Source organism: Pseudoalteromonas sp. MMG005 (assembly GCF_018101015.1).
GTDB classification, from domain to species: domain Bacteria; phylum Pseudomonadota; class Gammaproteobacteria; order Enterobacterales; family Alteromonadaceae; genus Pseudoalteromonas; species Pseudoalteromonas aurantia.
This window is the reverse complement of record NZ_JAGJEK010000017.1, coordinates 1-57,671: the sequence shown is the minus strand read 5'-3', so window position 1 is coordinate 57,671 and position 57,671 is coordinate 1. Positions and strand designations below refer to the sequence as shown.

32 protein-coding genes and 1 pseudogene (1 of these 33 running past the window's edge) are annotated in these 57,671 nt (G+C 38.7%); 25 read left to right on the top strand and 8 right to left on the bottom strand.

Annotation, left to right across the window (positions count from 1 at the left end):
• Both J8M01_RS14465 and J8M01_RS14460 read right to left on the bottom strand, forming a co-directional pair.
• Positions 1–328, bottom strand: the beginning of a protein-coding gene (locus tag J8M01_RS14465) for a ParB N-terminal domain-containing protein (protein ID WP_211058462.1). It extends 635 nt beyond the left edge of the window; the window shows 328 of its 963 coding nt (coding positions 1–328); it begins with the start codon at positions 326–328; the stop codon falls past the left edge of the window.
• Positions 329–346: 18 nt separating this feature from the next.
• The gene (locus tag J8M01_RS14460) at positions 347–1,579 is read right to left on the bottom strand and encodes an AAA family ATPase (protein WP_211058461.1); all 1,233 of its coding nucleotides are present in this window, start codon (positions 1,577–1,579) and stop codon (positions 347–349) included.
• 694 nt (positions 1,580–2,273) lie between these two features.
• On the opposite strand from J8M01_RS14460, the gene J8M01_RS14455 reads away from it, so the two are divergent.
• Positions 2,274–3,488, top strand: coding sequence for a replication protein A (locus J8M01_RS14455; RefSeq protein ID WP_211051683.1), 1,215 nt, complete (start codon positions 2,274–2,276; stop codon positions 3,486–3,488).
• 4 nt (positions 3,489–3,492) lie between these two features.
• Here the strand turns inward: J8M01_RS14455 and J8M01_RS14450 are convergent, their stop codons facing one another.
• Positions 3,493–4,365: a DNA replication terminus site-binding protein gene (locus J8M01_RS14450; protein WP_211058515.1), complete on the bottom strand. Its 873-nt coding sequence runs from the start codon at positions 4,363–4,365 to the stop codon at positions 3,493–3,495.
• Between the two features lie 2,785 nt (positions 4,366–7,150).
• On the opposite strand from J8M01_RS14450, the pseudogene J8M01_RS14440 reads away from it, so the two are divergent.
• Both J8M01_RS14440 and J8M01_RS14435 read left to right on the top strand, forming a co-directional pair.
• A pseudogene (locus J8M01_RS14440) lies at positions 7,151–7,835 on the top strand (IS30 family transposase).
• A 263-nt stretch (positions 7,836–8,098) separates the two neighbouring features.
• The gene (locus J8M01_RS14435; protein WP_211052507.1) at positions 8,099–9,454 is read left to right on the top strand and encodes a 3-deoxy-7-phosphoheptulonate synthase class II; all 1,356 of its coding nucleotides are present in this window, start codon (positions 8,099–8,101) and stop codon (positions 9,452–9,454) included.
• Between the two features lie 34 nt (positions 9,455–9,488).
• Here J8M01_RS14435 and J8M01_RS14430 read toward each other — a convergent pair whose 3' ends face one another.
• Positions 9,489–10,298, bottom strand: a complete 810-nt coding sequence (locus tag J8M01_RS14430) for a pyruvate, water dikinase regulatory protein (RefSeq protein ID WP_192509328.1) — start codon at positions 10,296–10,298, stop codon at positions 9,489–9,491.
• Between the two features lie 142 nt (positions 10,299–10,440).
• Here J8M01_RS14430 and ppsA point away from each other — a divergent pair, with 142 nt between their 5' ends.
• A complete protein-coding gene (gene ppsA / locus J8M01_RS14425; protein ID WP_211058460.1) occupies positions 10,441–12,816 on the top strand; it encodes a phosphoenolpyruvate synthase in 2,376 nt (791 codons plus the stop codon).
• Between the two features lie 42 nt (positions 12,817–12,858).
• On the opposite strand, the gene J8M01_RS14420 is transcribed toward ppsA, so the two are convergent.
• Positions 12,859–13,062 carry a PGPGW domain-containing protein gene (locus J8M01_RS14420; protein ID WP_211058459.1) on the bottom strand — a complete coding sequence of 68 codons (204 nt, stop codon included), beginning with the start codon at positions 13,060–13,062 and terminating at the stop codon, positions 12,859–12,861.
• Positions 13,063–13,218: 156 nt separating this feature from the next.
• Here J8M01_RS14420 and J8M01_RS14415 point away from each other — a divergent pair, with 156 nt between their 5' ends.
• A complete protein-coding gene (locus J8M01_RS14415) occupies positions 13,219–16,275 on the top strand; it encodes an FAD-binding and (Fe-S)-binding domain-containing protein (RefSeq protein ID WP_211058458.1) in 3,057 nt (1,018 codons plus the stop codon).
• Positions 16,276–16,935: 660 nt separating this feature from the next.
• The gene (locus tag J8M01_RS14410; RefSeq protein WP_211058457.1) at positions 16,936–17,928 is read left to right on the top strand and encodes a hypothetical protein; all 993 of its coding nucleotides are present in this window, start codon (positions 16,936–16,938) and stop codon (positions 17,926–17,928) included.
• Between the two features lie 162 nt (positions 17,929–18,090).
• On the opposite strand, the gene J8M01_RS14405 is transcribed toward J8M01_RS14410, so the two are convergent.
• Positions 18,091–19,302 carry a tyrosine-type recombinase/integrase gene (locus tag J8M01_RS14405; RefSeq protein WP_211052512.1) on the bottom strand — a complete coding sequence of 404 codons (1,212 nt, stop codon included), beginning with the start codon at positions 19,300–19,302 and terminating at the stop codon, positions 18,091–18,093.
• Positions 19,303–19,403: 101 nt separating this feature from the next.
• Entirely contained in the window at positions 19,404–20,945 is a 1,542-nt protein-coding gene (locus tag J8M01_RS14400) for a sulfatase (RefSeq protein WP_211058456.1), read from the bottom strand.
• A 333-nt stretch (positions 20,946–21,278) separates the two neighbouring features.
• On the opposite strand from J8M01_RS14400, the gene melR reads away from it, so the two are divergent.
• The 17 genes from melR to J8M01_RS24370 all read left to right on the top strand — a co-directional run bounded on the left by melR (position 21,279) and on the right by J8M01_RS24370 (position 51,459).
• Positions 21,279–22,181, top strand: coding sequence for a transcriptional regulator MelR (gene melR / locus J8M01_RS14395; RefSeq protein ID WP_211058455.1), 903 nt, complete (start codon positions 21,279–21,281; stop codon positions 22,179–22,181).
• 99 nt (positions 22,182–22,280) lie between these two features.
• Positions 22,281–24,284, top strand: coding sequence for a hypothetical protein (locus J8M01_RS14390; RefSeq protein WP_211058454.1), 2,004 nt, complete (start codon positions 22,281–22,283; stop codon positions 24,282–24,284).
• 58 nt (positions 24,285–24,342) lie between these two features.
• Positions 24,343–26,346: a glycoside hydrolase family 97 protein gene (locus J8M01_RS14385; RefSeq protein ID WP_211058453.1), complete on the top strand. Its 2,004-nt coding sequence runs from the start codon at positions 24,343–24,345 to the stop codon at positions 26,344–26,346.
• Between the two features lie 39 nt (positions 26,347–26,385).
• On the top strand, positions 26,386–27,870 hold the full coding sequence (locus tag J8M01_RS14380; RefSeq protein WP_211058452.1) for a Na+/H+ antiporter NhaC family protein: 1,485 nt from the start codon (positions 26,386–26,388) through the stop codon (positions 27,868–27,870).
• Positions 27,854–29,044: an aminotransferase class I/II-fold pyridoxal phosphate-dependent enzyme gene (locus J8M01_RS14375; protein ID WP_211058451.1), complete on the top strand. Its 1,191-nt coding sequence runs from the start codon at positions 27,854–27,856 to the stop codon at positions 29,042–29,044. The genes J8M01_RS14380 and J8M01_RS14375 overlap by 17 nt, the downstream gene beginning before the upstream one ends.
• A gap of 357 nt (positions 29,045–29,401) precedes the next feature.
• Positions 29,402–32,272: a TonB-dependent receptor gene (locus J8M01_RS14370; RefSeq protein ID WP_211058450.1), complete on the top strand. Its 2,871-nt coding sequence runs from the start codon at positions 29,402–29,404 to the stop codon at positions 32,270–32,272.
• 65 nt (positions 32,273–32,337) lie between these two features.
• On the top strand, positions 32,338–33,405 hold the full coding sequence (locus J8M01_RS14365; RefSeq protein ID WP_211058449.1) for a hypothetical protein: 1,068 nt from the start codon (positions 32,338–32,340) through the stop codon (positions 33,403–33,405).
• Between the two features lie 223 nt (positions 33,406–33,628).
• Positions 33,629–37,903, top strand: a complete 4,275-nt coding sequence (locus J8M01_RS14360; RefSeq protein ID WP_211058448.1) for a PKD domain-containing protein — start codon at positions 33,629–33,631, stop codon at positions 37,901–37,903.
• Positions 37,904–38,002: 99 nt separating this feature from the next.
• Entirely contained in the window at positions 38,003–40,666 is a 2,664-nt protein-coding gene (locus J8M01_RS14355) for a M9 family metallopeptidase (RefSeq protein WP_211058447.1), read from the top strand.
• Between the two features lie 167 nt (positions 40,667–40,833).
• A complete protein-coding gene (locus tag J8M01_RS14350) occupies positions 40,834–41,901 on the top strand; it encodes a UDP-glucose--hexose-1-phosphate uridylyltransferase (RefSeq protein WP_211058446.1) in 1,068 nt (355 codons plus the stop codon).
• A 21-nt stretch (positions 41,902–41,922) separates the two neighbouring features.
• Positions 41,923–43,110, top strand: a complete 1,188-nt coding sequence (galK, locus tag J8M01_RS14345; protein ID WP_211058445.1) for a galactokinase — start codon at positions 41,923–41,925, stop codon at positions 43,108–43,110.
• A gap of 39 nt (positions 43,111–43,149) precedes the next feature.
• Positions 43,150–44,745 carry a sodium/solute symporter gene (locus J8M01_RS14340; protein WP_211058444.1) on the top strand — a complete coding sequence of 532 codons (1,596 nt, stop codon included), beginning with the start codon at positions 43,150–43,152 and terminating at the stop codon, positions 44,743–44,745.
• Positions 44,746–44,797: 52 nt separating this feature from the next.
• On the top strand, positions 44,798–45,781 hold the full coding sequence (locus J8M01_RS14335) for an aldose epimerase family protein (RefSeq protein ID WP_211058443.1): 984 nt from the start codon (positions 44,798–44,800) through the stop codon (positions 45,779–45,781).
• A gap of 34 nt (positions 45,782–45,815) precedes the next feature.
• Positions 45,816–47,945 carry a HEAT repeat domain-containing protein gene (locus tag J8M01_RS14330; protein WP_211058442.1) on the top strand — a complete coding sequence of 710 codons (2,130 nt, stop codon included), beginning with the start codon at positions 45,816–45,818 and terminating at the stop codon, positions 47,943–47,945.
• Between the two features lie 248 nt (positions 47,946–48,193).
• A complete protein-coding gene (locus tag J8M01_RS14325) occupies positions 48,194–49,255 on the top strand; it encodes a hypothetical protein (protein ID WP_211058441.1) in 1,062 nt (353 codons plus the stop codon).
• 107 nt (positions 49,256–49,362) lie between these two features.
• Positions 49,363–50,085: a response regulator transcription factor gene (locus J8M01_RS14320; protein WP_211058440.1), complete on the top strand. Its 723-nt coding sequence runs from the start codon at positions 49,363–49,365 to the stop codon at positions 50,083–50,085.
• Between the two features lie 99 nt (positions 50,086–50,184).
• The gene (locus tag J8M01_RS24370; protein WP_211058439.1) at positions 50,185–51,459 is read left to right on the top strand and encodes an ATP-binding protein; all 1,275 of its coding nucleotides are present in this window, start codon (positions 50,185–50,187) and stop codon (positions 51,457–51,459) included.
• A gap of 124 nt (positions 51,460–51,583) precedes the next feature.
• On the opposite strand, the gene J8M01_RS14310 is transcribed toward J8M01_RS24370, so the two are convergent.
• Entirely contained in the window at positions 51,584–52,177 is a 594-nt protein-coding gene (locus J8M01_RS14310) for a hypothetical protein (protein WP_211058438.1), read from the bottom strand.
• 235 nt (positions 52,178–52,412) lie between these two features.
• On the opposite strand from J8M01_RS14310, the gene J8M01_RS14305 reads away from it, so the two are divergent.
• Both J8M01_RS14305 and J8M01_RS14300 read left to right on the top strand, forming a co-directional pair.
• Entirely contained in the window at positions 52,413–54,965 is a 2,553-nt protein-coding gene (locus J8M01_RS14305; RefSeq protein ID WP_211058437.1) for a PKD domain-containing protein, read from the top strand.
• A gap of 207 nt (positions 54,966–55,172) precedes the next feature.
• Complete coding sequence (locus J8M01_RS14300) at positions 55,173–57,155, top strand: winged helix-turn-helix domain-containing protein (RefSeq protein ID WP_211058436.1); 1,983 nt, start codon at positions 55,173–55,175, stop codon at positions 57,153–57,155.
• Positions 57,156–57,671: the final 516 nt, after the last annotated feature.

The following is a 57,671-nucleotide window of genomic DNA, read 5'->3' as shown; positions in this document are numbered from 1 at the left end:
CCCATTGTTGTTGTCCTTTTTGCCAGCACAGAGCCGGGTGGAGGTTTCTCTTATCATTTTTTATCGCTGGTAAGATATCTGCGACGGACTTTTCATTTAGTAATGATTGCTCACGTCTATTTTGACCATAAACCTGAGTATGATTTTCTATATTATGTGATTTTATCACTTGGCAGGTTAATGTAATTGTACGTTGTGGATCACTTGGTGCAGGCATAGTGATCACATCACCAATTTTAGCTTGATCCAATAGATCATCCAGACTACTTCCTTCTACTGGAGTTGCAAAAGGATCTAAACGGGTGTCATTTTTACGTTTTTTAGCCATGTTATTAAAAACCTTTTATCATTGACCGAGTGATGATTGTGTAGATAACCAATTAGAACGAATTAACATTTCTAATTCATCGACAACATCTTTTATATTTTCTTGTGATTTTACCAAAGATTCTCTACTGGCTAAGCTATCAGATGTTTTTTGATCAAAAATAGTATTAAACGATGAGGAACTCGCGGTTATTGCTGAGCTATGATTTATTGGATAACTCATAACTTGTCGACCAAATGCACTGCGAACGTCTTTAACAATATCTCGTTGCGAATGATTACCTTTAACATAGTTAGTAACCAAAAATTGCATAAAGTCCCAGCCCTCATGACCCAGTGCTGCGACAGTATGATATATCTCACCAAGTCTTTTTAAATATTTGTTATTCGCATCAAAATCGACAGCCTCTGGATGTACAGGAATGAGCATTGCTGTAGATGCCATTAATGCATTATAAAACATAAAATTTAATGATGGGGCAGTATCAATTAAAATTATGTCAAATTGTGATTCAACTGGGGTTATCACTCTTTCTAAAAGTTTATGGTAATGCCGAGTTTGATCATAGCTTGAACTCTCTTTCAGTTCTGTTGCTGTTTCATGTTCAAAATAAAAATCATCCATTCCTGAAGGTAATACTCTAATATTTGGAATATGGGTTTCTTTAAAAGCATTGGTAACAACATCAGACCAACTTTCACCTTGATCTAATTCAATACAATCTCTCATTAAATCGCCAACCGTAATTGGTTCAGGATCATTCGCAGGAAAAAAGCTTGATGATGATCCTTGAGGATCTAGATCTATTATGCCAATTCTGTATCTTTTAATATTTGTTGTTGCAAGTGCTGCTGCGATATTGACAAGTGATGTTGTTTTACCACAACCACCTTTAAGTGAATTGATAACGATAACTTGTAATTTATCAGTTGACTTTCGTTGATCTGCTGCAACTCCAAGAATGTCAGCCATAGAAAAAATATTAGCCAATGTATATGCGTAATGTCCGTTTGCACCTTTTTGAATATGCAAATGATCGAAGTCTCCTTGATCATGTCGCCTTTTCAATGTTCTATTGTTACAACCTAATAAGTCGGCAGCTGCTTTTTGAGTGTATGTTCTAAGCTCTTTTTCATCTGTTTTTAAATGAGCTCTGTAATGCTGAATTCGACCTTCTAATGATTGTTCAGCAACCTCAGCGGTTGCTTTTAACAAACGATAGGTTGATAGTGCTTTATTATTGATTGACATACGCGATATCCTTGACTTGATACCAAACATTATAATGTCCATTACTTTAGTAGTAAACATAAAAATATAAAGACATAGTATCAATTCAATTTACTTTAGAATAAATAAGAAGATTAAATTGGTTAAGTATATAGGTATTAAAGGATAGAGCATAAAAATAACAACTAAACCATTGATAATATTCAAGATTAATTTAAATGTCAGATCGGATTTTAACGAAGTAAAGATCCGATCTTTATGTACTCCCAGATCACTATCCTACTAAGTATAAACTGAAAAGGTTAATTGAGCACAGCTTATGCACACAGTTACTCACAAAACTATTGAGTTGGATCGTGTTTATACTAAGTAAATTCAATAAGTTATAAACATTTTCTTTTGTACTTCATAGATCTAGTAGATTAGGATCGGATCCATTCTAAGTATAGATCTGATCTATACCAACAGAGACTAAAGTTATCCACATAGCGTTAAGGAATCGCCTTATTTTGACGTATATTTGAAAGGTTTTTTGAAAGCAGGGCCGGAAATATACTCTATGTTAGTAATATATTGATCCAAAATATTTCTTAGTTGGTAAAAATTGGATCTATGAAAAAAAAAACGTCCAGATCACTTTTGTACTAACTTAAATCATTAACTTTTGTTCATGAATATGTTGTTATTAGCTGTCATAAATTTTGGAAGTAATATAATGAGCCGAAAGGTGAACATCTCTGTAGATAATCTGCCCGATTCATTGCGTGGTCAGATCCATGGTGTGGAAAGTGCTATTGATAATGAAAGTTTAGCGCTATTTACTGATAATAAAGATGTTCGAGTATCATTAGAAAATGCAGCTCATGGGTTACGTGCATACTCTAATACTTTTAATCATTATGATTTATGGGGACGGTTTGTTCGCTCTGGGCACAAAAAACTACCGTTAGAAGAAGCACCAAAAAAAACAATCATTACTCGTCGTATATCTGAAAAAGTTGATGGCATTTTATACGAAGGTGAAATAAAAATAACGCCTGCGGTAGTGAGTAGTAAAAAAGAAGGGGAAGATGTCGAGTATCTTGTATGGCCTTCTGACAGAGAAGAAAAAGTAGAGCGGGCACTTATTCGGCTAGCTTCAAAAGGCAAAATAGTTAAAATAAATTTTAAGTCCGGTATTCAATATGCTGTAATTTTTTCGATGAATGAATTGGCTCAAGAGTTAAAAGCCGTTGGACAATCAATGCCTTACCCACAAATAAAAGAATCTTTAGAGGCATTGCAAGGTTCTAAATTGTCATTTAAATATTCAGCGACAGATACAAAAAATACGGATATCGATGATTCATTTTATGAGTCAAATATGAATTTCCTATCTTCCCTACATTTTAGTGGGAAAAAAGGGCAAGGTGGCAATATCAAATGTGTCGCATGTCTCAATGCGTTTGTACATAATATGATCGATAATTTAGAGTATAAAGGTTACTATTTTAACAGTGCGCAAGAGTTAAAGCGTGGATTATCCCGCTGGATGATGCTTCGTCTATATCATTTATGGCGCTATGCAGCGCCAGGAAAAACTTACCACTTCCGTCTTTTGTCAATAATGGAAAAATATGGCTCTATTTATTCAACAGATGAAATTGTTGAGAATAAATTAAAAGCACTACGTCGAGATATGACTACAACAATGAAGGACTTAATTGAAAAAGGTGCGATTTCTGATTACAGTATAAGCAATGTTAAAGACGATAATAGTGGAAAAATCATAGATTATGTGTATGAAATGCATCCTTCTGCTCAGTTTTGTGAAGAAATATTAGCACTAAATAAGCATAATAAACGAATAGAAATTCAAGGTGGCAAACGTATTGTTGAAGATGTAGAAGTTATTGATGAAGAAATTCTTGAGCAGATAGTTAAAAAATAACCGATTATTCGCCTAATTTTTCTAAATATATTCTATCAACAAGAAAGTTGTATGCTCTTTTTCTTGGGTGATTTTCTACTTTTTCATAATTAGTTAGCGTTCCAAGCTTTGTATTTCTATCTGGGTTAAATAAAATAAATGGGAGCGCTGCACTAACGTGATATCTATTTTCCGCAGTAAAGCGAATATTAACTTCAGGGGATACTCTAGTTGGTCTCCTAATTCTGAGCTTACTTTTTTCATTTAAATTTGAAACTCTTAGTTTTTCAGTTTCTACAAGAGATGTCCAAGACTGTTGATCGATCATTCTTGGGTTTGTGTAATTTGATGAGTTATTCAACATTTTTAGTGCTGTATCTTTTGATAATGTGCGTATAGCATGTTTTGTCATCCAAGTAAATCGAATTGAGTAAGGGTCTGCTATTTCACTATGGATTTTTCTATATGCTGCAAGAGTAACCAAATTAGGGATGGCACTGTGCACAGCATCGAAGCGGGCATCATTATTTTCAATAGATAAGATAAGGTTTTTAAAATCACTTTTGGCTTTATTTACCTCTCTTAATCTTGATTGTATATATAGATTTTTATCGTTAACCGTTATTAGCCCTGGGTGACGTTGGATTATTTTACCGCTTATTTTTTTATCTAAATAAAGGTCTTTGTAAGCGTTTATTGCTTTGTTTAGCGCACTTGTTCCAGAAACTTTTTCTACATGAATGGTTTCCGGCGCTTTATTCTCATCTTCTTTAGTTATGAGAGGGAGCTGGTAGTAATCTGCAGAGATGATATCAGCTTCCGCTAACTCTTCGCAAAATAGAGAAATCTGTTCGTGTAAATAATCAAAATGAGATCGTATTGAAAATGGCGTTATCATGTTAGTGACGATTGTTCCTATTATATATAGTATATGATGTGTTCTTTCGCTATCTCTAATTTTAACATTGAATCTAATGGCAAGTCTAATAAACGGCTTCAAAATCCAGTCCGTTGCTTATCCGATTTACTATGTTGCTACTATTGATAAAATAGTTAATTCAAGCTGCAGTAAAAAAGGTGCGTTTTGTAAGCTATATTATCTAGATAGGTTAAATGATTACGTTGTAAATATTGAATATAAAGTATGATGTGTTCTCTACTTCCTTATTTTAACATTGAACAGAATAATAAGTCTATTAAACTTAATTAATTCAAGCTTTGATGGGGCTAACTCAATTTATCATTATAGGTACTATTTTGCTTTAGAGCAGATCTTCGATAGTTCATTCATGCTGCAGTAAAAAATGCGTTTTGTAAGCTGTATTATTTAGATAGGTTAAATGATTACGTTGTAAATATTGAATATAACGTATGATGTGTTCTCTACTTCCTTATTTTAACATTGAACAGAATAATAAGTCTATTAAACTTAATTAATTCAAGCTTTGATGGGGCTAACTCAATTTGTCATTATAGGTACTATTTTTCTTTAGAGCAGATCTTCGATAGTTCATTCATGCTGCAGTAAAAAATGCGTTTTGTAAGCTGTATTATCTAGTTAGGTTAAATGATTACGTTGCGGATGTTGAATTTAAAGTATGATGTGTTCTCTTCTTCTTTATTTTAACATTGAACAGAATAATAAGTCTATTAAACTTAATTAATTCAAGCTTTGATGGGGCTAACTCAATTTGTCATTAAAGGTACTATTTTGCTTTAGAGTAGATCAGAGCCTCGATAGTTCATTCATGCTGCAGTAAAAAAATGTGTTTTGTGGGCTATATTATTTAGTTAGGTTAAAAGATTATGTTGCTGGTATTGAATTTAAAGTATGATGTGTTCTCTACTTCCTTATTTTAACATTGAACAGAATAATAAGTCTATTAAACTTAATTAACTCAAGCTTTGATGGGGCTAACTCAATTTTTCATTACAGGTGCACCTTTAAATTAATCAGTGTAATTTCCTCCAAAAACAAAACATAAGTAGAATTTTTCAATAACAAAAATAGAAAAATTTACAATGAGAAAAAGCAAGGTCATTGGAACTCTAAGGTATGCATGACAAATAAAATTGAGTCGGGTGTTCATATGCCTGAAGTTTACCGTAAACATGGGATCGGCCAGAGCTCCTTTTAAAACTGACGTTCAAAGTATGTAAGCATCAGATGTTAAATAGCTGAAGAATAAAACCGTAAGCTAATAGGTTAAAGTATCTGATATGCATGACGATATCATCGCAAAAAGGCGTAAAAATAAGTAGGCACTAGGTTTGGGTAGAACAGTTAAGAGCTAAATTTGAAGTGAGCGTCGCATTTTCCTTGTCAAGTAAGAGCGCTAAGTCGCTCAGTTTTTTATCACAAACATAAACTTCCGTCAGATGATGAGTTCATTGACGCACTCATGGTGCTAGACGAATATAATTAAAGATCAAAAAGTATTTGTAATAAGGCAAGGCTTGGAATAAAAAATGTGTTGAACGTGTTTATACATGCTAACACCTCACCCATTGAGAGTACCAAATCAATATAATGAACCTTGGTCGATGTAATTTATAAGTGATGTATTAAACTCAGGCTATTGTTTTAGAAACATTGAACACACGTGGTGACTTCAATCGATAAGGACTAGCGATTGAAGTCGATACAGGTTTAAGAACTGAGAAAGTGAACAGTACACTAAATTACACCATGACTTGGCGCGTTAAACTAATCAGATTTGAGTCGACAATAGTCCTGAATTTATTTCTACTGGGTTAGAAAGTTGGGCTCTGGAAAAAACATCAAGCTAGATTATATAAGACAGGGTACCCCTTATCAAAATGGTAGTGTGAAAAGTTTTAACCAAAGTTACCGCGAAAAAGTGTTAGCTTTATACTTGCTCGAAATACTTCAAGAAGTACGTGAAATCATAAATTAATGGTAACTTATCTATATTTTGAAAGGCCACACGACACTAATTGATTACCTTTAGGCCTACTGAATAGCTGTACAAAATTGGCTTGAGTTACACACATTTCTATTTCATTATTTATCTTATGTCACTTTCAAAGATTACTTCAGCTCTAGATAAACTGTTAAAAATGGGTGCATATGCTTCAGAGGCTAGGCTTTGATTTATAGAGCTACAGATTACTAATTAACTTTCTGAATTTAGTGCTCAAGGTTTGACTTTCCAAATTTAAAATTGAAAGCTCAAAGCCAACAATTGGGAGATTAATAATCTATAAGAATAATTACCAACTACACTTAATTTAACATAATACTATTTGTTAATCCTCATTGCTATCCTTAAGAGCGTTCTTGTTTGACTTACATTGCCAATATTTTCGTGGTTACTAGAAATCTAATAATCGTTTTTTCATACATATAAGATCTAGCTCGTGAGATAAAGTTAGCGATTTATCTATATTTAGAACCTTTCTATACTTAGGCTGAAATAAGGTATCTTTATTTTTTGCCATCTTATTTTAATCTTTTTAGTTATTTAACAATGCAGATTTGAGGAGTTGACCCGTCTCTTAATTACCATAAAAGGAGCACTAATTGTCAGAGGCTCTTTTACTTTTTTAAGAATGAATTTTACTTAGTCCTGATTTCATATATTAAGTGCGACACTCATAGAAAGGTGTAGAAGAGGAAGCCAACATACGCTCTTTGCGGCAAAGAAACAAGCAGTACTACTATGAGTTATCAGCAGTTGATCGAGGAGAGAAGGTACCAGATTTTCACCCTTTTGGAACTGGGAATTTCAATTACTGAAATTCCCAAAACAGTGAAGTGCCATCGTGCAAAGGTATATCGTGAGATAAAAAGAAACCAAACACATGGTCAATATTGCCCTATGAATGCTCACACTTATTCTATTAGCAGGCGCAAAATAGCTCGCAAGTATCGGATACCTGCTAAGCATATTGAATTTGTACGTTTTTTTCTTGGTATCGATTCGAGCCCTGAACAAATTTCTAATGTTCTAATCAGCGTAAGAGTGTGTGTTAGCCATCAATGGGTTGCGCGAGATAATCGCCAAGGTGGTAAGTTCTATCGTCACCATCTTAGAGCGAAAAAGTCGATTTTATTTGGCTACGAAAGTGCCTTCCAAATCGGAGGATGCAGTGACAAAGGCGACAATAGAGATGCTCATGCAATTTAAAGAGAGTTCGCTGGATACGTATAGCTCTTGGGAGCGAGGCGCAAACGAAAACGCGAATGGTCTGTTGAGACAATATGTGAAGAAAGGCACAGACTTGAGAAAAGTAACGGATGAAGATATTCAGTTTGCCCAATAAAGAATTAACAACCGTCCTAGAACGAGTTTAGGGTTCAAGCAGCTAGCAGCTATTTTCAAAGAAATTATAATGGCCGCTTGATATTAGAGAGTGTCGCACTTAGATGTGTTTCTCTGGTTAGCGTTTTTAAGATTTATGTTGATGCTTAGACATCCTATTTAGGGATAAGTATGATGTGTTCTACGTAAATATGTAACCTAATCTGGGTTGTAAAGTTGACACTTGTGAACCCTTTAAGGATGATGTGTTCTTTCCTGAAATAAATACTAAATTTATCTTGAAGCGAGTACGTCTATACGTTACTTTCGTGGTGAGGTAACACTACATTAGAATGAGGAAAATTAATGAAACCTTGGAACCCTGACAGTTGGAGAGAACACCCAATTGTTCAACAACCAGAATACCCAGATAATAGCGCGTTAATCGATATTGAGAATCAACTAAATAAAGCTCCACCTTTAGTCTTTGCTGAAGAAACAAGAAGTCTTTATAAGAGTTTAGCAGATGTTTGTGAAGGCAAAGCCTTTTTACTTCAAGGCGGTGACTGTGCAGAATCGTTCTCTGATTTCAATGCAGCGAATATTCGCGATACTTTTAAAACACTGTTACAAATGGCTGTTGTTTTGACATATGGCGGAAAATGCCCTGTTGTTAAAATAGGAAGAATGGCAGGTCAATACGCAAAACCTCGTTCTTCTAATTTTGAAACAATTAATGGGGTATCTTTACCATCATATCGTGGTGATATAATAAATGACTTTGAGTTTACCGAAGCGTCCCGCGTTCCAGATCCTAATCGATTAATGACGGCTTACCACCATAGCGCAGCAACACTAAACTTATTACGTGCATTTGCGCAGGGTGGTTTAGCTGATTTACACCAAGTAAACCGTTGGAATATGAGTTTTGTCGCGGCAAACCCTCTTAAAGAAAAGTATCAGCAAATGGCTGATAAGATTCAAGACGCACTCGAGTTTATGGAAGTGTGTGGTATTGATTCAAGCGTAGCGCCAAGTTTAAAAGAAACGTCACTCTATACATCTCATGAAGCACTCTTATTGGGGTATGAAGAAGCACTTACTCGCAGGGATCACCTAACAGGTGACTGGTATGACTGCTCAGCACATTTCGTTTGGATTGGAGAACGCACACGACAACTAGACCATGCCCACATTGAATTTTTCCGAGGCATTAAAAACCCAATTGGTGTAAAAGTAGGTCCAGGTATGGCACCTGATGAGCTCATAAAGTTGATTGATGCGCTAAACCCCGATAACATTCCTGGACGTTTGACGCTAATAACAAGAATGGGGGCAGACGTACTACCAGAAAAACTACCAGCCCTTGTTCGCAGAGTACAAGACGAAGGCAGAAAAGTTGTTTGGACCTCAGATCCAATGCACGGAAATACTGAAAAGGCGAGTACAGGATATAAAACGCGAAGTTTCAATAATATTCTGCGTGAGATCAGCCAATTTTTCGCAGTACATAAAGCGGAAGGGTCTTATCCAGGTGGTGTCCACTTAGAAATGACAGGCCAACACGTTACAGAATGTGTTGGTGGGGCATACGGTCTGTCTGATGAAGATTTAGCACAGCGCTACCGGACTCAATGTGACCCTCGTCTTAATGCTGACCAAGTATTAGAACTCGGTTTTCTTGTCGCTGATTTACTTAAAGATGCGCGAAACAAAGTCTAAGTTAAGGCAAATTAAAAGGCTGTAATACAGCCTTTTAATATTTCCTACGAGTTAAACCCGTTTCAGAAATAATTTTCGCTGATATCTCTTCAACAGAATGACTTGTTGAGTTCAAGTAAGGGGTTTTATGCTTTTTAAATAACATTTCTACTTCTCTCACTTCAATTCTACACTGACGTAGTGAAGCGTATTTAGAGTTTGCCATTCTCCCTTCTCTTATTGCCGCTAACCTTTCTGGATTTATTGTTAACCCAAACAACTTCTTTTTGTAAGTGAGTAAACACTTAGGAAAATTGCCTTTTTCTAAATCATCTTCAGTGATTGGATAATTAGCTGCTTTTATCCCGTACTGAAGTGCCAAATATAAACTCGTCGGGGTTTTACCTGATCGGCTCACACCAACTAAAATTATATCAGCTTGTTCATAATCTTTAATATTTGCCCCATCATCATTTGCCAATGCATAATTAACAGCATCTATTCTAAAGTCGTAACTCGCTTCATGAATTGAGTGAGTTCGATGTATTTTTGGGACAGGCTCTACATTCAATTCCTTTTTAACCACCTTACTAGCTAATGCCAAAAAGTCATAACAAACCCCCTGAGACGACAAAATAATGTCTGACAATTCAGGATTCACAAAAGTAAAAAATACGAGTGGCCGTTCGCCTGTATTTTTTGCATTTAAATCAATAAGCTCTTTGATTTCTTCAGCTTTTCTGACTGTTTCAACAAATGGGATTGTTTGATGATTAAATTCCACGGGAAACATTGAAAGTGTCGCGTGCCCAAACACCTCCGATGTAATTGCAGTACCATCTGATATATAAAATGCAGTTCTCATTTTAACCTTGTTCTTACAAATTAGCTGAATTTTCGCTTCCGTGGTTTACGTAAGCGTGCTTGCCAGTGTAGAATGCCCTTGACCTATACTAAAGGTCAAACAATCTCTCACATTAAATACAATTTGTTTTGGAGACAGTTCCGTGCAAGACTACGTTCTCTGGTATCAAGAGTTAGGTATGCAAGATGTACCTCGAGTTGGTGGTAAAAACGCTTCACTTGGGGAAATGATATCGAACCTTTCTAACGCTGGTGTACAAGTACCTGGTGGATTCGCTACTACAGCCGATGCTTTTAATGAGTTTTTAGAGCAATCTGGACTTAACGAAAAGATCCACACAATTTTAGACACACTAGACGTCGATGACGTTATTACACTCGCCAAGGTTGGTGCCGAAATAAGACAATGGATCATCGATACTCCATTCCAACCAGAACTTAATAAAGCAATTCACGACGCTTATAATACCCTTCACGGTGATACAAATTCCGATGTTTCGTTCGCAGTGCGTTCTTCTGCAACAGCCGAAGATATGCCAGATGCATCATTTGCCGGACAACAAGAAACATTTCTTAATGTACGTGGTATTGACGCCGTCATGGTTGCAATTAAGCACGTATTCGCCTCATTATTTAATGACCGAGCAATATCTTATCGTGTACACCAGGGTTACGATCACCGTGGTGTAGCTCTATCCGCGGGCATTCAGCGCATGGTCCGCTCAGACAAAGCATCATCTGGTGTTATGTTCAGCATCGATACTGAGTCTGGTTTCGAAGATGTTGTCTTTATTACTTCTAGTTATGGACTGGGAGAAATGGTTGTCCAAGGCGCAGTCAATCCTGATGAATTTTATGTTCATAAGCCGACGCTTGCTAAAGGGTTACCAGCTGTTGTTAGACGTAACATTGGCTCTAAAGCAATTCAAATGGTTTATTCATCAGACGAGTCTCATGGTAAGCAAGTTGAAATTATTGATATTGCCGCTGAACAATCAGCACAATTTTCTATAACAGATGACGAAGTCCAAGAGCTAGCAAAGCAAGCTGTTATTATCGAGAAACACTATGGACGTCCAATGGACATCGAGTGGGCAAAAGATGGTAACGATGGCAAATTGTATATCGTACAAGCCCGTCCAGAAACCGTGCGTTCAAATGAAGATTCAAACGTCATGGAGCGCTTCCAACTTAAATCTCAATCTAAAGTCATTGCAGAAGGTCGAGCAATTGGCCATAAAATTGGCAAAGGTGTTGTTCGCGTATTAAACTCCATTGACGAAATGGACAAAGTCCAAGTGGGCGATGTACTTGTAACTGACATGACCGACCCTGATTGGGAACCAATCATGAAGCGCGCCGCTGCGATTGTAACAAACCGAGGTGGCCGCACTTGCCACGCAGCGATCATAGCGCGAGAGTTAGGTATTCCTGCAGTCGTTGGTTGTGGCAATGCAACTGATCTAATAACAAATAATCAAGAAGTTACTGTATCTTGTGCCGAAGGTGACACCGGCTTTATTTATGAAGGTCAACTTGAGTTTGATATTATTTCATCCCGTGTCGACACCATGCCAGACCTACCAATGAAAATAATGATGAATGTAGGTAACCCGGATCGTGCATTCGATTTTGCAAAGTTACCCCATGCAGGTATTGGTCTAGCTCGTGTTGAGTTCATTATAAATAGAATGATCGGTGTCCACCCTAAAGCCCTTATCAACTTTGCTGACCAACCTGCAGAGTTACAAGCTGAAATTAAAGAAATTATTGCAGGCTATGAATCGCCGGTAGAATTTTATATATCTAAGCTTGTTGAAGGTATTTCTACTCTAGGGTGTGCGTTTGCACCAGAACGCGTTATTGTTCGCATGTCTGATTTTAAATCTAATGAATATGCAAACTTAGTTGGCGGGCAACAATACGAACCAGAAGAAGAAAACCCTATGATTGGCTTCAGGGGTGCAGCGCGTTATATCTCTGAAGATTTCAGAGAGTGTTTTGCATTAGAGTGTGAAGCTATCAAACGTGTTCGTAACTCAATGGGCTTAACAAATGTTGAAGTAATGATCCCATTTGTTAGAACATTAGAAGAAGCAGCACGCGTTATTGAATTACTTGAAGAGCATGGCCTTAAACGTGGCGAAAATGGTCTAAAAGTAATTATGATGTGCGAACTACCTTCAAATGCCCTGTTAGCTGAAGAGTTTTTAGAGTATTTTGACGGATTCTCAATCGGTTCAAATGACTTAACTCAGCTTACACTAGGCTTAGATAGAGATTCAGGATTAATTGCACATTTATTTGATGAGCGTAATCCAGCGATTAAAAAATTACTATCGATGGCAATTCAAACGGCTAAGGCAAAAGGCAAATACGTTGGTATTTGTGGTCAAGGTCCTTCGGATCATGAAGATTTTGCAGCATGGTTGGTAGAGCAGGGGATCGACTCAGTCTCACTTAACCCTGATACTGTATTAGAAACTTGGTTATACCTAGCTGAAAAGCTAAAAGACTAGTATCTAAGAATCTGAAAAAGCCGGCTCAAGTTGCCGGCTTTTTTATTTAATACCATCAAGTTTGTGACACGCTTTAGTAAATATCTTTTGTAACTTTCTTAAATACTTTCTCGCTGTTGGATAATATATAGAAAAGCACACTAATGCAGCCATTGCGAATATGATTGAAGGTCCTGGCACAACAAAAAATACAATCGCAAGAAATACAAATACTACACCTATCCCAAGGACCATTACTTTTTTCATCTTTTACTTTTCCCTATTTAACAAAATGACCATGATTAAAGTATACAAGCCAAAGTATGTATTAGTTTGCTTAATATGTAACAAAGATTAAATTTCTCAACTTTTTGTCCTTCACTCCGTGGTACAATTAGTTAAAAGCAATAAATTATTACCGTCATGATTGCCAATATAAATCAGCAAGATACCGCAAGTGAATTACTCAATGATTACCTCAACCTTATAATAAACAATGGTTTTTTAGGGGAAACAGACAGCAGTTATGCTACTCGCTTAGTAACTGCCACGGATAACAGCATTTATCAAAATGTGCCACAAGCCGTAATTTATCCAAAAAATAACAAAGATATTCAAACCGCATTGCATTGTGCGCAGCAAGATCCATTTTTGTCGTTAACATTTGGGCCTCGAGGCGGGGGAACAGGCACAAATGGTCAGTCACTTACTCCCGGCATCGTCATTGACTTATCACGTCATATGCGTGAAATCATAGAAATAAATGTGGAAGAAAAGTGGGTTAAAGTACAGGCTGGTGTCATAAAAGATCAATTAAATGATTACCTTAGACCATATGGTTTTTTCTTTGCGCCTGATCTTTCAACAAGTAATCGAGCAACTATTGGCGGAATGGTCAACACCGATGCTTCAGGTCAAGGTTCGCTTGTATATGGCAAAACCAGTGATCATGTTTTAGGCTTGAAAACTTATTTGGTTGATGGAACCGAGCTTAATACCCGGAAAATATCCATTGAAAAAGCACAATTAATCGCCGCTCAAGAAGGGCGGGCGTCACAAATTTATCAACAAGTGATAGAAAGCTGTCATTCAAACCGAGCGTTGATCTTATCTAAGTTTCCAAGGCTAAATCGCTTCCTAACGGGTTACGATCTTGAAAACGTATTCGATAATACACTCGAGAATTTTGACTTATCAAGAATTATTACAGGTTCTGAAGGTTCATTGGGTGTTGTCACAGAAGCCAAACTAAATATTACACCAATTGCACCGTTCAAAACATTAATCAATATTAAGTATGATAGTTTTGACTCAGCATTAAGAAATTCACCATTTCTAGTTTCCGCTCAAGCAACGTCCGTTGAAACGGTTGACAGTAAAGTATTAAATTTAGCAAAAGAAGATATTGTCTGGCATTCCGTATCAGACTTAATAACCAGTGTTCCTGGCATCGAGATGCAAGGACTCAATATGGTCGAGTTTAACGGTGAAACCGAAAATGAAATGGACGGGAAAATTTCATCACTGTGCAAAGAATTAGACAAATTGATCGCACATAAACAGGCTGGTGTGATCGGCTATCAACTTATAAATGATAAAGCCGATATTCTAAAAATATATGCCATGCGTAAAAAAGCAGTTGGGCTATTAGGCAACACGAAAGGAAAACAAAAACCACTCGCTTTCGCGGAAGACACTGCAGTCCCACCAGAAAACCTCGCTGATTTTATTGTAGAGTTTAGAGCTTTATTAGATTCCCACAATTTAAATTACGGCATGTTCGGCCATGTCGATGCGGGTGTCCTACACGTTCGACCCGCACTTGATATGTGTGATCCAGAACAAGAAAAACTATTACGCAAAATTTCAGATCAAGTAGTCGCTTTAACAGCAAAGTACCGAGGTTTAATGTGGGGTGAACACGGTAAAGGTTATCGAAGTGAATATGGTCCAGAATTTTTTGGTGAAATACTTTTTACTGAGTTAAGAAAAATAAAGTCTGCTTTTGATAAGAATAATAGATTAAACCCAGGAAAAATTTGCACACCAATCGAAAGCAGTGATGAGTTAGTAAGTGTCGACTCACAAAAGCGAGCTTGGTTCGACAAAAAAATTAATATCAAAGTTCGTGACAGTTTTGAAAATGCGATGAACTGTAATGGTAATGGACTTTGCTATAACTACGATGAATCTTCACCAATGTGTCCTTCTTATAAAGTAACAAAAGACCGAAGACATTCACCAAAAGGCAGAGCCAGTTTAATTCGGGAATGGCTGCGGTTACAAGAAAAAGCGAACGTAAATATTATTGATGTTGAAAAACAATTGATCAATAAAGAGAATGACATTACTTGGTGGGAAAGGTACTTAAATACCCGAGAAAAAAATAAAGGCCAATATGATTTTTCACATGAAGTTAAAGAATCTATGGATGAGTGTCTAGCTTGTAAAGCTTGTACTACAGCCTGTCCTATAAAAGTAGATGTACCCACTTTCAGATCTCGATTTTTAAATTTATATCACAGTAAATACAATAGACCTTTAAAAGATTATTTGGTCAGTAACATAGAAAAGACGGCACCCGTACTTTCAAAATTCGGTTCTGTTGTTAACCCTGTTGTAACCAGTAAACCAACAACATATGTGATAAAGAAAGTCTTTGGATATGTTGACACTCCCTTATTAAGTACGCCAACTCTCGTTAACCGAGTAAATAAAAAATATCTATTCGATCAAACAAAACTAGAACGTATGTCAAAGACTGAACTAGAAAAATCTGTGTTTATCGTGCAAGATCCATTTACAAGTTTCTATGAAGCTGAGTTGGTTTCTTCATGTATTGAAGTTATTGCGGCGCTCGGAATTAACCCTATTTTATTACCATTTTTGCCAAATGGTAAAGCACAACATGTTAAGGGATTTTTAAAAGAGTTTAAGTCAACAGCTAAAACTGCGTGTGATTTTTTGAACTCTCTCAATGATTATAAAATTCCAATGATTGGCTTGGATGCATCTCTCGTTATGGTCTACCGTGATGAATACAAAACTCTGCTTAGCGATTTACGTGGTAGCTTTGAAGTTATGCTCGCTCATGAGTGGCTTGAAAAACAAAATTGGCAAAGTATATCTTTAACAGAAGCAAGTCAGAAAGAACACTATACCTTACTTTCTCATTGTACAGAAACTACTGCATTACCAAACGCAAGCCAGATATGGAAATCCATTTTTAGTCAGCTAGGTGTAACACTCAATACCCCAGTCACCGGTTGCTGTGGTATGGCAGGTACCTACGGGCATGAATTACAAAACCAAGAAAACTCAAGGTCACTCTACAATATGTCTTGGAAACCACATGTAGAAAAAACAGCCAAAGGAAACCTTCTTTCAACGGGATTCTCATGCCGAAGCCAAGTAAAGCGCTATGAAAATAGGAAGCCTAAGCATCCAATAGAGTTTATTGCCGCTAATCTACGCTCTTGAGTTTAAAATAAAATGGGGTGTTAGGGAAAGTGAAAATCATACAACCCACAATTTAACATAACGTATAAAGCTAGAAAGAATACACTAATAACCTCACTAGTAGTGTATTCTTTCTTTACAAATGCTCCATCAGTAATTATATAATCACACTTTAACTATTCTATATTCCTATGTATTGGAGATAGATAAATCTCAAAGTGTTTGTTTGCTTCGTTAACTATTCTGTAACTCTCCAAAAAAATTAAACAGTTCAATCATAGTAATTCACATGATTTATTTATAATAAATGCTAAAGATATGAAAATATTAGAACCTTCTTAATAGTAATGCATGTGCAATTAATGACCTGCCACTTGAAAAAACAAACAAAAATCAATATATAAACGCGATATAATATTCAATAAGAATAGATTACCATTGAGTAACTAAATGCAGTAACCCATTGATTTTAATACCTTTATTAATTATAAAAACATTAGAGTAGCAACATCAAAAAATCCATCATGTTGATAGTTAAAGCAATAACTCTAAATTACCGAATTTGAAATCCAATATGCTCTCTGTTAAATTTTTGGCTGTCCATTAGCTTAAAGTTAATAATAAATAGGTTTTTGGAAGTTACCAACCTAATAAATAAAAGCAATTTTAAAGGATAATAAAATGAAAATAAAAACAATCGCAGCTACTATGGCTATACTTTTCGGCTCTTTTAATACTTCAGCTTCAACTGAAGAAGCAATAAATCCAGCAATGCATTCAGCTGATATACTAAATATTGATCAAGCAAATACCGCTGCAGCACAAGGTTTTATAACAGGCGCATTAATTAGAGGTTGGATCCTTGATGGTGCAAAGAGCGCAATAAAAGGGGGTGCTAAAGACTTTATTTCAAATTTACTATTTGGCGGTGGTCCAGCGGGTCCTCAAATTGTAAGACTTCATTCTGAAGACCTTGAAAAAATAGAAAGCCTTGTGTCAGGTGTGGTGATCAATGATGCAGTGTATGATGCAAAAAGTGATCTAGCCGCTTTCAGTACAACATTTGATTACTATCAAGACTCACTAAATAGTAGCCAATTTGATGTTTCAATTCTTACTTCACTATTAACATATGTAAATTCTTTACGTCATCATAGGGCATACGAGGCAAGCTACAATACAAAAGCATTTGCATTAACATCTTCTTATTCAACAATGGCAGCACTTAATATTGCAGTTTTAACCGAACGTCATGTGAAAGGGTTCATCAGCGCGGCCTATGTTAAGAATCAAGGTAATCTTATGGCGACAAAACTGGAAGAACTTGGTAGCTTAGCAAGCAGCCATGCATACACTCGCGGTTATGTTCGTAGTATAGGTAGCAGATGTTGGGGTGGTGAATTCTCAAATTTAGAGTCTAATTTATATCAAGAGCAAACCTTAAACAGCATAACAATTGAAATTGATGAAGATACCCCTATGGCGCCGGTAGACTGCCTAGTAACAGCAAGTTTTCCAGGTAAACCATCAAAAACATGGAACGCCTCTAGAATAGGTAGAATGGAAGCTGAAGAAATGGCATATGAATACCTAAACCAAATGCGCATCGCGTACGCCGCAGAAATCAAAGGCTCTGACTTTAATAGCGTAATTGCAAAATTACGAGGCCTATAATTTAGATGCACATCGTCGTATTACACAACGACTTTTATTAGTTTAACCCAACATCAAGCCCTATATATTAGGGCTTGATGTTTTTACTAATTTATAATTAACTTATACATTATGATGCACATTAATAACTTTGAGTTCCCAACTATGCTGATTAAAATCTAATTAGAGTTTTCTTTTAGCTCCAGACTTAGCCCTGTCTTTAATGTTAGTTTGAATATAAATTTGATCAGTGGTCGCGATTTTGGCATGCCCTAAATCTTCAGATAAATGTTTAAGTGGGCGATGTTGAGCATCATGAGTCGCACCGGTGTGCCTTAACCAGTGTGCTGTTGCCGCTTCCAATTGCTCTGACTCATCCGAAAAGCCATCTTGCTTTAAAGATTCAATCGCCAAGTCAAAACTTTGTTGTACAATCCGCCTAATTTGTCGGACATTCATTCCCCCTTGACCGCGTAATTTATGCACAATTGGAGAGGGCTCATCAACTCTCGGCAACGCAGGTAAACCTCGATATTCTCTGTAACGACGCAAATATACGATAAAATCTTCACTCAGAGTTACATCTCGGAGTTTATTACCTTTGCCCATAACTCTAATATACCAAAACCCATCAGGGTCTTGCCAAAAGTGTGACATAACAGGAGACCACTGCGGCCGCTCCGACAATTCAGAAATACGTAAGTACAAGCCTTTTAAACAGGCTAGCACAAACAAATTACGCTCTAACTCAGGTTTAGCATCACAATAATCCCTTGTTACACCAAACACATATTCCCACTGTAAATTGCTCAATGTATCAGGTAACTTTATCTGTGATTCTGTTATTAAATAGGGGCTATTTTTTTTTACCACAGGTACAAAGTTGGCAAACGTTTTTTCTTCCAGAATTGCGAATTTATAAAACACATTAAGTGCAGTGAACATGGCTGCAAATGTTTGTTGGCTTAGGCCATTCTCTTTATATACAAATGGACGCCATGCTATATTTACACAGCGCACGCCTTGCTTATCTTTAAATCGCCACTGTACAGAATTCGACACCCAATTACTATCTGGGTCCACAACGAATTCAACATACGCCTCGATATCTTCGCGCCTTAAATCAAAAACCGACATCTGTTTAAAGTTCCAAGACCACAAATAGAACCGTTCCAATTCATTTCTGAATCGGTTAAATGTCGCTTCTGATTTTCGGCCATAAACATATAAGAATTGGTATAAAAACTCAATATCTTCGAGCGCCCTCGGAATTTCATGGTTCAGTGTAGACAAATATGCATTAAGCTCTGGGTATTCTTGAATAAGTGTATCGTCTTCAATATGTGCTATTTGATAGCGAAGTTGTTTCAACGTATCGACAAGTGGGGTAAGCATATTCTATATGTCCGATATTAAGTAGCTATTATGGTAGAGGGTTCTCTACGATTTGTATAGCTAAATCGGACATATATACCTAGTTAAACTCAACCCTTTTATTATTGATAAGAATTATTTCCTTTATTTAAGACTCTTTTAAAACGCTGACTTTTAAGATGATATTGAGAGCCAGAGAGATTAGGATACTGTTTACGCAAATTATCAAACTCAGGATTTATTGCGGTATCTCCCCAAATACCCAACATAAGTTTTAATGACTCTTCCCGCTCAGGAAATTGGCCCATATCATTATCTTTAACCCAATTATCTAAAATTTTTCTGTGTTGATCTAGAGTCGTTTTATAGTCCGGCTTAGTAGCCAAATTAACAATTTCGTGAGGGTCATTTCGTAAATCATACAGCTCTTCAATTTCACGTGTTGGCGAAAAATGCATAGCTTGGACCTTGTTCAGTTTTCCATGCTCATAAAGCTGTTTCATCACTTTCGTTAACTCCCATTCGTCTCGATAACTTGGCTGCATCGCCGAGCGTTCTGGATAATAGTTCCGAATGTATTTATAGTTTTCTGTTCTTACGGAACGAATACGGTCAATCGTAAAATCACACCTATCTCTTGCAGAAATAACGTGCTTATCTCCGTGAAAATTTTCATCAAACAAATTACTACCTTCAAAATAGTCGGGGATCTCTATACCAGCTAATGCAAGTGATGTTGCACTAATATTCAGCCCGTTAATCAACTCAGCTCGCGTGCCAGTCTTTATCAATCTTTTGTAACCCGGTGCATAGACGATAAATGGGACTTTTATTCCACCTTCATAGAGAAATTGCTTATGGCGTAAAAACCGCATTCCATGATCAGCAAAAAAGAACACGATTGTATTATCTAATAACTTATCACGTTCAAGTCTTTTTATAATATCACCGACTTCAGAATCAGTGATCTGTAATGATTCAAGATATCTTGCCCACTCTTCAGTCACTGTAGGGTGGGTCGGGTAATAGGGGGGCAGTACAACTTCACTTCGATCAATGGGCTGTTTAACTTTATTTTTAAAAGTTTTACTAAAAATGTGTTTGCCACCTTTAAGTTGAATTTGTCCAAAAAATGGTTGTGACTTGTTACTTCTACTATGCCAATCAATTTTTACCCCTGATTTTCCGTATAACGGATGTACCATATAATCCCCGTTATATAAATCAGCACGATTATATGAAAAATTGTAGTCATCTTTACCACTGTTAAAAGTATAGTAACCCGCTGCTTTAAATAACTCAGGTACTGTTTTTACGTTAGGGGGTAAATAAAACTCTGACTCTTTGGTTCTTGCACTATGATGATTATGTAACCCTAGTTTAGTTTGTGTGACACCTGTCATCATAGCCGAGCGTAACGCTGAACAAACAGGCGCGGGCATAATTGTGTTCGTAAACTTAACGCCATTATGGGCTAATTCGTCTAGTATCGGTGTATTTACCAATGGTTCACCATATGTGCCTAAGTGCGGCGAAATATCTTCAACGTATATCCAAAGAATATTTGGTCTTTTCTTAATTTGCTCATTTGCATATGAAAAACTAGATATGAGCGATATGGCTATCACGCATAAGAATAATATATATTTGAACCAAGGAATCATACTTTACCTGCCTAATAATTATTATGTGGTTACCCTAGATGGCTGATTCAGTTTAACTAAACATATTACAACGATGTACATAGATGCTGTGAATCAATTCACTATAACCATCAATAACACCACTTTGCTTCTTAAACTCGCATTAAAACTTCCCGAATAATAAGGTAACTAATTTGTGTAAGAGAAGGCCTGTACCTTATAACCTGTTTAATTTGCATACTCGACCATAGTATCCTGTTTTTGTACTATTTATTCCCGAAAAACAACCTTCATATTGTTTTAATCAATAGATTAGTTTAGCGTTTGTACCGTAATCGTAACTAAGGGTTCGATATGGACTGGGTCAGTAGAATAAAATTTAATGAAAATAGTCCATTAGAGGTGCAGGGGCATGAAAACTCTTGGGGGTTCCAACGACACCACCCTAAAATTATGGATTCTAGCCATTGGCATGGTCATGTAGAAATAAATTACCTATTCGGATGCTCTGCAGATTATCTGATAAATGGCCAAAAAATAAGTGTGCCTGAAGGGAAAATGATTATTTTTTGGGCGTCAATCCCTCATCAAATGATTGCATCTGAAGGTAATGGGGAAATGGTAAATATATATATTCCTTTACATGCATTTTTATCTTGGCGATTTTCAGATGAATTTATTAGTGAGATATTACATGGTGAAGTACTGGTTGCTGATAACTTACATCTGGGCGACCAACTGACCACCTCAATGTGGGAAAATGATTTAGCGAGTAAAAAATTACCATTGATCATGCAAGTCATTGACGAAATCCGAAACAGGATACGTAGAATGTCTTTAGAGCCTTACAGCACATTTAACCTATCAAATACGACTGAATTAACAGACAAAAAATCGATCGTCAGTGGCCTATGTCATATAGAAGTCATTTTACAGTATATCGCTGACCACTATGATCAAAAGATAACCATAGATGACGTTGCAAACATCACCGGACTGCACCCGAACTACGCAATGAAATTGTTCCATAGAGTCATGAAAATTTCTATTAAACAATACATTAATAAATTAAGGCTGCAACATGCCCAAGCGCTATTAATTGACACAAATGACGCAGTACTAAGCATTGCGTTACAAGCAGGGTTTGGCTCAATTAGCCGCTTTTACGATATTTTTCAAAGAGAGTTTGATAAAACCCCGCAACAATTTAGAAATGATATCGCCAATGCACACGACACTACCACAGCAGAAACTTAACGAAAGTTAGTTTTTGGGAACTATTAAGTGATTAACAGTACGTTATTACAAAAGCAAAATGCTTCAATAATTATAATATTAAAAAGCTTGGAGTAGGGTGTGTTAGGAAATAAAGCGTTTATATTGGTTGGCTTATCATGTTTAACAGTTGCTTGTTCGGTTAATAATAAGCTTGATGACTTAGCAAACACATTAAATAACCGATGGGTACTCGACAACGATACGATCACTTGGCAAGTTAAAAATCAACATCATGATCATTTGGAATTTAGCGGCGAAAAATTATCTGCAATCATCTATTATGGAAATAATGAAACAGGCAATTTAGTCCTTAATCGGAAAATTGTTTGGCCTATGTTACGAACGGTTCCAAATGATACACATGCAAGTCTTATTCATGAATTTCCTACCGCCATTTCACCCAATATTTATATCAATGACGTCCTCTATAAGTCAGAGAAACTGACAGACGTGAGTTTTAATGGTGTACTGACATTGACCAGTTCACTTGGCGATAATTTAACGTTAACTCGTGTATTATCACCAAGTACCAAACACCCAGCTTTAATTGAAACCTATAAAATAACTAACATAGGTCATTCATCACAAAACGTTGAAATTGCCTCCCTAAATTACCAATTTAAAACACCTGCAAAAGACGGGGTTTACGGCGCATATACAATTACGGCTAAAAGTAATGCGATACCTAAAACAGTACTAAATTCTGGTGATTCTATCCAATTCAGTGCTCAATTTGTCGCGACGAAAACAGCTGAAAATAGAGATTTTAACAGTCAAGACGAACTGAAAAAACGCGTAAACTATATTGCTAGCTTAAAACATGCGTTAGTACTCGAAACGCCCGATCCGATATTAAATCAAATGTTTCAATTTTCGAAGTTACGTTCTGCTGAAAGTATTTATCGCACCAAAGGTGGACTAATGCACGGCCCGGGTGGCGGGCGTTATTATGCTGCGTTATGGGCAAATGACCAAGCTGAGTATATCAACCCGTTTTTTCCTTTTCTAGGTGATAACAATGGCAATGAATCGGCAGTAAATAGTTATCGTCATTTTGCTCGATTTATGAATGATAAGTTTGATCCCATACCATCATCGATTATTGCTGAAGGTGTCGACATCTGGAATGGTGCGGGTGATCGGGGAGACTGCGCAATGATTGCTTATGGGGCCAGCCGTTTTGCTCTAAGCTTTGCTGATGAAAACATTGCCCGCGAATTAACGCCTTTAATTGATTGGTGTCTAGAGTACAGCTTTAAGCAAATGAATACCCAAGGTATTATAAGATCAGACAGTGATGAACTCGAAGGAAGGTTTAAAACAGGCCAGTACAATCTAAGTACTAACATGCTAGCGTATGGGGCACTAAAAACATCATCAAACTTGCACCACCAGCTCGGAAATGAAGCTAAATCAGCTGAGTACAGCAAACGTGCATTTAAGCTTAAAGCTGATATGAATAACTACTTTTCAGCTAACGTACAGGGCTATAATACTTACCAATATTTTAAAGGAAACACCAAACTAAGATCTTGGATTGCGCTGCCTTTAACTATGGGGATTTTTGATAAAAAACAAGACACTTTGAACGCATTATTGTCTCCACACTTATGGAGTGCTGAGGGCATTTACACCGAAGCCGGCAATAATACCTTTTGGGATCGTGCAACTCTATATGCATTTAGAGGTATTTTTGCGGCGGGTGAAACCGATATAGCCATGCGTTACTTTAAATACTATTCAAGGAAGCGCCTTTTAGGGGAGCATGTTCCCTATGCCGTAGAGGCATGGCCTGAAGGTAACCAACGCCACTTATCTGCTGAAAGCGCACTATATGCACGTGTTGTCACTGAAGGTATATTCGGTATCGAACCACTTGGTTTTAATCGTTTTCAACTTGCGCCTTACCTTCCTAGTGAATGGCCGAATATGTGTTTAAAATCAATTAAAGCATTTAAGCAAAAGTTTGATATTTGTGTACAACGCAAAAGAAATAAATTTGAAATTGCCATTGCACATGATAATCAAATAAATAAATTTGATTGGGATGGCATTGCACCCATTACCTACACTTTCGATTGAAATCTATAACGGGGATTCACCGTCCCCATATCATTTATATATAAAAATAAAGATACTTATGAATTATCTATATCGCATTATCTCTGTATTGATCACGTTTTTACTCTTCAATACCCACATTTCAGTATTTGCAAAACCATTGCAAGTCACGTCCCCTGACGGTTCTATAAAGCTATTTTTATCAGAAACTTATCCCATTGAATATTCTATCTCTGTCTCAGGGAGTATGATTATCTCTAAGGCTACAGCAGCGTTATATTTTAACGAGCCTAACAATCCCCATAACCCTATAACTATAAAAAATATAAAAAATATAAAAAATATAAAAAGGTCATCGCAAAATAGATTACTAACTCCACATATTAAGCAAAAATCTGCGCAAATTGTCGAACACTACAACCAAATAACCCTGATTTTTGATAACCAGCAAACTGTTAACTTTAGAGTATTTAACAGTGGCGTTGCCTATCGATTCAACACGTTTATGACTGACCATTTTGCGATTAAAAACGAACTTGCACAGTTCAAATTCATAGATAGTACGCGTACATTATTTCCCGCAGAAAAGAGTTTTGTTTCCCATAACGAACGTACTTACGAGTCAAAACAGCTAAGCGCTATAACTAAGAATGAGTTTGCAAGTTTGCCGCTAATGGTCGAGTTTAATAAGAGTAAACTCGTTATTACCGAGTCTGGGCTAAAAGACTATCCTGGTATGTGGCTACAAGGTACAGGTAGAGAAAGCTTAAGGGCAACATTCCCAAAAACAATAGTTTCATCTAAATTACAAAAAGGATCCGATAGAAATGAGGTTATTGAACAGCGTTCTCCTTTTATATTTGAATCAAAGTTAGCGCCACAGGCGAATTCAAGGTCTTTTCCATGGCGAATTCTTGCTATATCCAAAGATGACAGCGAGCTTTTAACCAACCAGTTAAGTTATTTATTGGCAGACGAGCTAGCTATCAATCCGTCATGGGTTAAGCCTGGCCAAGTAGCATGGGATTGGTGGAATGCAAATAATGTGTATGGGGTTGATTTTATAGCCGGTATCAATACTCAAACGTACAAATACTATATAGACTTTGCGGCAAAGAACGGCATCGAATATATCATTCTAGATGAGGGTTGGCACCATTTAGATAGTGTTATGAATGTTGTTGAGGACATCGATGTTAAGGAAATCATTGCCTATGGAAAGTTAAAAAATGTCGACGTTATCCTATGGGTTATCTGGAAAACGTTAGACACTCAACTCACCGAAGCATTAGATCTATTTGCACATTGGGGCGCTGCCGGTATTAAAGTCGACTTTATGCAAAGAGATGATCAAGCTATGGTTAACTACTACTGGAAAATTGCACGAGAGACCGCAAAAAGAAAGTTGCTTGTGAACTTTCATGGCTCTTATAAACCTGCAGGCCTGCGAAGAGCTTATCCTAATGTAATAACGCGTGAAGGTGTTCGAGGGCTAGAACATAATAAATGGGCCAATTACATTACGGCAGAACATAACTTAACCTTGCCCTTCATTCGCCAAGTCGCTGGGCCGATGGATTACACGCCTGGCGCAATGAGTAATGCACAGCCTAATAATTTCTCAATAAGCTTTGCTAGACCAATGAGCAAAACAACTAGAGCCCATCAAGTCGCAATGTATATCGTTTATGAAAGTCCTCTTCAGATGCTTGCCGATAGCCCTTCTGCCTATGTTAAAGAATCACAAACCACAGAGTTTATAACAGCAATTCCAACAGTATGGGATGAGACTCACGTGATATCCGCGAAGCTGGCAGACCATATTGTTATTGCCAGACGCAACGGTACACAATGGTACCTTGGTGCGATGGGGAACAGTAACGAGCACAAAATCAATGTTGACCTATCATTTTTGCCCGCCAATAAGCGCTTTGAAATGACATTATTCAAAGATGGGCTAAATGCCGATAAATTCGCCAGTGACCATAAAATTGAAACTAAGCCTGTAACTCATAACTCCACTTTCATACTTAACCTCGCCCCAAGCGGTGGTGCTGCAGCAATCATTAAGGAAGCCCAATGAAACGCACAATAGTATTACCGCTAACCAATAGGGCTATTTATGAAAAGTAACCAAGTATTACAATCATTTATTTCGATATTTTCATTGCTTTTAACGGTCGTGTACGGGTTAATTCTACGACCATTGATGTTTGAACAAAGTGCTTTCTCATTAGAAGTTATATTTTTGTTCTCAGCAGTATTTGTCGTTATCCAACTTATGTTTCTCGGCTACTCTTGGGAGCAAATTCAAGATTCGCTCACCAAACGCCTCACCCAAGCTTTACCTACAGTACTATTATTATTTGCAATTGGCATATTAATAGGCACATGGATGATATCAGGTACTATTCCAATTCTGATCTATATTGGCTTAAAACTAATTACAGCCGAACACATTTATTTTTATGCGTTTGTTATTCCGATACTTTTTTCTATGTGTACCGGCACATCTTGGGGCGCAATAGCAACCATTGGATTAGTCATTATCTCTGTTAGCACGGTCGTAGGTGCTGATTTAGGTATTACGGCTGGGGCGGTCATCGGTGGTGCATATTTTGGCGATAAAATGTCTCCTCTATCAGATACTACCAATATTGCCGCCATTGCCGTTAAAGTGCCTTTAACAGACCATATTAAAGCAATGAGAACAACTACCTTCCCATCTGCAATTATTTCGGCGGGTCTTTTTTTTACTCTTGACTACTTTTATCCATCAACAAGCTCACAACTAAATACCGCCTCATTATTAAACAATACGCTCAGCACCATTAAAACTATGTTTAATATCAACGTGCTATTATTAGCTCCGCCTTTAATTATCATGGTAGGTTCAATATTTAGAAAACCTCCGTTGCCAGCATTAATTGCTTCTTCTTTTTTAGCTTGTGTGTTGGCCGCTATCATTCAATCTTCATCATTAGATAATATAGTGCAAACAGTCTATAAAGGCTTCACGTATGACATGGTCCAGAGTCAACCTTTAACAAGCACACTTACTCCAATGTTAGCGAGCTTATTCAATCGAGGTGGGATATATGCCTTAATCGACCCAATTATAATCACCATCATGGTATTTATCTATGTCGGTGCCATCGACCGCATCAACGCATTACCCACAGTCATACATTACCTTTTAAATAAAATAAAAACCAAAAGTATGCTGGTAATTACCACCTTACTCTCTTCTGCGCTCACCAATGCGTTAACTTCAAGTCAGTACGCTAATAGCTTCATTATTGGCGAGGCATTTAGCAACAAATACGATGAGTTTCATTTACCTAAACCGGTTCTTTCCCGTTCTTTAGAGGATACAGGTACCATGATAGAAAGTTTGGTACCGTGGAGTACAACCTCAGTTTTTATCTTCTCAACATTAGGTGTGTCTATTATTGACTACTGGCAATGGCAGTTCCTATCAATAATTAATATATCTATCGCATTTATATTTGCTATTTTTGGCGTTGGTTTTTACAACAGCCGAGCTTTTAAATCCACATCATTAATATCCAAAGGTGGCGTAAAAAATTATGACCAATCACTTTAAACCCAGTACATTATTAATCAATGATAATATTGAAAAAAGCGACCAATTTGGTGCTGTTGTGCCACCCATCTACCAAAACTCTCTGTTTACTTTTGACAGTTGGGATGCCATTGAATTGGCATTTGAGGACAAAATAAACAACGCAATTTACACCAGAGGAAATAACCCAACAGTGTCGACTGTTGAGAAGAAAATTGCGCAACTTGCTAATGGTGAGAAAGCCAAGCTTTTTGCTTCAGGAATGGCGGCTGTTTCTGCAGGTCTGCTTCATTTTTTATCGTATAATGACCATATCATTACGCTAAACAATATTTATGGCCCATCAATCAGTTTTATTAATGATTTTTTAATTCCCAAAATGAACATTCGAGTTACGTTTGTCTCTGGAAAAGACAATGACGAGATAGAGAAAGCAATTCAACCAAATACTAAGCTGATTTACTTAGAAAGCCCCTCATCTGTGGTTTTTTCGCTGCAAGACATTCGTAAAGTAACCCAGTTAGCGAGGACAAATAACATAGCAACCATCATTGACAATACGTGGTGTACTCCTATTTATCAAAAGCCGCTCACTATGGGGGTAGATTTAGAGCTCCACTCTTGTTCTAAATATCTTGGCGGTCATAGTGATATAGTGTCAGGGGTTCTCATTGGGAGTAATAAACTGATTAGTGCGATCTGTGCTCGTGAATATGAACTTTTGGGTGCCAAAATGGCGCCTGTTGAAGCCTGGTATTTACTAAGAAGTCTGAGAACATTGCACTTAAGAATGGAGCGCCACCAAAGTACAGCCAAAAAAATCGCTGAATTTTTATATAGTCACAAAAAAATCAAACATGTCAATTACCCTGGCCTAGATAACTTCGAGCAAAAGTTCTTAGTTGAATCGCAAATGAGCGGTGTCAGCGGGCTTATGAGTTTTCAACTAAAAACAAATCACTTACCGAGCATTAAGTCGTTTTTTAATCATCTTGAACTATTTCAGATAGGTGTTAGTTGGGGCGGGCATGAGAGTTTAATATATGCTCCTGCCATCAGTTGTATAAAAGAACAACCCCCTGAACAATTCGAAAAAATGGGAATTTCACTTGGTGATATGAGAATTTCAGTTGGCCTTGAAAGCAGTGATGATTTGATCACCGATTTAGAGCAGGCATTAAGTTATATTAAGTAAACAGTTTTTTAGGGGTATTTTAAAATCAAACATTATGACTTTACCCCTTCTTTAAATACTCATACTATCGAATAAACACCGAATAAAACTGTATATTTTACATTTATCTTTTTGTTATTCATTTAAATTATAACAACAATTACTTTTTATACAACATCCAAATAATCACACATCACATATCACTATGTTATATAACGGGATATATATCTATTATTTCGAGACGTTCAAATTACCGACATATGATTGAATTAACAAAGCCAAAGAGCCTTTCTTTTTGGTATGGGGAAATGTTTAAGCAAGTTAATTTATTGCAAAGCAAGTTAGTTCAAAAATAATAATTAGATTGGAACGTGTCATATGAAAAAAAGTAAGCGCAAAGATAAAAACAACATATTTATATTATCTCCTCTCGCACTTGCATTAACCACTATGTTAAGTCATTCAGCATACGCTGAACAGAGCAACAAAAAAGACGACATTGAAGTTATTGAAGTCAAAGCAACCTTAGGAATTTTAGGTAGCCTGCGAGAGGCCCAAAGCATCAAAAGGCAATCGGATAACGTGGTTGATGCAATTGTCGCCGAAGACATCGGCAAATTTCCTGATGATAACGTTGCAGAAGCCTTGCAACGTATTCCAGGGATCAGCGTCACTCGTACTGATGGTGCAGGCCAAAAAGTAACAATTCGTGGGATGTCTGGTAAGTACAATATCACAACATTTAATGGTCGTAAGTTGGCCACTGACAGCGAAAACCGAGACTTCAACTATGATGTCATTGCGTCTGAGTTAGTTGGCAAAATAGAAGTATACAAAACACAACAAGCCAAACTTCAAGAAGGCGCCGTTGGAGGAGTCGTTAATATCTACTCCCGCAAACCGCTAGACCTTGGTGAAGAGTTGAGCCTTTCAGTTAAAAATGAATACAATGCTCGAGCTAAATCACATAACCCAAAAACATCATTTTTAGTAAGTGATGTATTTCTGGATGATACCTTTGGCGTACTTGCTTCGTTAGTACACACAAAGCGCGTATCTCGCTATGACAAATATAACTCTACCAATTGGGATGATTGGCAATATCATGAACTATATAGCACTGCAAATCCAAATTCTGAACAAGAAGACGTGGTTACACCCAACAATGCAAATATCAATGACATCTTTAGAATGCCCCGTTGGCCACGTATTACTCAAACTGAATCAGAACGTGAACGTCTTGGAGGAACATTGGCACTGCAATGGCTTCCAAATGACGATTTAGACGTCAACTTTGATGTGCTATTTAGTTCATATGATGTAGATAATAAAGCCAAAGCGATGACACTTGTGTTACCTGCTTACGATGGTGCCGCCAAAATAACAGAGTTTAACGTCGGTCCGGATGGCTTCGTTGATAACATATCATGGAATAACGCAACCGTTGAACTGCTTGAAACCGGTGTACCGAGAAAAAGTGATACATACCAAGTAGGTCTAAATACTAATTGGGTGCTTGACGATATCACCTTAAACTTTGATATGTCAGTTTCTGGCGCAAAAAATGAAGATGATGGAAATGGTAGCCTTGTCGTGGTCAGAGCTGGAGTCAGTGGTGCGACAATTAACTTTAATGGCAATCACCCGATCCCAGATATGACCCTAGCACAGGCGTTAGATGAAAATGCAGTGTATGGCGCTCATCATTCTCGCAAATTTGGTAATACCGTTGACGACAAAACGGCTCGATTCGTTATAGACGGTACATGGGAGCCGCTCACTGGCACTATGAGTGCATTATTTTTTGGTCTTGGTTACAACTCACAAGATAAAGAAAAGTATAACTTTTATCCTTCTTCCCCTAGTATATTTGCGTTTGATCACAGTGATGAAGTAAACCCCACATTTGCAGCCCCCACTGTCAATATTGGAGGGAATACCATGTGGCAACTACCAAATGATGTCATTTCAGCAGGGGCGGGAAACGGGTTCGGTGGGGGTGCTAATGTGCCACAAGTGTGGCCGAGCATTAACCAATCGGCTTTATTTGCCTACTTCAATAAATTAGATCCCTATGCAGCCAAATCATTGGTGCCACAATCCTCTGAGAATGGCGACACTTATGGCGTAAAAGAAGAAACCCTTCATGCATACATAGAATCTAAATTTGAAGATAATATGTTTGGGCTTCCCTATATGCTAGATATTGGCGTACGCTACATAAAAACTGATATTACCTCTTTTAGTTACTCTCGAAACCCAGCCAATTTAGTCTTCAATGACGATGGTTCGGTTGCCAATAGTGACTGGAAAAAGCGCGATTTACAGCAATTCGAAGACAGTTATTCAGATGTATTACCGAGTGTGAATCTCAAATTAAACTTATCAGAAGAACTGGTACTACGATTTGCTGCGGCAAAAGCAATATCTCGCCCATTCCTATCACAGCTGATCCCAAACACCAAAATTGATCCTGAGTTAGAGGACGTCAACGATGACAAGGAGCGACGTACCATAAAGTACAACAACCCAGGCTTGACACCTTATTCGTCAAAGCAGTTTGATACGGCTCTAGAATGGTACTATAGCGAAAACGGTAACCTTTCATTCGCATCATATTTTAAGCAATTTGCAGGCTTTGTAAAAGATAATGAGTTCGAAGAAACCATCGCCGGCAATTCATTTCTCGCAACACGTGAAATAAACGACGACCGCCATAGCTTGATTCGAGGGTATGAAATTTCATGGTTCCAAACATTTGACGAATTTTTGCCCGAGCAATTTGCTGGATTCGGTATTTCTGCAAACTATACATTGAACAATAGTACCTCCGGGGAAAGTGACAGCGAAGGAAAAGAAATTCCATTTTTTGGCTTATCTAAGCATCAATCCAATGTAAACCTGTTTTATGAGCAAAATGGCTTGAGCATGAACATCGCTTATAATAAACGCTCAAGTTATAGCGTAAAAAAAGTAAGTCATTGGACATATGAAACAGGTGGTTCGGTTGATACAGAGCAAGCTGTAGCACCTAGTTGGGGCAATTTGAGTGTTGGAATGTCATACGACATTACCGATAATTTAAGAGTTACAGCGGATGCTTATAACTTGCTTGACCCTGATGAAACGTTGACCGTTAATGCCTTAAAAACTGAGTTATTAACAGCCGGTGCAAGCGAAGGAAGTTACATTTTTGAAAATGCCAGTTACGGTAAAAGCTATTCCGTTGGTCTTCGATACAAATTTTAAATATATCAGGTACAGTCATACATAATGAATGGCTGTACCTTCCCATTCAGCACATAGGTCGTTAAATGAAGCAGACATTCAGTTTACTATTTACTCTTATATTACTCGTGACAAACTCAACATACGCTAATGCATTTTCATGTAACAATACACAGTACCGCGAAAAAAGTAATGTTGAAATCCGCGCTTTCAATCAAGGGGCTGTATATTTAAATGGTCAATTCACCGGACAATATACCCCTGCAAAATTAAATTTACCGCCGGGTAAGTACTCTATTGGTGTTGGCCTTGAAAAAGAAAAGCAGTACCTAAAAAAACAAATCAACGTATTAGAAAAACATACCCCAAAGAAGCCAATGAAAGTTACCCTTAGCCACCAAGCAATACAACCGGCTTCAAAGTGGCGAGCGCTTTTTGTCGGTGTTCCGTCTGTGTACGCAGGCATAGGCGCTAAAAAATGTCATAGTAACTTTACCCAGCACGAATTGGATGAGGGGTACAATTTTTTTAAACAAAATTTACGAGAGCACATAGAACCGTTTTCGTATGGCACAATAAAGTGGGATATAAATCGGCAAGACTTAAGTGAGCCTGTTGAACTCACTCATAACCCGGACAATGACTGGTACACGCTTGAAGCACAACAAGGTTTGGCGCAACTTAAACATATAAAACCTGGGGATTACGACACAATATTCCTGTTTTGGCGTGCTGAAATGGGAGATTGCAGTTTTGAGAGTCCATACTTTGGTCTAGCTTGGCTAGAACCAACGTCCCCCGACACCCTTGAAACTGGATACGTAACGGTAAAGTTTAATCCTGGTGAGATGGGTGTAAAACAACGTATAAATAAGTATTTAAATGACGACCCCGGTGTGTGGACCCACGAATGGTTGCACGTTGTTATTGAACAATTTTACCCAAATAAAGGCGTTTCGGTGCCTATTCCTCCCAAAGATAAACTCATCTTGCATGCCGCTTCCGAATACGGTTATACATATCCCTGGATGGACTGGTATAAAGATCTCATATCAGGGCAGGTCAGACAAGGTAAAGGTTATTCTGGATTAGGACCTGAAACGTTCCTAGACTGCACAATTCGTCAACAGGTTAAAAAACAATGTAAATTATAAAAGTACTATTTCAGTGCTATAGGGAGCTAACGTTCCCTTTTTTTTTGCATATAAAATCCAATCATTTAGGTAAATTATGAAATAATAATATGAAAGTGGCGTGTAAATCAGGAATCTTTATTTAATAAGCAATAAGACGTTTATTACTTGATACGTTAATTTGTAACTGTGAATAGATTTAACATTGTTCGCAAACAATTAAATTAACTAACAAGGAAACAACATGAAAACGTCAGGCAAAGTTGTAAGTTTATGCCTATTTACCCTGCTTACGAGTCCGCTATCAGTGCTGGCAGCAACCAAAGCAAGTCATAAACTCACCGATATTAATAGTAAATATCCCCATGATTTAACCGCCGTAGACAACCATATCGACCATAATTGTCAAACCGATCATAATGGCCAGAACTGGTCCAAATTACAATCTCAGTTTAACGCGCAAATGACACAATTAAAACTAAATCGCGTAACTGAACAGCTAAGAAATGACGCTATTTCAGGTGATCTGGTAAGTAGCAGTATTGCTGAAGATGGTCGTTATTACATTCCCGTCGTATTTCACATTTACGGCGAAGCCTATAATTGCGCAGACGCGACACAAAAGTGTTTAACTGACGATAAGGTAAGAGACGCACTACGTAAATTAAACGATGATTTTCAAGGCCTAGCTGTAGACTCTCCACAAATATCCCCCATCTTCAGTGCACTTCGAAAGAACGTCAATATTGAGTTCGTATTGCCGAAAAAAGACCCTACTGGGCGCGACACCAATGGTATCGTACGTTATGACAGAGAAGAGGCAGGCTATGGCAATCATGATGCACAGACGCTTAGCCGTATCAATCAAGATTCATGGGATAATTTCAAATACATGAATGTGTATATCATGAATGACTTGCACGCTAATGGTAAAGGTAATAATTCTGGTATAGCGTGGTACCCTGAAGTTGCCATGTCAGAAGCTGGCACAGCTCGAGTTGTCTATAATGGCAATTATGTTGGCAACAATACCAATGAGAACTTCAGATCGGTGCTTACCCATGAATTTGGTCACTGGTTAAACTTAATCCATACCTTTGAAGATAAGCAGTGCACCATAACCAATCAAACATTGTGTGAGTCTACCGGTGATAGAAACTGTGATACCCCGCAGATGTCTCTACCATCCCCCATGCAAGACAATGCACCAAATTGTTTCGGTGAACCAACAAACACCGAAAACTTTATGCATTACTCTGACAACTATGCGATGTTCACTGCAGACCAAGTTGCACGTATAACGGCTGCGTTACATGGTCCTTCACGAAGAACACTTTGGTCAAATGACAATTTAATCGCTACGGGATTAGAAGAGTATGTTAGCAATGCAGACCACCTTTGGGATGGAATATCAGGCATCGATGTTGAGCCTGAAGGTACTGAACTCATGTCATTTGATAATATATCAGGGTTAAAAGGCGACATAAATACGTTTGAAATTAACCTCCCGGATGGGGCTAATAATATTCTGTTCTATTTGAATGGGCACACTGAAGATCCTGATATGTATTTATCTAAAGGGGTTGTCCCGACGCCCCCACCAGAAGGCTCTGAAGATTGGATAGCAGATTTCACTTCTTTTAATTCACCTGGGGATGCGGAAGTGTTATCAATTGATGAACCCGACACAACAGTCCCTTACTATGCATCGGTACATGCTTTTAGTGAGTTTAGTAACTCAAAACTACAAGTCATACAAGCTGACGACCCTTTCCTTAAAGCTGGAGAACGTCGATTCACGCTGTTAAAAATCGATGACCTATGGGCAAATAAAACCGACGGTATGTGGACTGATAGGTTAGGGAAAACCCATGACTTCCAATTCAACGTCCCTGAAGATGCAAGCCGAGTTGTGGTGGTGGTTCCTGGGGGATATCAAGGCCCAAAAATGGCCGATGGGAGTATTAAATATAATGGCGACTTAGACCTATACGTAAGTAAAAATAGTGAAGTGAGTCGAGATAGTTATGACTGTAGACCGTTTACATGGAAAGGGATTGCGGAGTACTGCGAGTTCGATGGCGGCGGAAAGTTTGACCTCTTAATTGACCCATTCCAAACTTATACTAAAGCGTCACTTCATGTTTATTATGAAACCTCAAATACTGCAAATCAACTCCCTTTTGCTAACACTAACGGCAAAAAATATGAGGAAGCGCTTGGACATGCTATTGAATTCAGTAGTGCCAACTCAAATGATCCAGACGGTAATATAATCAGCTACGCTTGGGACTTTGGGGATGGAAACTCAAGTGTTCAAGCAAACCCGTCTCACATCTATAACAATGTTGGAAGCTACCCAGTTAAACTAACTGTTACTGACAACTCTGGCGCATCTGTGGTGGGAACGACCACCGCGGTCATCACTGAAAATTCGCCTAACGATGCTGAATTATGTACTGGGTGCTCTCGTTTTTATTTAAATGACGAAATTAAATTATCAGCACTCGCAGGTTCACAGCCGCGCAATTATGAATTTGCAGTACCTGATGCAGCATCTTTAGTAACATACGAGCTTGTCAGTCGTTATAACGGCGATCCTGATATCCATGTGAGCCAAAATAAATCTGTTTCTAAAGAAGTTTACGATTGCCGCCCTTGGGAGGCTCCTGGCCAAACTGAGCTTTGCCAATTTACCAGTGGCGGGATATTTAATGTCATGATTGACCCGTTCCTAAATTATGATTCACTTAGATTTAGAGCATATTACGACATTCGAGATGATGCCGACCATTCTGCACCAAACCGTTTACCCACTGCCAATGCTGGAGGAGAGTATGTGGACCGAGCAACATACCGCATTAACTTTGATGGCGGTCAGTCTCGCGATGAAGACGGACAAATAGTGGATTACTCGTGGAATTTTGGCCATGGTGTTATCAAAGCGGGGCAATCTGTTACTCACACCTACCCACAAGCCGGAACATACTTTACAACATTAACTGTAACTGATAATGACGGTGCAACCCATGAAAACAAAGCGACGGTGACGATTCTCCCGATTGGTGATATGGATAACGACGGGGACGTAGATATAGATGATATTGCCGCATTTAATGCCGCCCTCAATAACAACGACCCCATAGACTCGTCATTTGATATTAATGGTGATGGTAGAATTGATGCCGCAGATATCACGGCAATCAGAGAACTATGTTCTTATAATGCTTGTACGAATATTCCACCACCACCACAAGCACCAATTGCCATTGCTAGAGCGTTACAAAACGATGTACAAGTAAATAGTCCCATTAACTTTAGTAGCCAAGAGTCATCAGATCAATATGGTCAAATAGTCACTTATGATTGGGATTTTGGAGACGGTACTCGCAGTGACTTTGCTAATCCAACACACCAATATGCAAAAGCTGGTATTTACGAGGTTATTTTGAGCATAACCGACAATGATGATATGACATCGACCGCACGCGTTATCGTTAATATTGATCATCCACCACTTGTTTCTGCATGTGATAATGCACCCAATGATTCACGAGACATACTGCCATCTGCGCCTCGCTGTATTGAAAATCGAAAAGCGTTTTCTTTTAATAATTTAAATAGCGGTCACACACATGTTGCGATTACCCTAATTGGCGCACCTGATGACGCTTTAATTTATTTCGGGGATGGTAACTGGCCTAAAACAGGCAATGGCGATCATACCCTTGTATCTGAGACACAGGGCGATCAGCAATGTATTTATTATACGATTCCGGCCGATGCTAACTACTGGGGATATATTGAAGTATCTGGCCAGCCTAACGGGGCGACCATCGTTATGGATTATGATGTGCCTGGATGTAGACCACTGGTCAATGATATACCTAAGCAAGCTCCTCATGCCGACATAGTGATATCTGGCAGTGTTGTAAACGAACACGTTGCCTTCAGTGCTGCAAATTCTTACGACTCTGATGGACATATTGTCAGTTATTTTTGGGACTTTGGTGACGGCACGACCAGCACTCAACAAAACCCTGTTCATGCTTATAGCCAATTAGGGCTGTTCGATGTAACGCTCACTGTCACCGATAATGATGGCCTAGTTTCTAGTACAAGTAAGTCTCTCACAATTGCAATGCCAGCTTTAACAGATGCATGTTCTGTCAGTGATGCTGACAAAACCACCAGAGATTTGTTATCAGGAGAAGCTCGCTGTATTGGTAACCGTGCAAGCTATGCATTTAGAGCTGTTGACCAACATCGGAGTGTTGCTATTACCATGATAAATGCCTCTGCTGACGCTCAAGTGTATTTCAAAAACGGTGGCCGACCTTCTATACCACGCAACCATTTTGACGCTAAATCAGTGGCACAAGGTGAGCAACAATGCCTAATTTACGATATACCAAGTAATGCAAGATACTGGGGATATATTGATGTATCTGGCATCTCTGAAGGGGCAACAATCGTTATGGACTTTGATACTCAAAGCTGCCGCACAAACACTCAATAACTCTTCATGGTTACTTTTGAGTCCTAGCACACCGTGTTAGGGCTCTTCATACCGTAACAATATAATTCATACAACATATAAAGAATAAGAGAGGACGCTATGAGAAATTACCATAAGTTGTCATTGATATTACTATCACTTATATCAAGTGCCCCATGGGCAAATACATCAACGGCGGATACAAGAGATCCTGCTTTTCATGAAAATATAGCCACACATCATGACATTGAACATACTGATCATAACTCGCGCTACATACCAAGTGCTTTGTACCCTGATGTTCACTTAATAGATAAACGAGAAAAACGCCAAAAGCAACTTTCAACACAGCTCATACTCCCCCCCCAATCAACTGACGCAGAGACCACATGTCCCTACAATGTCTTCACCGGTTTAAAAGGTGCTGTATTTTTGGCTGCAATAAAAAACAACGGCAGAGAATGTATAAACACCTTATTTAACGACCGCCCTGAAACGCAAGCGCTAGGCGCTTACAGTGATGCGAATTTTTCAACCGTTATTAATGAAATAAAAACCAAGATGGTGTCGTATAATGGGCTTAATGACACCGATTATATCAGCAGTTTGTTTTATTGGTTGAAAGCCTATGCCTATTACGATCAAAGGCGATTTGTCACACCGACAACACAACATGGCATGGAGGAAGCAATTAATGCAGTTTATCAAAATAGCCATTTTTTTGATAAGTCTGCACAACATGCTTTAGTTGTTCGCAACGCAACCGGTATTATAAAAAACGCCGTCATAGGGGAGCGTTTTATTCACATTACTCGCGCCATGTTGAGTCGTTATAACGCGGAATACGAACAAATCGATAATTGGGGGCAAGCTGTAACACCTCTATTTTGGCAAACACTAAGCACCTGTGCAAAGCAAGTTAGTTGTCGTGCTGATGAACACAATAAAGCGCTCATTATCGAAATTGTTGACTTTATTAATGCCAATCTCACCTGGTTAACTAAAAGTGACAATGACTACCATTTATTTAATTTAGGCTACCAGCTTGCCAATATGTATCGGGGTAAGAACGATCCCCATTTTGCTGCGATACAGACGGAGCTAACAAAACACATATCGACGATTTTCGACAGCTTTGGACCGTTAGAAGATGACAAGGCCAGAACATTATATTTAGCAGTACTAGAAAGCATTAACTATAACAACATGTGTTCTGCTTACAATGTTTGTCACAAAACACAAGAAATTATTACCCAAGTCCTTGGTGATAGAAAAACTTGCCCATCTGGAACGTTGTTTATATGGGCGCAAGATATGAACCAGCAACAGTTAGAGTGGACGTGTAATTCACTTAAAAGCCATGAAAACCATTTTCACAGTACATTACAAACCAACAGAGTACCGGTTGTCCCTGATGACAATGACAAACTCAGAATGATTATATTCAATGATAAAAAAGAATGGGTCACTTATGGAGGAGCCTTATTTAATGTCAGTACGAATAACGGTGGTACATATCGAGAAGGGGACCCAAGCCGCTCTGGCGATCAAGCTACTTTTTATGCGTATGAGCATATTTCTGAGCGGCCCATTTTTGATATTTGGAATCTACGCCATGAATACATTCATTATCTAGAAGGCCGCTTTGTCTCAAAAGGGAGTTTCAGAGACAGTGATGACGCAGGTCGAACCGTCTGGTTTGGTGAAGGTATTGCTGAATATATCTCTCTCAAAAATTGCAATGATGACGCCATTGACATAGCCAGAACCAAAAAATATCCGTTAAGCACAATTTTTAATAATGAATATGGGGTTGGACAAGAGCGTATCTATGACTGGGGGTACCTAGCAAACCGATTTATGTTTGAGCGAAAAAACAGCCAATTTTTCCAGATGATGTCCTTATTCAAAGAAGGGCAGTTTCAAACATATAGAGATGATCTTGTTGATGTCTGGATTGACACGCAACCTTTCGATGCAGAGTTTGCTAATTGGCTATCAACCGTCAATTCATACGGCTGTAAAATTGACACTACGCGGCCCCCATCTCCTGTTGAGCCGAAAAACCCCGATGACTATCAAGGCCCAGACACTGTAGCGGTTAACGCATGTCATTTAGGCCGTCCCAATTTAGACTTTACACTATCTGCAGGCGTCGCTTCGTGTTTAACGGGCCAAATTACTGGTAAAACTCGCGAGTATGGTTTACCTGTGCCTCAAGGGTTTAAAAACGTTTCATTACAACTGACATTACGCCACGGATCTGGTAACGCAGATTTATACCATGAACACGGTAGCGCGAATAACGGCAGTCAATATGAACATAAATCAACAGGGCCAACTAACTCAGAAACTATTGTCATTGATAATGTGAAGCCTGGTTGGAATTACATCGGTATAAAGGCAACAAATACGTTCAATAATACTACGCTTCTAGCACGGTATATTCAGAACTCATTTGAAGACGACCTCACACTGAAAAATAATGTAGGTAAAATGGTGTCAGTCTCAGAACAGCAGCAAGTGACATATTCAATGTCAGTACCTGACAACGCCAGCTCACTTACTTTCAGCACAGTCGGGGGGGCTGGAGAATCTGATATGCATGTTAAATATGGCAGCGCGCCAACTCTGTCAGATTTCGAATGCCGGCCTTGGAAAGTGGGTACAACCGAAACGTGTCACATTAGGAATGTCAAAGCCGGTACCTACTACATTATGCTATCTGCAGATCCATCTTTTACCAATGTCACGCTAACGGGCCGTTACAATACCCTCGATTAACTCCCCACAATTTACCCTTTGTTGTCAAAGCCTATGAAATTGCTCATAGGCTTTTTTGTCACTTCGTTGAGTGTTTTTTGAGACTAAAATAGTTATTTTTAGGAACGTATGTGAGAAAGATTAAGTTTAGTATAAATGCTTGTATATATTACTGACAGGTTAAGAATATGCCGAGCCACCAAAGTGAAGGAGTGTTTGACCCGACGGTTCATCCACATCGCCGTTACAATCCATTATTAGATGAGTGGGTTTTAGTTTCTCCCCACAGAGCTAATCGACCTTGGCAAGGCAAAACAATGGAGCCTGAGCGCGTTACACAACCAAGCCATGATCCAAATTGCTACTTGTGTCCAGGCAACCATCGTGTTACTGGCCAAAAAAACGCCCATTACCACTCTACGTTTGTTTTTAACAATGACTTTGCTGCTTTGAGTCCGAAAACACCTATTTACAGTAGTGATGACCCACTGTTTACGATGCACACAGAGCAAGGCGAAAGCCGTGTTATATGCTTCTCTCCGAACCATGGTAAAACACTACCTTTGCTCCAACCATCTGAATTATATGATGTTGTAAAGGTTTGGAAAGCGCAATGCAATGAGTTAGGAAGCTCCTATCGTTGGGTACAAATATTTGAAAATAAGGGCAGCTTAATGGGTTGCTCTAATCCTCACCCACATGGGCAAGTATGGGCACAAAATGAGATCCCGACCGTGGTTGCCAGAAAAGCAAAGGCACAATCTCACTATTTCCAAACGTATGGCACCAACTTACTACAAGACTATGTTGCACGAGAGTGCATCAATGCTAAAAGGCTAATACTTAGCAACGCGCACTGGGTGGTGGTCGTACCGTATTGGGCAGCCTGGCCATTTGAAACGCTCGTTTTACCAACATTTGATATTCAAAGAATGACCCAGCTCAGTGCAGGCCAGTCAATATCTTTAGCCGACATAATAGGTAAATTAACGGTTAAGTATGACAATTTATTCAATTGCTCATTTCCATACTCTATGGGGTGGCATGGTGCACCATATGATGATGATGCACATCTCGAATGGACACTGCACGCGAGTTTTTATCCACCATTATTACGTTCATCCAGTGTGCAAAAGTTTATGGTTGGATATGAAATGTTAGCTGAAACACAGCGTGATCTCACCCCTGAGCAAGCCGCTGAAAGATTGCGAGAAACATCAGACATTCATTACAGCTTACACGCTACTACGGCCTAAAAATAAAGGAATGCATTAACCATGTCACACGTTGAAGCAAAAACAAAAGCGTTATTTACTGAGATATTTGAAAGTGCACCACAATTAACAACTATCGCACCTGGACGCGTTAACTTGATTGGCGAGCACACTGATTATAATGACGGGTATGTTTTACCCTGTGCAATAAACTTTCATGTTGTTGCATGCGCAAGCCCCCGCCACGACAATAAGGTCCGCGTTATTTCCGCCAATCACCACAATGAAATTGACGAGTTCCAGCTTTCAAATAATATCGCTCCCAGTAATAAACTCTGGGCTAATTATGTACGAGGCGTCGTACAACATATTCGCCTCTTAGGACATAATATTTCAGGCGTGGATATGGTTATTTACGGAGACGTACCACAAGGCGCAGGGTTAAGTTCTTCGGCCGCTTTAGAAGTGTCAATAGTCAGTAGCTTCGATCAGTTATATTCATTGCATTTAAGCGATACCGACATCGCCTTAATAGCCCAACAAGCGGAAAATCAGTTTGTAGGGTGCCAATGCGGCATTATGGACCAACTCATCTCTACCAACGCAAAAGAAGGGAAAGCATCTTTAATTGACTGTCGGTCTATGCAGACAAAGTATGTTTCACTGCCTGATAACTTTAGCCTTTTGATTGTAAATTCAAATAGAAAGCGCGGGTTAGTAGACAGTAAATACAACGAACGCCGGGCCCAGTGTGAGCAAGCAGCAAACAAACTCGGTCTTTCAGCACTGCGTGATATTAGCCTCGCTGATTTTAACCGACAGCAGCATATTTTAGACCCTATTATCGCCAAACGCGCTAGGCATGTGATCAGCGAAAACGAACGAGTAATTGAATTTGTAGAGGCCATGGCGGATCAAGACATCCATTCAATGCAACGTTTAATGAAGCAATCTCACGAATCGATGCGAGATGACTTTGAAAATACCGTGCCTGAAATAGACTCACTGGTAAATATAATTAAATCAGAAATTGGTGACAAAGGAGGGGTACGAATGACTGGGGGTGGCTTTGGTGGCTGCGTAATTGCGTTACTACCCACAGACTATGTTGATTGGATAACGTCAGTTATCAATTCTAAATATATGACAACAACCGGCCTCATTCCCACAATATTTGTGTGTTCAGCTGTGCAAGGAGTACATAGTAAACACACACATATCGCTCACTTCACAAGCTGCTTAGGCAGCTAGTTTAACGATATATAACAATAATAATGAGAAAAAAACCCTATGACATTAAGCCAACTGGATATTACCGTACTTATTTTTTACGCCGTGCTATTACTGACCGTCGCATTGTACATATCAAAAAGCGACAAGTCAGCTGCCTCAAATACCGAGGATTACTTTTTAGCAAGTAAAGCATTACCATGGTGGGCCATCGGCGCATCACTGATTGCATCAAACATTTCAGCAGAACAGATCATAGGAATGTCTGGTTCTGGGTATGCGATGGGACTCGCCATTGCTTCATACGAATGGATGGCCGCAATTACGTTAATACTTGTTGGCAAATACTTATTGCCCATATTCTTAAAGCAACAAATTTACACAATGCCGCAATACTTAGAACAGCGTTACAATAAACCAGTCAAAGTTACCCTCGCACTGTTTTGGCTGGTGGTGTACATATTTGTTAATTTGACCGCCGTATTATGGTTAGCGGGCATGGCAATTGAATCTATCTCTGGTTTAGATGCCATGATTGGCATGCTATTACTATGCCTTTTCTCTGTTGCATACTCCACTTATGGGGGACTAAAAGCAGTTGCCTATACAGATATTATTCAAGTTGTTTTATTGGTTTTAGGCGGGTTACTTTTAAGTTACTTGGCGCTCAACCAGGTGTCAGCAGGTAAGGGCATTATTGTCGGGTTTACAAAGCTTTCTGAGCAACTACCCAGTCATTTCGATATGATTCTATCCCCAGAGAATAGTCACTACGCAAGTCTTCCTGGTGTCTCCGTATTGGTTGGTGGTTTATGGATCATGAATATCAGTTACTGGGGCTTCAATCAATATATCATTCAGCGTGCTCTTGCGGCAAAAGACTTAAATGAAGCACAAAAAGGCATTGCATTTGCCGCCTATTTAAAACTGTTGATGCCATTTATTGTCGTGTTACCCGGTATTACCGCTGTCATACTTTACCCCAAACTACCTTCGCCTGACCTTGCGTATCCTGCCATGATGGGGCTAATGCCTTCGGGTATCAAGGGGCTGATTTTTGCGGCTCTGGTTGCAGCGATTGTTTCTTCACTGGCGTCTATGACCAATTCTATTTCAACAATATTTACCATGGATTTATATAAAGAAATTAAACCACATAAGAGCCAACACCATTATGTGGTTATTGGCCGCGTTGCTGCTGTTTTTTCATTAACGATAGCATTAGTAGTCGCGAAACCTTTATTAGGTCAGTTTGAACAAGCATTTCAATATGTTCAGGAGTTCACCGGTATCTTTACCCCCGGTATCGTCGTCATTTTCCTGCTGGGGATGTTTTGGCCTCGCGCAAACTCACAGGGAGCACTTGCAGCAGCGATTGGGTCGGCTTTGTATTCAATCGCTTTAGCCTATTACTTCCCCAACTTTCCATTTATGGACAGAATTGGCTTAGTGTTTCTCATGTGTTTATTAACTGCGATTATTACCTCTAATACAACCACTGGACATAGAACAGCCAATAGGTCCTGTCATTTACCTACTTCTGCTAGCGTAAGTACTGGTGTTACCTCTGAGTTATTCAATACCAGCCAAGCATTTAACATTGCGGGACTGGGCTGCGTGATCATTTTAGCCGCGCTGTATGTGACTTGGTGGTAATACACAACTTAGCTGACTATTTATACGTATACACCAATAATAAGAAGTAATAATGAGTAAAATTCAAGAATACGAACTGCAAAACAACAACGCTATGACCGTGAAAATCGTAAACCTAGGTGCGCGGGTAAGTTCTATTAAAGTGCCGATTGATCAATGTCTAACTGAAATGACTGTGACATATAACAACCCGCAATGCTTTCTCAACGACAAAGCATATATCGGTGCCACTGTCGGGCCTGTCAGTAATAGAATAGAGAATGGCCAGTTTTACTTAAATCAAACCCGTTATATGTTAGATAAAAATGACCGGGGCAACTGTTTACATGGTGGCGAAAAAGGTTTTTCGCAGCACCTATGGCAAGTTAACGAAACAACTCGGACACTTACCTATTTAGAGTTAAATTTAGAGTCAAAACATATGGAACATGGTCTCCCTGGGCATCTTAATATTACGGTTGGCTATAATTTGACTGAGGATAACGCACTTGAAATTAGCTATTATGCAACCAGCACTCAAGACACCCTCTTATCAGTATGTAATCACTGTTATTTCAATCTTGCAGAAACGTCCGTCGATAACCTATTCTTATCCCTTGATGCTACGCGATACTTACCAATAGATGAATTAGGCATTCCGACAGGCGATATGAAATCGGTGGGTGACGGTGATTTTGCATTTAACAGCCAACTAAAAAGCATCGGATTAACTATAGGATCAGCTAACGACCCACAAATTATTGCCAATCGCGGATTTGACCATTGCTATGTGATCAATCCCCATTTGGCTCAATCACCAGTCGCAACCTTAATAGCAAAAAATACAGGTATTCGTATGCAGGTATATACCGACTATGAAGGTGTTCAATTTTATTCTGGACAACACCTAGAGCCACCATTTAAACCTTATCAAGGAATATGCATAGAAGCACAACGATTTCCCAATGCCATCAATAACCCGTTTTTTCCCAGCCCGATACTCAAGTCAGGTGCCTTATTTAAGCAACATACAATATATAAGTTTGACCATGTTTAATTGGAGGGTATTCACAACCATATTAATTATTTACATGAATGGTTTATGTGTCACCACCGTCTATGCAGTCACCAAAGCAGAGCCATCATGTGTTAACTGCCACGCGAAACAGTCTACTGATTGGCTCAACTCCGACCACGCAAAAGCCATGTTAGATGCAACCCCCGAAAATGTCCTTGGAGATTTTAATAATAAGACCATAAACCACCATGAACAAATAGTCAGATTTTATAAACGCACCGACCAATACCTCATGACGGTTACCGACAAAGATACCGAACACACGGTGGTGATTAAATACACGTTTGGTCATAGACCATTGCAACAATATTTGGTTGAAACACAAAATGGTCGATTACAGGTACTTCCTTTTAGCTGGGACAGTAGAGCAAAAAACCTTGGAGGGCAACGTTGGTATCCAAACTATACAGACGCAATGATGACCTCATCAAAGCGTTTGCATTGGACCCAACCGTTACAAAATTGGAATGGTATGTGTGCCGATTGCCACTCAACAGGCTTAAAGAGACACTACGATAGCGAGAGTAACACCTTTAATACAACCTTTAAGGACGTTAATGTCAGTTGCAATGCTTGTCATACAGAGTTAAATGACCACGCCGAAAAGCATCTTCTAAAATCCCCAAACACGCCTGCAACACACTCAACTAAGTCTTTAAAAAATCAAAGCTGGGTATTTGAGTCAAATGGCGCGAACGCGGTATGGCATGGACCTAAACGAGACAATAGTTTTATGGACAATTGCTTCTCATGTCATTCAAGACGACTCCCGTTAACTGACGGCATTACCACCGGAGCAGCATTTTTAGATCAGTTCATTCCGCAATTACCAATATCTCCGTATTATCATGCCGATGGACAAATAAAAGACGAAGTGTATGTTTATGGCTCGTTTTTACAAAGTAAGATGTATGAAGCAGGTGTAAATTGTCTGGATTGCCACGATAAACATACTATGAAAGTAAAGCAGCAGGGCAATGGGTTGTGTTTACAATGCCACAGCAATGATGTTTACAATAGCTATGAACATCACCGACATCAAACAGAATCGGCAGGAAGTTTGTGTGTAAATTGCCATATGCCGGAAACAGAATACATGGGTGTAGATAAACGCCGTGACCACAGTTTTAAAATCCCTAGGCCTCATTTATCTGCACGTTTTAGTACGCCAAACTCGTGTAATCGCTGTCATGAGAACAAAAGCGCACAGTGGGCAAGCAATGCAGTAAATCAATGGCATGGTAAACCCAAACCTCTGACTGTGAATGAAATGAACCTAGTAAAATTAAACTTGGGTCTAGTTCTGTCTGACAGCGAACATTGGAACATTATCAATGACAGCAAGATCAGTATTATTCGTAGAGCAAGCGCGTTGCAGTTACTCAAAGCTATCTCTAATGCAAAGCAACAACAAAAGCTCATTCATTATTTAAAGCACGATGAGCCGTTACTACGGTTGGCCGCCATCGAAGCATCCAAGTTAATGCCAAACGCAATATTAAATACACAGTTACTACCGTTACTGAATGACGCTTACAAAGCTGTCAGAATAAGCGCGTCACGCACTATGATTCTATCGGGTATGACTGATATATCACACCCCAAGTTTGTTCATGCATTTAAAGAACTCATGGGTGTTTCAGCATTAAATAGTTGGCGAGGAGAGGGTTTAGTAGAGCATGCTGCTTTACTGGCAAGCGCCAGCCAGTTAAAGGGGTCGGAAAAAGCACTTATTCAAGCCATCGAATTAGACCCATATCATGAAGTAGGGTATATCAATTTAGCCGATTTATATCAAAGTCAAAAACGAGAAAACCAAGCAAAGTCCATATTAGAAAAGGGCATTGTTACAATTCCACGCTCGTCCATTATTTCATATGCCCTAGGCTTGCACTTTGTGCGCACTAAGCAACTTGACCTTGCAATGAGCCATATTAAAAAAGCAATGCTATTAGACAAGACCAACCCGCACTATGCCTACACCTATGTATTAGTGCTTGATAGTTTGGGGCAAAGTGAAAAAGCCTTAAAACAATTGCGCTTAATCATCAAAAGCTATACTGATAAGTCAAACCTGAACTCACTCGGTATGGACTTAGCACTTAAACTGGGCGATATGGAGGCATATCAAGAATTCAGATGAGATAATTCCCCAAATTGCTGGTGGCACGTAACCCACCAGCGATTATTAAAAAATTTAGACTTATTAAAATAGCAACGTTTCTGACTCAAGTTGACTGTACTTCACCTCACATTTGTTGCCAAATGTGAGGTGAAGTACAGTAACCACAATGTAAGCATTTCACATACATTTCTATGACACATGACAGATATTGTATATTCACATACTCCACTAGAATTCTCACCATCGAATTAGCTTGGAAACATATTATGAATACTTTACTCAAATTAACACTGCCTTTAACTGCTGCAATTATACTGTCAGCTTGTGGAAGCAGTAGCAGCACTAAACCGACGACTGCCCCAGTAAAATCAGAAACCCCTACAACGCCTGTAACTCCAACACCTGGTACACCAGAACCTGCTGCTGTACATTCTATTCAGCCAGAAAACGTTGCGCAATATATCGAAACATTTAAGCGCCAATATGATGCGCTTGACCTGCAAATTGATGGCGTAAAATACGATATATCTTATGTAGATAGCGATAGAGATGCTAACGTTATTTATGCGAAATACGACAAAGGCTTTTTATTTTTCGGGTTTGATTTTGACGACAATCAACCTATTGCCTCACTTACCGTATTAGAAACCGAATTAGATGATATTAACGACGCCATTGCCGAGCCTAAGGCCTACTTATTTGGGACTGGTATTAACACAACTTCGGATGATAGCGACAATATTATCTATTCAGGAAGTATTAATAACACCGTAGGAGAGTACTCGGTCAGGTTGCTCATAAATGAATCGCTCCTTTCCAGCGGCAATAGCAGTATAAAAGTTGAAGGTGACACGGCAAAACTCAATGGCGAGCTTGGTTCTTTAACATACGTTCAACTAAATGACGTGATCAACAACCAACCTGCAGTAAAAACACTGTTACTGCAATCTATAGGGGGTTCTTTGAATGACGATATCAACATGCATACAGGCAGGTTAATACGCAACGCACAATTGGTCACCAAAGTAGAATCGACTTCTAAAATATATTCTGGTGGTGTTGATTTATATGCCGCGGGGTTCAGCCGTATATACACACCTGGCGCAGTCGTTGGAGTACACTCATGGTGTTGTAATGACGCGGGTAAATCTGCCGCAGACCTAGAAAAAGATGATCCGGCTCATGGTGCACAACTGACTTATTTTAGAGAAATGTTAGGCAAGGAACTCGGCCCAGAATTCTATTTTTTCACGATAGATTCAGCCGCTTTTGATTCAATTCATAATATGACTCAACAAGAACTTGATAAATTTCTACTTATCAAATAATCAAAAAATTGTTTAAAAATGTAGTGAGGCACCTGATAAAGGTGCCTCTTTACGTTATGTCTGTTATATTTTATTACTCGTTGAATTAATTATTTTTTGCAGAGTATATGCCCCAGCCTACACGTATTTTACTGGTAGAAGATGATCGAAAATTGGCTTCTTTACTCAATAGTTATTTTTCAGGGTATGGCTTTGATGTCGAAATACTGACTTCAGGTGAACATGCCGTTTCACACATCGTAAACCAGTCTCCTGATCTCGTTATATTAGACCTCATGTTACCTCATCAAGACGGATTAAGTATTTGCCGCGCTGTTAGAGAACAATATCACGGCGCAATTTTAATGCTCACAGCGAGCGGTGATGATATGGATCAAGTGGCAGCACTGGAAATCGGCGCTGACGACTTTGTGCAAAAGCCTATTCAGCCAAGGGTATTATTAGCACGCATTAAAAACCTGTTACGCCGCACAAATAACCAAAATGTTACAAACAATATTCAAGAAAGTAGCGAGACAAACACAATAAAGACGTTTGGTGCACTGTGGCTAAACCAGACGCTACAACGCTGTACACTTGCCGATGAGTTAATTACCCTTACCCCGTCTGAGTTCGCTTTACTGTGGCATTTGGTTGAGCATTCTGAGCAAGTTAGAAGTCGAGAACATCTACTTAAATCACTGAGAAATATTGATTATGACGGCCTCGACAGGTCAATCGATAATAAAATATCGCAAATTCGTAAAAAATTAAAAGACGATACAAGCCGCCCCCAGGGGATCATCACAGTTCGTGGCAAGGGTTATATGTTCGTACCCGACTTTTGGTAAGTAAACCCCATACAATCCCATACAGTCGCATCAAAAAAAAACAGGTAACCTACAGGCTTACAACGTAAAGTAAATTTAAGATTGTTCGGGAGTCATATAGTGACTAGGTTATTTATTTCATTTTATACAGGGTTATTGCTGACGCTTTATGGGTTTGTGGTACTCGCACATTTAATTAATACGTATGCCATTATTGATGTTGATAACGTCACTGATGCACGCCAATTCTCAGCTGAAATTCAACTACTCGAAGAATTAGACCCACATATCTCGCCAGAACGTCGGCAGTCTTTATTAAATATGATTGCTGAACATAACCAAATAACCATCGAATTAATCGGAAATGCACAAATCCCCGATTATGTGCAAACGCATTTAACCCAGAGCAATGTCTGGTTTGATGATGAAGAATTTAACTACTTCAAGGCGTTTACAGAAGATAACTATTATAGAATCGCGACGGACTATAACCACCCGCTAATACAGATTGAAGAAACGATAGAGAACTACATTATCATTGCACTTATGTTGTGTGTGGCATTGTGCTGCTTTATTTGGTTTTTTGTATTACATCGTAAACTAGCCCTAATTGAGAAAACGCTCATTAGCATCAGCGAAGGGAATATGGCTGCGAGAACACCCGTCAAGCAACACTTACAAATTGGTCAGCTCAATACGTGCGTCAATGTGATGGCTGATAAAATTGAGCATCTTTTAACGAGTCACAAACGCCTGACTTACTCAATAGCGCACGAGTTTCGCTCACCGCTATTTCGTATGCAATTACATTTAGAACTACTAAGTATAAATAAAAAAGGAGTAGGTTCGAACCATATTAAAGAACTTGAAGATGAACTTTTTTCTCTTGAAGATATGGTCGATGAATTACTCAGCTACGCACAAATGGAAAGAGCTGAACTCAGGCCCGAATTAAAACGCCTAGAGCTCCATGAATTTATACAGACATTGTGTGATAAGTTAACTTTCGAATGCGTGCATACCTTACATTACATCAACAACCAATCCTTACGTTATTTTGTACTCGCTGACCCTTCCTTATTGGCCAGAGCGCTTGGAAACTTAATTACCAATGCTGATAAGTACGCCAAAGAACATATATATGTTCTTTTAACTGCAAACAGCGAAACCTTAACCATAATAATTGAAGATGATGGCGAGGGCATTGACGACAACCACAAGCAGGAAGTATTTGCGCCATACTACAGAATAAGAGAAGCGAATAACCAATCAGGCTTTGGATTAGGTCTGGCTATTGTTAAAGAAATAGTTAGCCTGCACCAAGGCGCCATTGCCATACAAGATAGTGAACACGGTGGCGCCAAATTCACAATGGCATTACCGCATTCGAATTAACGATAAATTTTTGGAAATCGATGTAAGAAGCAATAGAAAATAGGGAAACAAGTCAATGAAGGGGGCTTACATAGGTAGATTACTTAGCGCTCTAGTCAATTATCTATTTAGCCATCGTCTAGCGTTAATTTAGGAGTAACTCTAGATTAAAACTTACGTCACTACTGTGTTGAGATATTTGCCTTACTTCAACCGCGACGACATTATTTTGTTGCAGCGTCACTTTTTTATTAAGCGTCACTTCATACCACATATATTCAATCAAAGAACCTGTTGCAAAATGAACATCACTATTATTGGAAGTTAAGCGGGGTTGCCCTGATTGTGTACCATTTGGGAGTAGCAAGCGGTGAACTTCGATGCCATTAATAAAGACTCTTGCGCCATCATCAACTAACATTCGTAAATTAAGCTTAGTGGGGACATTAGGGCCATTCCAATTAAACTCATGACGAAAGTAATAGGCAATAATCGGCGTTCCTGCACTTGTTTTTGCTAAACGTGTTTGTTCATCTCCTTCTCCGAAACCCAATTGTGCTTTCCCTAACGGCCATTTTGAATCATCAAAAAGTGGGTGATGCCAATTGTTAGCAGGTGCTATGGCGCTGTCATAATATCGCCATTTTGCGTTGACTGGAACGAGCACATTTTGCGCCAAAGATTGCGAACTTAACGTAATTAAACATACTACAAAAATAAACCTTAACGCTTTATTCATTCTCACTCACAAACACCATTATGTTATATACGTTTTAGATTGTGCTATATAAGCATTTCGACTCAAAACCTTAACACTATCATTCTGATATTACTAATTATAAAAGTAGCATCGCTTTACATTAGGTTTTATCAACCAACATCACTAACAAAAAACTAAATGCTGTTCCAAGGTATAACTTCGAGGCATATGCTGCCGCGTATACAACAATTAAAACAACACAGGTTTATAACGAATGAAAACCACAATAATTAATTTAGTTTTAGCAACAAGCTTAATAAGCACTTCATTTGTCGGCCACACAGCGGATCTCACTAGAGGCCCGTATTTACAAATGGCGGCGCAAAAACAAGTCACAATACGTTGGCAAACAGATACCCCAGTAAAATCACAATTGCACTATGGAGAGTCACTTGGCAATCTGAAACCACTCTCTTATTCTGAAGCACTGAGTACAGAACACGAAATAACCGTAGACAAGCTACAGCCTGATAAAAAATACTTCTATGCAATATATGATGGTTCAACGTTACTCAGTGGCAATGATGAACAAACTTATTTTCGCACCTCTCCATTAAAAGACAGTGATAAGAATACAAGAATATGGATATTAGGCGATCCTGGAAGAGCTGGCACAGATCCAGATACCACCGCACAAAAAATTGTACGGGACGGATATTTGAAATTTGCAGGCAATACACCGCCTGATTTTTGGATGATGCTAGGTGATAATGCGTATAACGATGGCACCATCACCGAGTACGACAATGCCGTATTTAGTCAATATCCCACTATTTTAAAACAATCAACTCTTTGGCCTATTATGGGAAATCATGATAATCGCTCTGCTGATGTTGAAACCCAAACGGGTGGCTTCTATGATTTATTTTCCATTCCTACGAATGCTCAATCAGGCGGTGTTGCATCATCTCATGAAGCCTATTACTCGTTTGACTATGGCAATATTCATGTTGTGGTGCTCAACTCATCTGACAAAGAGCATTATAAAGAGTCTAGTGCCATGTTAGATTGGCTGAAACAGGACCTAGCAGCGAATGATAGTGAATGGCTTATCAGTGCATTTCATCATCCAGTGTATGGAAAAAGTGGTCACGATTCAGATGAAGCAGAAAACATGATCTTTATGCGTGAGCGCTTCTTACCTGTACTTGAACAGTACGGCGTCGATCTTATTTTAGCTGGTCATAATCATTTTTACACCCGTTCTGTGTTAATGGCTGATCACCACAAAAAGTCGGGGGATTACAATCCTTCTACACACATAATGCACGGTGGCAACGGTCAACCTGATAAGGATGGCGCTTATACTAAAAAACAGGGAGAAAAAGGGGCCGTTTTTATAACTCACGGAGCCAGTGCAGGTAGTGGAAAGGGGTATGCAAGGCAAGTACGCCCAGACGAAATAAGTGAGGGGAAGCGTCATCCGACAGATTATATATACGGTGGCCGAGGCTCAATTGTTTTAGATATTTTTGCCAACTCTCTCAAAGCACATGTTCTCGGTCCGCAAGGTGATATTGTCGATTACTTTACTATCACACACAGAGATGACGATTCGCCCGCAAACAATCCACCTATCGCCGTTATCAACGCACCGTCAGAACTGGCATTATTTGAACCTGGGCAATTCTCGAGTGAAGATTCACTTGATTCTGATGGTCATATCGTGGCTTACTATTGGCAGTTTGGAGATGGCATAACAAGCACACTCGCAAATAGTACACACCAATACTCAGCGCCAGGAGATTATATTGTTCGTTTAACGTTAACAGATGATAAAGGCGCACAAACAAGTACAAACACCCACATTTCAGTAAGCTCTGCGCTTACGACTAAACTCACCAAAAATGAACCAATCACGGTTTCAGGTAATGCAAAAGATACCATTTATTTTTATTACGAAGTGGATAATACCTCTCAGCCTGTGACGATATCTATAACAGGAACACAAGGTGATGCCGACCTTTATGTAAAGTATGCACAGCGACCAACTAAAACTGACTATGACTGTAAACCTAACAAAAATGGGAGTGTTGAAACATGCAATATTACCGAGCTGAGTGCTGGGAAGTACTTCATCATGCTGTATGGCCACAGAGCTTTCTCTGATGTCACATTGCTAGCTACCCAAACAACGCTTAATAATTCTAACCCTATTGCCGATGCGAATGGCCCATACCAAACAACATTAGGGACCAATGTACACTTCAGCAGTGCCGGAAGCTTCGATTCTGATCAAGATGAATTAAGTTATCATTGGCAATTCGGTGACGGCGTTACGAGTACACAGGTCTCACCTGAACACGCGTATATCAAAGAGGGAAGGTACAACGTTTCTTTAACCGTGCAAGACCCTCATGGTGCACAAAGTACCGATACTACTTTTGTAACAGTATCCGATGACATTGCACAGCCAAATAACTGCGAACAAGGTGTAGAGCCAACCCATGGAGGGCGAATAGAACTTGCCAAACAATATTGTCTAGCCACGCAAAATAGTGCAGGGCAGTTACAGTATTCACTGTATATTGATGAGCAATACTTAGGTAAAAACCTGTTCATAAATACCGCGCATGGAACGGGTAACGCCAACATTTACTATCAATACTCTAGTCGTCCAAACAAAACAAACTGGGATGCCAGAAGCATTACTGATGGCAACAATGCATCACTCAAAGTTACGAATCTTAAAACAGGCTGGCATTATATACACATCACCACAGAGCAACATTTTGACGATGTATCTATGCAAGTATCAATAGATTAATTTCCACTCACGAGGTAAGGCTAAGTGCGGTCTTACCTATTTCAACATGCTCAAAGACGATAGAGTAACACAGTCCTTCATAGTCAATTAAATCCATTAATTGGACTCTGAGAAAATTATAAGTACTATACCTATTCAACCCACAAAAATTAGTTTCTTCATATATTTATGCCTAGTACTGAACCCCCTTTTCTAGACCACTTCACCATGAATCAGTGGGTTGTAGATTGTAAAAAACTCACAGCAGTACATGCTAATAAAAAAGTTCGATTAGAACCAAAAGCAGCGCTGATCTTGCAATATATGGCTGCTCGACCGGGCCAAATAATTAACCGAGAAGAACTATTTAATCAATTTTGGTCTAATCAAGTGGTCACAGAAGATGCCTTGAATCGCGTTATTTCTTCTTTAAGAAGGGCGTTTGATGATAACCTGAGCGAACCACAATACATTGCGACCATACGCAAGACTGGCTACAGATTAGTGGCAGAGGTGGCCCCTTTACCCTCGGGAAGTAAGTATGCAAAACGTAGGGTAATTAGTTCTATAAGCTTTTTTTTAATCATATTATTCACATTTCCACTCATAACACGCATTGTATCAACTACTGAGCCCACAATATCGATGGGTTCTATGCAGCGCTTAACTTACAACACTGACCTAAAGCTTATGCCCAACCTAAGCGAAGACGGTACGCATTTAACATATATTGAATCAGACATAGGCGAAATGGATACCATTGTATTGATGACGGTAAAAAATCAGCGCAAAGAACGCTTCAGCGCATATGACTACGAATTTATGCACCCAGTAATTACCGCTAAAACAAACTCTGTACTCGCTTTAACCCGTAAAAACCACGCTCATTCAATATCACTTATTGACCTGTCTAACGACACAATCAAGCACATTGTTGAGCTACGCGGTAAAAGTTATGGTTTAAACCATCATATAAATAACAAAACCCTTGTTTTTACCCAAGAACACCTCAACTCAAAAACACATCGACTAGCAATTTATGACGCTTTAATCGATTTAATAGAGCCCCTTTCAACACCACCGCGGGGATTGACTGATAAGTACCCGATATTTTCACCTTCAGGGTTAAAAATTGCTTATATCCGTTCTAAAGCTTCATCTGACCACGCGCTATTTACGGTGGACCTCGACGGGAACGAAACTCAATTGAGTAACTATCAAACTACAATTTCTGGGTATGACTGGGTCGATGATGAGCACCTGCTATATACCAATGAGCAGGGCGTACATTTACTTACTCTGACTGGTGAAACTAAAACAATATCAGCGCCATTTCCCACAAATACATTATCAAACTTACAAATTAGTAGTAATACCGGTACTCTTTTATTCTCTTTACAGCAGACTAACTTAAAAGGCGTCGCTCTAGATTTAACCCAGCCAAAAAAAGCATTACCACTCACAGCTTCAAACAGTAATGATAGCGAACTTTCGATTAGTCCAGATGCAAAAAAAATGGGCTTTGTTTCAACGCGTAAAGGTTACAAAACACTATGGATTAGAGGTAACAATCACTTAAGCAGTATTAACAACTCTAAATTCGATGATATTTATGATCTAGTGTGGTCAACAGACAACCAACGCATTGCTGCGACTATTAAACAGGGTAGCAAATATGGCATAGCAATCTATCATGTTGAGCTCGATAATTTACATGTTACATGGTTAAGTTCAGATCCAGTACATGTTATAGGCTGGAACAAACATAATAGGGTGCTTTACGCTCAAAGACACCACCTCCACTGGCGTTTAGCCAGTTACAATAGTGCGACCTCAGCACACTCGTATTATCCAGCTATAAACGTCTATCAAGGCCGACTTTTACCGGATAAAGAATCCTTACTGTATATCGACGCTGTTACGCGCACGCTGTGGCAGTGGGACTTTAATAATAAACCTAAAAAAATACCGACTCCGAAACAAATGACGTTAGATCGAAACTGGGATGTCGACCTTCATGGCATCTACTATATAGACACCAATGGTATCGTAAAATACTACAAGATGGATAATGGTGAAGTTAAGAGCATCGTGGATCACCCATATACATTTTCATTCCAATCCAGACCACAAGTGCGTTTGCATGGGTTTATAGGGACCAATAAGACCGTGACAAACAACGATTTTTGGCTTTCAGCCATAACTTTGTAACATCGGTTTGTCACTAAATAAAAACTATTTTAAAAAGTACTACTAAGTTTTATGTGGTAGCGGGACGATAGCGTGTAAAGATTTTATGGTTGGTTCCAGCTGTTAACTTTATTAATTCAAACCACCTAACCGGTCGACTTATTTGCCAATCTAGAGAAAGTTAGGAGAGCTTGAGCGTCATCTGAACTCAATATATCTTCTAGTTCTATAGTTTCTTTTGATAATTCGATTGTTAGCGTAAAATTTTTATCCGCTTTGGATAAAAGCTCGTTGCAAAAACAATTGTGAGATTTTTCTAAGAGGGTTCACAACGGCAATAAGTAAGTTAATTGAGTTCTTAAAGTTCAGTGGTACTTAACACCTCATCATAAGCATAAAAATGTCCGATACCGTCTAGTATTGGACATTTAATACGTAAATCATTCGCTTAATAAAAATCAAAATACCAGTATATTATAATAATTAATTAACACCCTATAATTTACGTTATGTTAAATTAATATATTCACGTCATAT

Excerpts from the sequence above, each read along its gene's own strand:
- J8M01_RS14460 (WP_211058461.1), bottom strand. The coding sequence starts at position 1,579 with ATGTCAATCAATAATAAAGCACTATCAACCTATCGTTTGTTAAAAGCA.
- J8M01_RS14455 (WP_211051683.1), top strand. The coding sequence starts at position 2,274 with ATGAGCCGAAAGGTGAACATCTCTGTAGATAATCTGCCCGATTCATTG.
- J8M01_RS14450 (WP_211058515.1), bottom strand. The coding sequence starts at position 4,365 with ATGATAACGCCATTTTCAATACGATCTCATTTTGATTATTTACACGAA.
- J8M01_RS14435 (WP_211052507.1), top strand. The coding sequence starts at position 8,099 with ATGAAACCTTGGAACCCTGACAGTTGGAGAGAACACCCAATTGTTCAA.
- J8M01_RS14430 (WP_192509328.1), bottom strand. The coding sequence starts at position 10,298 with ATGAGAACTGCATTTTATATATCAGATGGTACTGCAATTACATCGGAG.
- J8M01_RS14420 (WP_211058459.1), bottom strand. The coding sequence starts at position 13,062 with ATGAAAAAAGTAATGGTCCTTGGGATAGGTGTAGTATTTGTATTTCTT.
- J8M01_RS14415 (WP_211058458.1), top strand. The coding sequence starts at position 13,219 with ATGATTGCCAATATAAATCAGCAAGATACCGCAAGTGAATTACTCAAT.
- J8M01_RS14410 (WP_211058457.1), top strand. The coding sequence starts at position 16,936 with ATGAAAATAAAAACAATCGCAGCTACTATGGCTATACTTTTCGGCTCT.
- J8M01_RS14405 (WP_211052512.1), bottom strand. The coding sequence starts at position 19,302 with ATGCTTACCCCACTTGTCGATACGTTGAAACAACTTCGCTATCAAATA.
- J8M01_RS14400 (WP_211058456.1), bottom strand. The coding sequence starts at position 20,945 with ATGATTCCTTGGTTCAAATATATATTATTCTTATGCGTGATAGCCATA.
- melR (WP_211058455.1), top strand. The coding sequence starts at position 21,279 with ATGGACTGGGTCAGTAGAATAAAATTTAATGAAAATAGTCCATTAGAG.
- J8M01_RS14385 (WP_211058453.1), top strand. The coding sequence starts at position 24,343 with ATGAATTATCTATATCGCATTATCTCTGTATTGATCACGTTTTTACTC.
- J8M01_RS14380 (WP_211058452.1), top strand. The coding sequence starts at position 26,386 with ATGAAAAGTAACCAAGTATTACAATCATTTATTTCGATATTTTCATTG.
- J8M01_RS14375 (WP_211058451.1), top strand. The coding sequence starts at position 27,854 with ATGACCAATCACTTTAAACCCAGTACATTATTAATCAATGATAATATT.
- J8M01_RS14370 (WP_211058450.1), top strand. The coding sequence starts at position 29,402 with ATGAAAAAAAGTAAGCGCAAAGATAAAAACAACATATTTATATTATCT.
- J8M01_RS14365 (WP_211058449.1), top strand. The coding sequence starts at position 32,338 with ATGAAGCAGACATTCAGTTTACTATTTACTCTTATATTACTCGTGACA.
- J8M01_RS14360 (WP_211058448.1), top strand. The coding sequence starts at position 33,629 with ATGAAAACGTCAGGCAAAGTTGTAAGTTTATGCCTATTTACCCTGCTT.
- J8M01_RS14355 (WP_211058447.1), top strand. The coding sequence starts at position 38,003 with ATGAGAAATTACCATAAGTTGTCATTGATATTACTATCACTTATATCA.
- J8M01_RS14350 (WP_211058446.1), top strand. The coding sequence starts at position 40,834 with ATGCCGAGCCACCAAAGTGAAGGAGTGTTTGACCCGACGGTTCATCCA.
- galK (WP_211058445.1), top strand. The coding sequence starts at position 41,923 with ATGTCACACGTTGAAGCAAAAACAAAAGCGTTATTTACTGAGATATTT.
- J8M01_RS14340 (WP_211058444.1), top strand. The coding sequence starts at position 43,150 with ATGACATTAAGCCAACTGGATATTACCGTACTTATTTTTTACGCCGTG.
- J8M01_RS14335 (WP_211058443.1), top strand. The coding sequence starts at position 44,798 with ATGAGTAAAATTCAAGAATACGAACTGCAAAACAACAACGCTATGACC.
- J8M01_RS14330 (WP_211058442.1), top strand. The coding sequence starts at position 45,816 with ATGAATGGTTTATGTGTCACCACCGTCTATGCAGTCACCAAAGCAGAG.
- J8M01_RS14325 (WP_211058441.1), top strand. The coding sequence starts at position 48,194 with ATGAATACTTTACTCAAATTAACACTGCCTTTAACTGCTGCAATTATA.
- J8M01_RS14320 (WP_211058440.1), top strand. The coding sequence starts at position 49,363 with ATGCCCCAGCCTACACGTATTTTACTGGTAGAAGATGATCGAAAATTG.
- J8M01_RS14310 (WP_211058438.1), bottom strand. The coding sequence starts at position 52,177 with ATGAATAAAGCGTTAAGGTTTATTTTTGTAGTATGTTTAATTACGTTA.
- J8M01_RS14305 (WP_211058437.1), top strand. The coding sequence starts at position 52,413 with ATGAAAACCACAATAATTAATTTAGTTTTAGCAACAAGCTTAATAAGC.
- J8M01_RS14300 (WP_211058436.1), top strand. The coding sequence starts at position 55,173 with ATGAATCAGTGGGTTGTAGATTGTAAAAAACTCACAGCAGTACATGCT.